The organism is Paenibacillus sp. NPDC093718, assembly GCF_050279985.1.
GTDB lineage: Bacteria > Bacillota > Bacilli > Paenibacillales > Paenibacillaceae > Paenibacillus_AQ.
This window is the reverse complement of record NZ_JBNNUS010000019.1, coordinates 1-57,671: the sequence shown is the minus strand read 5'-3', so window position 1 is coordinate 57,671 and position 57,671 is coordinate 1. Positions and strand designations below refer to the sequence as shown.

The 57,671-nt window shown below is 44.4% G+C and carries 50 protein-coding genes, 2 pseudogenes and 1 other annotated feature; of the genes and pseudogenes, 7 read left to right on the top strand and 45 right to left on the bottom strand.

What is annotated here, in order from left to right:
• Nucleotides 1–127: 127 nt before the first annotated feature.
• The 4 genes from ACQKPA_RS31895 to ACQKPA_RS31880 all read right to left on the bottom strand — a co-directional run bounded on the left by ACQKPA_RS31895 (nt 128) and on the right by ACQKPA_RS31880 (nt 3,106).
• Nucleotides 128–316, bottom strand: a complete 189-nt coding sequence (locus ACQKPA_RS31895) for a hypothetical protein (RefSeq protein ID WP_427496310.1) — start codon at nt 314–316, stop codon at nt 128–130.
• Between the two features lie 342 nt (nt 317–658).
• Nucleotides 659–1,090, bottom strand: coding sequence for a universal stress protein (locus tag ACQKPA_RS31890; protein WP_427496309.1), 432 nt, complete (start codon nt 1,088–1,090; stop codon nt 659–661).
• Between the two features lie 2 nt (nt 1,091–1,092).
• A complete protein-coding gene (locus tag ACQKPA_RS31885; protein ID WP_427496308.1) occupies nt 1,093–2,328 on the bottom strand; it encodes a CynX/NimT family MFS transporter in 1,236 nt (411 codons plus the stop codon).
• A gap of 211 nt (nt 2,329–2,539) precedes the next feature.
• On the bottom strand, nt 2,540–3,106 hold the full coding sequence (locus tag ACQKPA_RS31880) for a helix-turn-helix domain-containing protein (RefSeq protein WP_427496307.1): 567 nt from the start codon (nt 3,104–3,106) through the stop codon (nt 2,540–2,542).
• A 317-nt stretch (nt 3,107–3,423) separates the two neighbouring features.
• Here ACQKPA_RS31880 and ACQKPA_RS31875 point away from each other — a divergent pair, with 317 nt between their 5' ends.
• Nucleotides 3,424–3,627: a hypothetical protein gene (locus ACQKPA_RS31875; RefSeq protein ID WP_427496306.1), complete on the top strand. Its 204-nt coding sequence runs from the start codon at nt 3,424–3,426 to the stop codon at nt 3,625–3,627.
• 163 nt (nt 3,628–3,790) lie between these two features.
• Here the strand turns inward: ACQKPA_RS31875 and ACQKPA_RS31870 are convergent, their stop codons facing one another.
• From ACQKPA_RS31870 to ACQKPA_RS31855, 4 genes are all read right to left on the bottom strand, one after another.
• The gene (locus ACQKPA_RS31870) at nt 3,791–4,087 is read right to left on the bottom strand and encodes a hypothetical protein (RefSeq protein ID WP_427496305.1); all 297 of its coding nucleotides are present in this window, start codon (nt 4,085–4,087) and stop codon (nt 3,791–3,793) included.
• Nucleotides 4,088–4,509: 422 nt separating this feature from the next.
• Nucleotides 4,510–5,733 carry a cytochrome P450 family protein gene (locus ACQKPA_RS31865; protein ID WP_427496304.1) on the bottom strand — a complete coding sequence of 408 codons (1,224 nt, stop codon included), beginning with the start codon at nt 5,731–5,733 and terminating at the stop codon, nt 4,510–4,512.
• A 19-nt stretch (nt 5,734–5,752) separates the two neighbouring features.
• Nucleotides 5,753–6,331, bottom strand: coding sequence for a TetR/AcrR family transcriptional regulator (locus tag ACQKPA_RS31860; protein WP_427496303.1), 579 nt, complete (start codon nt 6,329–6,331; stop codon nt 5,753–5,755).
• Between the two features lie 444 nt (nt 6,332–6,775).
• Complete coding sequence (locus ACQKPA_RS31855; protein WP_427496302.1) at nt 6,776–7,768, bottom strand: LacI family DNA-binding transcriptional regulator; 993 nt, start codon at nt 7,766–7,768, stop codon at nt 6,776–6,778.
• 76 nt (nt 7,769–7,844) lie between these two features.
• On the opposite strand from ACQKPA_RS31855, the gene ACQKPA_RS31850 reads away from it, so the two are divergent.
• Entirely contained in the window at nt 7,845–8,672 is an 828-nt protein-coding gene (locus ACQKPA_RS31850; protein ID WP_427496301.1) for an HAD-IIB family hydrolase, read from the top strand.
• A gap of 116 nt (nt 8,673–8,788) precedes the next feature.
• On the opposite strand, the pseudogene ACQKPA_RS31845 reads toward ACQKPA_RS31850, so the two are convergent.
• The 8 genes and pseudogenes from ACQKPA_RS31845 to ACQKPA_RS31810 all read right to left on the bottom strand — a co-directional run.
• Nucleotides 8,789–9,279 (bottom strand): annotated as a pseudogene (locus ACQKPA_RS31845) (translocation protein TolB); the annotation flags it as partial.
• A gap of 392 nt (nt 9,280–9,671) precedes the next feature.
• On the bottom strand, nt 9,672–9,851 hold the full coding sequence (locus tag ACQKPA_RS31840) for a hypothetical protein (protein ID WP_427496300.1): 180 nt from the start codon (nt 9,849–9,851) through the stop codon (nt 9,672–9,674).
• Nucleotides 9,852–10,779: 928 nt separating this feature from the next.
• Nucleotides 10,780–13,071: an FIMAH domain-containing protein gene (locus tag ACQKPA_RS31835; protein WP_427496299.1), complete on the bottom strand. Its 2,292-nt coding sequence runs from the start codon at nt 13,069–13,071 to the stop codon at nt 10,780–10,782.
• A gap of 45 nt (nt 13,072–13,116) precedes the next feature.
• Nucleotides 13,117–15,120, bottom strand: a complete 2,004-nt coding sequence (locus tag ACQKPA_RS31830; protein WP_427496298.1) for a hypothetical protein — start codon at nt 15,118–15,120, stop codon at nt 13,117–13,119.
• A gap of 37 nt (nt 15,121–15,157) precedes the next feature.
• A complete protein-coding gene (locus ACQKPA_RS31825; RefSeq protein WP_427496297.1) occupies nt 15,158–16,063 on the bottom strand; it encodes a carbohydrate ABC transporter permease in 906 nt (301 codons plus the stop codon).
• On the bottom strand, nt 16,063–17,016 hold the full coding sequence (locus ACQKPA_RS31820; protein ID WP_427496296.1) for an ABC transporter permease: 954 nt from the start codon (nt 17,014–17,016) through the stop codon (nt 16,063–16,065). The genes ACQKPA_RS31825 and ACQKPA_RS31820 overlap by 1 nt, the downstream gene beginning before the upstream one ends.
• Before the next feature lie 23 nt (nt 17,017–17,039).
• Nucleotides 17,040–18,599 (bottom strand): extracellular solute-binding protein, encoded by a 1,560-nt coding sequence (locus ACQKPA_RS31815; RefSeq protein WP_427496295.1) that lies wholly within the window; start codon nt 18,597–18,599, stop codon nt 17,040–17,042.
• Nucleotides 18,600–18,619: 20 nt separating this feature from the next.
• On the bottom strand, nt 18,620–19,630 hold the full coding sequence (locus ACQKPA_RS31810; protein ID WP_427496294.1) for a zinc-dependent alcohol dehydrogenase: 1,011 nt from the start codon (nt 19,628–19,630) through the stop codon (nt 18,620–18,622).
• A gap of 325 nt (nt 19,631–19,955) precedes the next feature.
• Between ACQKPA_RS31810 and ACQKPA_RS31805 the strand changes: the two genes are divergently transcribed.
• Nucleotides 19,956–21,362 (top strand): extracellular solute-binding protein, encoded by a 1,407-nt coding sequence (locus ACQKPA_RS31805; RefSeq protein WP_427496293.1) that lies wholly within the window; start codon nt 19,956–19,958, stop codon nt 21,360–21,362.
• A 364-nt stretch (nt 21,363–21,726) separates the two neighbouring features.
• On the opposite strand, the gene ACQKPA_RS31800 is transcribed toward ACQKPA_RS31805, so the two are convergent.
• The 5 genes from ACQKPA_RS31800 to gap all read right to left on the bottom strand — a co-directional run bounded on the left by ACQKPA_RS31800 (nt 21,727) and on the right by gap (nt 28,477).
• Nucleotides 21,727–22,380: a class I SAM-dependent methyltransferase gene (locus ACQKPA_RS31800; protein ID WP_427496292.1), complete on the bottom strand. Its 654-nt coding sequence runs from the start codon at nt 22,378–22,380 to the stop codon at nt 21,727–21,729.
• 890 nt (nt 22,381–23,270) lie between these two features.
• Complete coding sequence (locus ACQKPA_RS31795; protein ID WP_427496291.1) at nt 23,271–23,792, bottom strand: hypothetical protein; 522 nt, start codon at nt 23,790–23,792, stop codon at nt 23,271–23,273.
• A 258-nt stretch (nt 23,793–24,050) separates the two neighbouring features.
• On the bottom strand, nt 24,051–24,491 hold the full coding sequence (locus ACQKPA_RS31790; RefSeq protein WP_427496290.1) for a helicase: 441 nt from the start codon (nt 24,489–24,491) through the stop codon (nt 24,051–24,053).
• 197 nt (nt 24,492–24,688) lie between these two features.
• Nucleotides 24,689–26,710, bottom strand: coding sequence for a 5'-nucleotidase C-terminal domain-containing protein (locus tag ACQKPA_RS31785; RefSeq protein WP_427496289.1), 2,022 nt, complete (start codon nt 26,708–26,710; stop codon nt 24,689–24,691).
• A 765-nt stretch (nt 26,711–27,475) separates the two neighbouring features.
• Nucleotides 27,476–28,477 (bottom strand): type I glyceraldehyde-3-phosphate dehydrogenase, encoded by a 1,002-nt coding sequence (gene gap / locus ACQKPA_RS31780; protein WP_427496315.1) that lies wholly within the window; start codon nt 28,475–28,477, stop codon nt 27,476–27,478.
• A gap of 105 nt (nt 28,478–28,582) precedes the next feature.
• On the opposite strand from gap, the gene ACQKPA_RS31775 reads away from it, so the two are divergent.
• Nucleotides 28,583–29,437, top strand: coding sequence for a helix-turn-helix domain-containing protein (locus ACQKPA_RS31775; protein ID WP_427496288.1), 855 nt, complete (start codon nt 28,583–28,585; stop codon nt 29,435–29,437).
• Between the two features lie 657 nt (nt 29,438–30,094).
• Here the strand turns inward: ACQKPA_RS31775 and ACQKPA_RS31770 are convergent.
• Nucleotides 30,095–30,325, bottom strand: coding sequence for a MerR family DNA-binding protein (locus ACQKPA_RS31770; protein ID WP_427496287.1), 231 nt, complete (start codon nt 30,323–30,325; stop codon nt 30,095–30,097).
• Nucleotides 30,326–30,552: 227 nt separating this feature from the next.
• On the opposite strand from ACQKPA_RS31770, the gene ACQKPA_RS31765 reads away from it, so the two are divergent.
• Nucleotides 30,553–31,350, top strand: coding sequence for an SDR family NAD(P)-dependent oxidoreductase (locus tag ACQKPA_RS31765; protein ID WP_427496286.1), 798 nt, complete (start codon nt 30,553–30,555; stop codon nt 31,348–31,350).
• A 373-nt stretch (nt 31,351–31,723) separates the two neighbouring features.
• On the opposite strand, the gene ACQKPA_RS31760 is transcribed toward ACQKPA_RS31765, so the two are convergent.
• From ACQKPA_RS31760 to ACQKPA_RS31680, 17 genes are all read right to left on the bottom strand, one after another.
• Nucleotides 31,724–33,601, bottom strand: a complete 1,878-nt coding sequence (locus ACQKPA_RS31760; RefSeq protein ID WP_427496285.1) for a M56 family metallopeptidase — start codon at nt 33,599–33,601, stop codon at nt 31,724–31,726.
• The gene (locus ACQKPA_RS31755; protein WP_427496284.1) at nt 33,601–34,011 is read right to left on the bottom strand and encodes a BlaI/MecI/CopY family transcriptional regulator; all 411 of its coding nucleotides are present in this window, start codon (nt 34,009–34,011) and stop codon (nt 33,601–33,603) included. Before ACQKPA_RS31755 ends, ACQKPA_RS31760 begins: the two co-directional genes overlap by 1 nt.
• 229 nt (nt 34,012–34,240) lie before the next feature.
• Nucleotides 34,241–34,981 carry a hypothetical protein gene (locus ACQKPA_RS31750; protein ID WP_427496283.1) on the bottom strand — a complete coding sequence of 247 codons (741 nt, stop codon included), beginning with the start codon at nt 34,979–34,981 and terminating at the stop codon, nt 34,241–34,243.
• Nucleotides 34,982–35,210: 229 nt separating this feature from the next.
• Nucleotides 35,211–35,402 (bottom strand): aminopeptidase, encoded by a 192-nt coding sequence (locus tag ACQKPA_RS31745; RefSeq protein WP_427496282.1) that lies wholly within the window; start codon nt 35,400–35,402, stop codon nt 35,211–35,213.
• Between the two features lie 225 nt (nt 35,403–35,627).
• Nucleotides 35,628–36,506 carry an aminoglycoside phosphotransferase family protein gene (locus ACQKPA_RS31740; protein ID WP_427496314.1) on the bottom strand — a complete coding sequence of 293 codons (879 nt, stop codon included), beginning with the start codon at nt 36,504–36,506 and terminating at the stop codon, nt 35,628–35,630.
• A gap of 376 nt (nt 36,507–36,882) precedes the next feature.
• Complete coding sequence (locus tag ACQKPA_RS31735; RefSeq protein WP_427496281.1) at nt 36,883–37,458, bottom strand: dihydrofolate reductase family protein; 576 nt, start codon at nt 37,456–37,458, stop codon at nt 36,883–36,885.
• A 232-nt stretch (nt 37,459–37,690) separates the two neighbouring features.
• Complete coding sequence (locus ACQKPA_RS31730) at nt 37,691–39,031, bottom strand: erythromycin esterase family protein (RefSeq protein ID WP_427496280.1); 1,341 nt, start codon at nt 39,029–39,031, stop codon at nt 37,691–37,693.
• Between the two features lie 348 nt (nt 39,032–39,379).
• A complete protein-coding gene (locus ACQKPA_RS31725) occupies nt 39,380–39,589 on the bottom strand; it encodes a DUF6366 family protein (protein ID WP_427496279.1) in 210 nt (69 codons plus the stop codon).
• 164 nt (nt 39,590–39,753) lie between these two features.
• A complete protein-coding gene (locus ACQKPA_RS31720) occupies nt 39,754–40,149 on the bottom strand; it encodes a stalk domain-containing protein (RefSeq protein WP_427496278.1) in 396 nt (131 codons plus the stop codon).
• Nucleotides 40,121–40,387 (bottom strand): stalk domain-containing protein, encoded by a 267-nt coding sequence (locus ACQKPA_RS31715; protein WP_427496277.1) that lies wholly within the window; start codon nt 40,385–40,387, stop codon nt 40,121–40,123. Before ACQKPA_RS31715 ends, ACQKPA_RS31720 begins: the two co-directional genes overlap by 29 nt.
• Nucleotides 40,388–40,565: 178 nt before the next feature.
• Entirely contained in the window at nt 40,566–41,915 is a 1,350-nt protein-coding gene (locus tag ACQKPA_RS31710; RefSeq protein ID WP_427496276.1) for a leucine-rich repeat protein, read from the bottom strand.
• Between the two features lie 655 nt (nt 41,916–42,570).
• On the bottom strand, nt 42,571–43,923 hold the full coding sequence (locus ACQKPA_RS31705) for a hypothetical protein (protein ID WP_427496275.1): 1,353 nt from the start codon (nt 43,921–43,923) through the stop codon (nt 42,571–42,573).
• A gap of 42 nt (nt 43,924–43,965) precedes the next feature.
• Entirely contained in the window at nt 43,966–45,042 is a 1,077-nt protein-coding gene (locus ACQKPA_RS31700) for an Atu2307/SP_0267 family LLM class monooxygenase (RefSeq protein WP_427496274.1), read from the bottom strand.
• 90 nt (nt 45,043–45,132) lie between these two features.
• Nucleotides 45,133–46,086, bottom strand: coding sequence for an aldo/keto reductase (locus ACQKPA_RS31695; RefSeq protein WP_427496273.1), 954 nt, complete (start codon nt 46,084–46,086; stop codon nt 45,133–45,135).
• Between the two features lie 68 nt (nt 46,087–46,154).
• Entirely contained in the window at nt 46,155–47,351 is a 1,197-nt protein-coding gene (locus ACQKPA_RS31690) for an MFS transporter (RefSeq protein ID WP_427496272.1), read from the bottom strand.
• Between the two features lie 251 nt (nt 47,352–47,602).
• Nucleotides 47,603–48,175, bottom strand: a complete 573-nt coding sequence (locus ACQKPA_RS31685; protein ID WP_427496271.1) for a TetR family transcriptional regulator — start codon at nt 48,173–48,175, stop codon at nt 47,603–47,605.
• A 704-nt stretch (nt 48,176–48,879) separates the two neighbouring features.
• Complete coding sequence (locus tag ACQKPA_RS31680) at nt 48,880–49,470, bottom strand: TetR/AcrR family transcriptional regulator (protein WP_427496270.1); 591 nt, start codon at nt 49,468–49,470, stop codon at nt 48,880–48,882.
• 190 nt (nt 49,471–49,660) lie between these two features.
• Between ACQKPA_RS31680 and ACQKPA_RS31675 the strand changes: the two genes are divergently transcribed.
• Together ACQKPA_RS31675 and ACQKPA_RS31670 are read left to right on the top strand one after the other, a co-directional pair.
• Nucleotides 49,661–50,218, top strand: coding sequence for a nitroreductase family protein (locus ACQKPA_RS31675; RefSeq protein ID WP_427496269.1), 558 nt, complete (start codon nt 49,661–49,663; stop codon nt 50,216–50,218).
• A 335-nt stretch (nt 50,219–50,553) separates the two neighbouring features.
• Nucleotides 50,554–51,726, top strand: coding sequence for an MFS transporter (locus tag ACQKPA_RS31670; RefSeq protein ID WP_427496268.1), 1,173 nt, complete (start codon nt 50,554–50,556; stop codon nt 51,724–51,726).
• 445 nt (nt 51,727–52,171) lie between these two features.
• On the opposite strand, the gene ACQKPA_RS31665 is transcribed toward ACQKPA_RS31670, so the two are convergent.
• The 6 genes and pseudogenes from ACQKPA_RS31665 to ACQKPA_RS31640 form a co-directional block, all read right to left on the bottom strand.
• On the bottom strand, nt 52,172–52,864 hold the full coding sequence (locus ACQKPA_RS31665) for an SDR family NAD(P)-dependent oxidoreductase (RefSeq protein WP_427496267.1): 693 nt from the start codon (nt 52,862–52,864) through the stop codon (nt 52,172–52,174).
• 276 nt (nt 52,865–53,140) lie between these two features.
• Nucleotides 53,141–53,653, bottom strand: coding sequence for an HIT family protein (locus ACQKPA_RS31660; protein WP_427496266.1), 513 nt, complete (start codon nt 53,651–53,653; stop codon nt 53,141–53,143).
• Between the two features lie 227 nt (nt 53,654–53,880).
• On the bottom strand, nt 53,881–54,372 hold the full coding sequence (locus ACQKPA_RS31655; protein ID WP_427496265.1) for an NUDIX hydrolase: 492 nt from the start codon (nt 54,370–54,372) through the stop codon (nt 53,881–53,883).
• Nucleotides 54,373–54,474: 102 nt separating this feature from the next.
• Nucleotides 54,475–54,672: a DNA glycosylase AlkZ-like family protein gene (locus ACQKPA_RS31650; protein ID WP_427496313.1), complete on the bottom strand. Its 198-nt coding sequence runs from the start codon at nt 54,670–54,672 to the stop codon at nt 54,475–54,477.
• 279 nt (nt 54,673–54,951) lie between these two features.
• Nucleotides 54,952–55,209 (bottom strand): annotated as a pseudogene (locus ACQKPA_RS31645) (thiamine pyrophosphate-binding protein); the annotation flags it as partial.
• Between the two features lie 61 nt (nt 55,210–55,270).
• Nucleotides 55,271–55,539: a binding site (T-box leader), on the bottom strand.
• A 465-nt stretch (nt 55,540–56,004) separates the two neighbouring features.
• Complete coding sequence (locus ACQKPA_RS31640; protein ID WP_427496264.1) at nt 56,005–57,264, bottom strand: FAD-binding protein; 1,260 nt, start codon at nt 57,262–57,264, stop codon at nt 56,005–56,007.
• Between the last annotated feature and the right edge of the window lie 407 nt (nt 57,265–57,671).

Here is a 57,671-nt window from a genome sequence, read left to right as displayed (position 1 = left end):
TATATAATTCGGATTTAAGACGCATAAAGAAACGCATTCGAGCAGCTTGTTCGATTCCAATTCTGAATCGTCAACGACGATTCAATAATTCGCCTTCAAGCTTTTAACCGCCTTTCAGCGGAGTATATTATAAAGTCAGATGCGACAACTCCTCTGAAAGGGATTCGTATGCCTCTTCAACTTTTACGATCCTCCAACCATGTCTTGCTGCGACCAAAATGGTTTGATCCGAAACATTTTCTTTATGCATCGCTACGCCTGCGAAATAGCGCGGTCTGCTTAACGCAACATAAGCCAGTTTTAATGTATCTTTCACAAGCGATTCTTCAATCAATGCTCAGTAACGCTGGTCAATCTGGTTTTCCCAAACGCCAGCGATCGTCTCTTCCAGTAGCCTTTGGATCGAATCCCGAGAGTGTACTTCGGCGCACGGAAGACAACCAACGCATTTTTCAGAGCTTCGAGCGCGCCCGGAAGCTGGTGATCGTTGTGGGGCATCGTATGGTGACAGGTCCTCCCTCCCGTCATCTTCATCGTCAGCATTTAAGCAGCTAAAGGGATATAGAAACAGCGGCATTGTAGGACACAAATATCCTAGAATGCCGCTGCACGTTTCCCGTTATTATAACAATGCATCATCTCTGCAGTTCCGAAGGAGTTAATGTACAATGAGGACTGGGCAACTTGATAGCTGTGAAACCTTGTGGCTGACACTTCCAAGCATCATTTCTTTTATGCCCCTTAGCCCACGGCTTCCGATAATAATAAGTTGCTGCTCGGTATCCCTTGCATAATTTAATATTTCATGTGCAGGATCTCCTTTAAGATGAACTGTTTCCGGGTTAATCCCCGCAGATTCTAATTTAGATTTGGCTTGTTGCAGCTGTTCCAAACTCGCTTTCTCCATTTCGTTCAATAATTCTTCCAAGAAATTCTCTGGTACATATGTCATGCCATTCGATACAAACTCCTGGCTGACATTAACCAAGGTAACTTGAGTTTGTTTGTTTCGGGCTATTTCAATGGTTGCATCAAGGAGTTTGTTCGTTATCTCAGCTTTATCAATGGCCACCATAATTTTGTTGAACATATTTATCGTCCTTTCCGTGGCAGTTCGTAACTATTTCCGCTACTTACAAAACGGTTTCTTGCTGCTCCTATACCGACTAAAAAGAGTAAGACTGATGCGCCAAGCAGAATGAAAAGTGGCAGGTTCCAACTATTTGTCGCATCATGCAGATAACCTATAAGGGCAGGACCGATTGCGGCAAGAAGATATCCGATCGATTGCGCCATGCCAGACAGTTCCGCTGCTTGGTGCGCATTTTCAGTACGCAACCCGAAAAACATCATGGACAAACTAAAGGCGAAGCCTCCACCAATTCCGAGTATTATGATCCACAACAGAATGATATTGGAGCTTCCGTAAAGAAGTCCGAGCGTCCCCGTCAAAAGCAAAATGGTTGTGATGACCACTAACAAACGTTGGCTAGACATGCGTCCAGCAATAACGGGGACAATAAAGGTAAATGGAAGCATAGCTAACTGCATGATCGAGAGGTACCATCCAGATTGGTTGGAGTCAATTCCTTGCTGCTTTAAAATTTCAGGCAACCATGCAATCAACACATAGAAAACCATGGACTGTATACCCATAAACATGGTTACTTGCCAGGCAAGCGGGGATCGCCAAACATTCACATCGTTGCTGGCCATCTGTTGACTCGTCGTGGCTGTTTGTTTCGTTTGATTACTTAATTGGGGTAACCAACAGAGGATCGATACAAAGCTTAGGATCCCCCATGTTCCCATTGCTCCCTGCCATTTAAGCCCTGCGTTCACGGCTAGTGGTACACTGATTCCCGATGCGATTGCTCCACATAAATTCATTGAAATGGAGTAAACACCTGTCATGGAGCCAATTTTATTTGGGAAGTCCCGTTTGATTATACTGGGCAATAATACATTACAAACGGCAATTGCGAATCCAAGAACTGCTGTCCCAATAAACAGATTAACTGCGCCAGATAATGATCGTATTACAATACCAACAGTCAGAAAGATTAGGGCAATCAAAATGATACGCTCAACCCCATATCTTCGTCCTAATTTTGGTACTAGAGGCGATAATAAAGCAAAGGCAAGCAAGGGTACTGTCGTGATCAGGCCTGCTAATGTATTTGAAATATGAACGTCATCCCTTATAAGGCTTATTAAAGGACCAACTGAGGTTAAGGGAGTACGTAAATTAGCAGCAATAACAATAATGCCCAGAATGATCAGCCCTATAGAGGATGGCACGGATTTTTTATTATGTTTTTTCGGCATTCTTCATTTCTCCTATCCTGAATTCATATATTATTATTTATTTCTATATGACAATAACATCCGCGTGAATAAGAAAAGTATATTATAATATATTAAAATTAACAATAAATATTTTATAATATACTAAATATCATCTAAACAACAAAAATACAACTCTGAATTCCCGCCATGGATTTCGGAGTTGTATTTAATAAGTAGAATTTATCGTCTTTTAGAAACCATACTTTAAGGATATATGGAGCACTGTTTCGCTATCCGTATGGTTGGTATAAGAGTGAGGACAATCTGCACGAAAACTGATCGTATCATATTGATTCAATGTATAAATCTCTTCATTGACTTGAATTTCAATGGAGCCAGTCATTACTGTCGTGATTTCAGTTGTATTCACATGATGTCCTTCGGGGTGATACGAGCTATTCGGCTGTAAGTAAGCCCGACACATTTCAATATCGTTGCTTGCGTTTTTAAAAACTGGTTCAATGATCCAATTTTTTTGATCATTAGAAAACCGCAGCCCCTCGCCTGCTCGATACAAATTAACAGGGTCTTCTGATTTGAACAAAGCAAATAGCGGTAAAGATATGCCTTTTGAAATTTTCCATATAATCGCCAAAGTTGGATTTGTTTCGCCACGTTCGATATTCCCCAGAGTAAGTTTGCTTACGCCCGTTAATTCCGCTAAGTCGTCTAAGCTCATATTTTTTTCTCTTCTGTACTTTTTCAAGGCACCGCCCATTTGTAATACAATTTGTTTTGATTCATTGACTTCATCCATTTAATATTCACCTCAACAATAAACTGTTATAGCTAGTATATTGTTAATCTAGACTCTTTTCCATACGATTAGTATTTGTTCCGTCACTAGCTTCTGCTAATAAATGTGTTGAGGAAATTATTCCAACAAGCAAAAGGAACACAGTTAGTTTCATTTTCTTCAATTTTCATCATAACTTCACCATTTTTTTGGAAAAGTATGTACCCATAATTCAAACGTAATGGCTTTAGCCGGAGGACTCTTGGCTATAGTAGGAGCAGTTTTTGCCAGTAATACATCTAAGAGTGAGCGATCGTAGTGCGAAGGATAGACATAGAATGACATTTGAAATAGTGAAACAATATTTTGAGCGGTATGGCTTGTCACATCACGTAATAAAATTGGAGCAGTCCAGCGCAACGGTAGAGCAAGCAGCTATAGCCCTTGGTTGTCCCCCTGCATTTATAGCCAAAACCATGTCATTTTTCCTGAATGGTAAAGCCATGCTAATTGTGACGGCAGGAGATGTAAAAATCAAATAAGAAGTTTAAGGATCAATTTCATGAATAGGCTAAAATGATACCGGGAGATCAAGTAGAACGCTGGATCGGATATGCGCCAGGTGGTGTGTGCCCTTTTCACCTTCTTTCAGCAAAATAAAAACCCGTTGGATTTAAATCATCACGGGTTTTTAGAAATTCAATTTTAGAAATTGTATTTTTTAGGATTATAAAAAAAGTCCATATAATTATATCTTCCAATAGGAACAAAGGTCTTCTTATCCTCATTGAACTCCAAAACCATTACTTCTCCCCTAAGCCCAGAATTAATATTTGTATCCACTATAGCTATTCTGTTCTCTGATAGTTGTACAACGGACTCGCCTTCGTATGATGGAAAATCAGGATCGTTGTTATTAAATGAGGGGATTGGCTTAAGAGCAATTATTATAAGACAAATTAAGATTCCAATCAAAATAGTTGATTTTCTTTTTTCCTGCATTGCTTCTCCTCCAACTAAGATTTTTTCAAGTATCTAAATATAAAACACATGGTATCAAATAAAGTTTGGTTTCTTATCGGGACATATTGTTTTCTTTTAAGGTCAAGCTAACGAATTTAAATTAGATTTCTGTCTAATCGGTAATCGACTCATGTTCTAGTCCGTTCCCCGCTTGCAGTATTGTTTTCATGAGGTACCTCCTTCAGCTTTGTTGTATTCGTAACTTATCGCTTACACCCTCATGTTAAATTCCGAACCTTTCAACACGTTAATCCCAACCTTACAGCAACCTTAATTTGATCAAAGGCGCAAAATAACCGGAGAGCGCTTGGGTGCGCCCTCCACAAGAAATGAACTCCAAAAAATAAAAAAAGTCCGCAGCATATCGCGGACTTTTCCTCTAATATGAATATGAAACAGCATTAGAAACGGACTGGAAGGCTCACCAAAGATCGCAGCGTGCTGGGATGATATGTCAAGTCTTCCGGTTTAACGTCAAGACGCAGGTTGGGAAAACGCCGCAATAGAGAGCTGAACGCGATTTGCCCCTCCATACGGGCAAGGGGCGCCCCTAAGCAAAAATGAATTCCTCTACCAAAGGCCAAATGATCGATCTCTTGTCTTGTGATGTTCAGCCACTCAGGCCCGTCAAATCGGCTTGCATCCATATTCGCTCCGGCCAGCGAAACCACGACCATCTCGCCTTTTCGAATTTGTGTGCCATGTATTTCGATATCTTCAACCGCGACCCGGCTCGTTATCATGATCGGACCCGCATACCGCAACAGTTCTTCAACCGCTGCCGGCAAAAGGGTCGGGTCCTCCTGAAGGAGCCGTATTTGTTCGGGATGTTGAAGCAGCGCCAGGGTTCCGTTACCGATCAGATTCACGGTCGTTTCATGTCCTGCCGTAATGAGTAGCCATATGGTGGAGAGCAGCTCGTTCTCGTTGAGCTTATCTCCCTCGTCGTAAGCCTGGAGTAACCCACTGATGGCATCGCTCCCGGGGTGCTCTCTCTTTTCGGAAATCAAAGATTGAATGTAGTCAATAAACTCCTGAAGGGCTCCTTGGACTAAATTTTCTTGGCCGGGGTTTAGCGCAGCCCGGGCCAGCTTATGGGTCCACTCGCGAAAACGTGCCTGATGATGGCCGGGGATCCCCAGCATCTCCGATATCACGATGATAGGCAGCGGATAAGCAAAATCCGAAATGAGTTCCATCTTGCCCCGGGTGGCTACCTTATCCAGCAGCTCGTCGGCAATTTGTTGGATTCGCGGACGAAGCTCTTCAATCGTACGGGGCGTAAATGCTTTGGAGACCAAACGCCGCAGCCGGGTATGATCGGGATGATCCACCGTGAGCATATTGGGCATATTCTTGAACCATTCAAGCAATTCATTGACGGAGCTGTTCTGGGGTGAGGCTTTTTGCTGTGAAGAATACTTTCGCCGATCCGAGAGGAACCGGTGGTCTTTTAAAATTGCCGAGACATCCTCATACCGAAAGGCTACCCAAGCTTCGCCCATGCCAAAAAAGTCATCAAGCCGATAAAGCCCTTCCTGATGTTGGGTCAGCTTTTGGTAAAACGCATTAAAATCACGCATTATGTCCGGCGATACAAACTCGTTGCTTGTTATGCCTTTCACGGCTGATCACCTCTTTACTTTAGTTTTCCATACCGAATCGGATCATGTCACAAAAAGCGTCCAGTTCCTTCATAAGGCTGCGGATATAGGTTTCATCAATATGGTTCATACCGTTCGTCTCCTCCAGAAACTTCGTTTCGAAATGTCTGGTAACGGCCATGACGAGCTCGAATGCATGCTTGCGGTTTATGCCTTCGCGAAGCGGCACCTTGTCGAAAAGCCTTAAGAGCATCGCTTGACGGGTTTCGCTGACCTGACCGTACTTATCCTCGACTTCCTCCTTCAAGCCATCGGGTGTGGCATAAAATGCTTCAAATACTAACTTCCATTCATCAGAATGCTCTCGAAAATAGTCGAGCTTCGCATGGCTTAACTGAGAAATGGCTGTGAAAAAATCGGTGTGTTCCGTCCACTCATCGTAAAGGATGCCGGTTCGGACTTTCTCAAAGCAGTGGTCAACTAAGTTAAGATACAGTTTCTTCTTACTCGTGAAATGATGAAAGATCAAAGCTTTGGAGATACCAGCAGCTTCCGCCAACATTTCCGTTGATGTGTTCTTGTAACCATTGCGGGCAAACACAGATAAGCAGGCTTGCAAAATCTTCTCTCGTTCGTAGAGCTGTATCGGCAGATTGATCACCTCTTTTTGAATTTGCTGACCAATCGGTTAGTAAAATCATACAGGATGCTGACCTGTCGGTCAATATAAATGAAAAAAATCCACCTGCGGAGAGCAGAAGGATTTTTTGAGGTTATGGTTCAATGTCCTCAATCTCAATCGGCGAGTGCAGATGTTGTTCCACATAACCGATGAATTGGCGAAGCAGCTAAGCATCTCCAGGATCTCGCATCTCTTTTCTCCTTCAGGGTAAAAGAACCACTGAATATCTTCTTGTTTAGAAATGCTCCATTTTGTCTAGAAATTCAAGTACAACATCGAGAGATCTAGTAACGCTTCAATTCCTCTCCAGACATGTATCATTCCTGACCGATAGAAGGATTTAACTATCCTTCTTTTTCTTTGTCTTTCACTTCACTTTTTTTAAGTAGAATTACGTATAATCAGCGAAGTCTTGTAGGTTTTCGCTATAGGAGCAGATCGCATCCCCTTCAATCTTCGGGCAAGACATTCTGTAACATCCCTGACCATATCGGGAATACAATTGGTTAAAGTGGTCAGTTCCGGATTAGTCATCAATCCCACAGGATGGTTATCAAATCCGATGACGGACATATCTTGAGGCACGGATATCCCCTTTTGCTTTGCTGCTTTCAATAAACCTGTAGCTACAAAGTCACTACCTGTTATCATTCCATCCGGCAATTGATCAGAAGTAAATAATTGCTCTCCCAAGGCATAACCATCTTCCATAGTCACCAGACCCGTATAACATTGTGATTTCGTACACGCAAGGCCGAATTGTTGGTGAGCCAGTTGAAACCCGTTCCATCTTTTCTCTTGCAATAGTGTCAGGTGATCCATACAGAAAAACAGATGACGGCGTCCCTTGGACAACAAATATGCTGTCGCTTGAAAGACCGCATCTTCTTCATCCAATCGAAAGACATCGAGAAACTCTCCGTCCATCGCTTCGTTGCATATGATTCCAATGTAAGAACCTATATATTCTTTAATTTCTCTCTCCGAGAAATGGGAATGAGCAATAACCACGGCATCCATTTCTCGACGTAACAATCGGGCATACACATCACATTCATACTCGCGGGATAATTCAGTCTGATAGATGACAAGTTGATACCCCATTGAGCCTAAAGATCGACTTAATGCACTAACAAGCTGACTGAAATAGGGATGCTCCACATCCGGGACAAGCACACCGATATGATTGCTTGCCTGTAGACGCAATTGAACCCCCTGCGTATTGCGGACATATCCCAGCTCCGTAATAGCTTTCTGTACTTTTTGTCTGCTTTCAACAGATACATGAGGATGGTCGTTTAACACACGTGATACCGTCGACTTGGAGAGACCGCTTATACGTGAAATATCAATTATGGTGGGCAAAATTAACACCTCATCTAAAGTATTGACCTGGGAACGTTCCCTGCAACTATGATATCGTTAACAAACTGTAGGAGGAGTCACACTTATGGAAGTCATCTATACCCCCGCTGTAACCGAATATCTGATATTGTTTGATTTTGACGAAACGTATTACCCGCATGAATGTTTGCCTGAACAACTCAACTTGGTGTACGAACTGGAACAATACCTCCAGCAGCTTGCCAGAAATCATCAAGCAAAGATAGCTTGGGTCACCGGAAGCAGTGTTCAGCAAATACAAGCAAAAATGAAAATAGCCGGTATGACGCAGCTCCCCCATTTTATAGCGAGCAATCTGGGCACAGAGATGTGGGAAGTCGAGCCGGACGGACAACTGGTCACTGTTCCTTCATGGGCAAAGATTATAAGAGCATCCGGATTCTCTCGAAGAGATGTAGAAGATTTAATTAGCGAATTAAAATCAACATTCAACATTGTCCTTCACGAACAGACTCAATTTGGTCAATCCGGATATAAAATGAACTACTATTATTATCCGGAATCAGCAGCCAGAACCCAATATGATATAAGTATCATCAGGCACCTGGCTGCAAATCACGGGATCGGAATTAATATTAATATTTGCAATCCCAAGGCGGGTGATCCGGAGAACGCATATGATGTCGATTTTATCCCCAAAGGAACTGGGAAGAAAACGGCTGTGCAATTCCTGATGGATTATAATCAGGTACTTCTGTCCAAAACATTGGCCTTCGGTGACAGTGGAAATGACATCGAGATGCTTCGGATGGTTGCCCATGGTTATCTTCTCCAGAACGCAACGGCAGAGGCAAAGTCATGCCACAACAACGTTGCCCCTTATCCTTACGCCGAGGGAATTTTGCATGTATGCAGAAATTTCTTTGGGGAGTAATTCATATTATGGCGTTTGCTCAGCTATTGTACAATACAAATACCGCCGCTTTCCTCTACGGAGAAGGGCGGTATTTACATATTGACGGCTTAACAAGCCTATCAACAAGAACTTTACTACGGTGTTAAAAATGTTGGAGCATAATCCACATTTTTAAGCCATATATGCTCTTGACCATTTAGAGTGTTTTTTACCCATACATCACCTTTAGTTTGCTCTGTCATCTTTCGAAACCAAGTAAGGTAAGGCCCGACAACTTGAGGATCTTCGTCAAGTTCATTCTTCCCTGGAAATGAGAATTGTTTTTGCTCTCCTGTTCTTATGTTTATAGCGTAAAGTGATGTGAACATAGTAGGTGGACGTCCTTCCTCCAACGCCTTGTTCTCTTTCGCACGAGCCACAATTACCAAATCTTTAGAGTACCATTCCAGATCAAGGTCTACAAATCCTTTAGGTGTGTGTTCTTCTTGTTGTTTAAATGTTGGCATTTCGGCAATCGTCGTTGTCTTGTTTTCAACGAAAAAGAAATATAAGCCAATTGATTGGCGGAAGGAGCCCACTTAAACCAGTCTTTAAACCCTAACATTTTCCCCACTGCTTGAAAGTTAAACAATATGGCCCGATTGATGAACAAAGCGAAAACATGTTTCTTCTACTATCCTGCCCGTTAGTTGAACAAAAGCTCGTTGAGCGGCTGCCTTCTTGGTTATATTGAGCTATCATTCTATTGAGTTTGTAGAAAAATATTAATATCCGTAAGGTAAGACCTGCTTCTTCTGAGACGCTACTTTGTTTTTGATTATTTGCCCCTGTGCTTCTTCTTCGCCTTTTGAACTCTAAGTTGATATTTTCTTCAAGAATACCGTTAGGGGATAATCTCACAACGGATGGATTTTTTATCACTCTGATACGCCGCAATATAAATTAACCTAACCATGTGGTGAGTTGAAAAATAAGGTTGCAAATACAAGTACAGTTTGATATTAGTGGGGATTAATTTCACCTGTTCTCGTCGTGCTCTGTTTTCTCTATGTGCTCTTTATGCTCTTTCCGTACTTTTCGTACTTTTCGTACTTTCTGCTCTTTAAGCACTTTAAGCTCTTTAGTTTCTTTAGACTCTTTTTCTAAATTGAGTAGACGGCAAACGATGAGATCGATCAGCTTCTTAGTGATCTTCAAGCTGAAGCCTCTTGGCCCCCGATCGCCTTTCGGCCCGCGCGGGCCGCGAGGTCCACTTGGTCCCTCGGGTCCTGGCAGCCCTGCAGGTCCCTGCAGACCGGCAGGGACAAGAACTTGTTCCCTTAAAACAAAATAGCCGCTAATATAGCGACTTCGAATGGGGCTATGTTCTTGTCCTTTGACACATATCGGGATGGCTTTGAAAACTAATTGCCGGACATCTACTGGTGGTTGATGATCATGAAATCATTCGAGTCGTATTGTTTTGCATCCTACAGAAACTTGGCTATGACGCTGATTTAGCGAGGAACGGCCAGGAAGCCCTCGAAGCAACTCAAGTGAATGCCACTGATGGACGGAATGAAGTCAACAGAAAGAATCCTCGAATCAGTTGCGCACCCCCATATATTATTGCTGTGAGTTTGAATACATCGGTGCTTTACAAGAACCACTGCTTAGCGTTAGGTATGATCGAATACATCGAAAAGCCTATATCCTTCCATAAAGTTAAACTACTCCTTGTTACACTGGACAAAAACATCCAGGCTTTGCTTCTCGAATAAGCTCCTCGTTGCCAACCCCAAATGGGTGTCAGCTACTCTGGTATTACAAGAACATGTGTACGTTCCGAAGCTAACTACAATGGAGCCACGTTTATGTCATAATCCTACAATGGGTCACTTTTGTACATTTTATAATGACACAATTATTACTACAGAAAAATAAAAAGCCTGATAAATCAAGCTTTCCCCGAACTAATAATTATAGACACTTTTGTGTCATCAGACAAATCCTATGGATTATCGTGTCATACATAATATATGCGCATTTTTAGAAATCAAAATTAGATGTTCGCCGTTCCCCCCTGGCGCTGCCCGTTAACCGAACAAAAAACAGCCGGTCATTCTGACCGGCTGCATATATCGCTCTATACCTGCAACAGACCTACCAAAGTTAGGATTTTGGAATGAAGTTCGCTTCGGATTTCCTCGCTCAAATCCTCCGCATCGTCGTCCAAAATGTCTAAGGACTTGTTCATGAAATGAACAGTTTGTTCTAAATTATTATTCTCCTCGTGATGGACCGCCTGACGCAAAGCGTTCTGCAGTATAGCCATTTTCCCTTCAGCCGCACCGCTGTTCAAGCCGTGTTGCTCCATGCTTTCCAGCAGATCGCCCATCGCCAAATCAGGGTTTGTGTAACGCCACAGTTCATGCTTCTTGCCTTCGATCCCAGAACGCATATAGAGGGCGCCATTGTTATCTTGCGTCAGATTGCCGAACTGACGGGTGTCGTCAAGAACGGTCACTTGTTTCGTCTTGCCATCCACCCGGAAGAAGACACCCCGTGCCGTCCCGTAAACATTACCGTCCTTCCCTGTCAGCATGTAAGCGTCCGCCCATAGTGTCCCGGCGTAGCGGATGTCCATCAACGGATGCTGTTCCGTCACCGTCTGCGACACTGAATCGAAGATGAACAAGACACCCTCGTCAAACCCCCAGATGTTGCCATCGGGTCCCACGATGAGCGAAGTAACGGCCTGTTTTCCGGCTACGGGAGTTATTTCAAGCTCCTTCTGCCCGCTTGCCGCGTCCCATACGAACAACTTTCCTTCTGACGCTGTCGGCGCAGGAGCCCCGTAAGCCCCCCATATCGAAGTGCCTCCATAGACTTTTCCGTCTTTGTAGGCAAGCGTAATGATACTCTGATCCTGTACCAGGTTCCGAATACTCTGCAGTGTTTTCGTAGCGGGATCGTAGATGCCGAACGCACCGCCCAGCTCCCCGTACTGCGGTACAGTGCCGATAAACAGCTTGTTTATATCCTCCGCAGCTATCATGCCGAAAGGACGGTCCTGCAGGCTGTCCGCTTGGAACTTCGCCACTTCTACAGGATTGCCCGCCGCCCAGGGAAGACGCGTATCGAACATGGACACTCTCGCTTGCGGATACACACCAAAATATAGAACATCCCCTAGCGCAGCAATGCCTTCTGCTTGGCTGATGCCCGACGTTCGGGACTCCATCGTTCCGGTAGAAGGATCATAAATACCCGTGCCGCCCTGAGACCCGGAAACATAGACGCGCCCATTCGGTCCCCCTGCAATCGAACGAATTTCAATCGGCTGTCCCGGGACATCGACCGTCTTGCTCCGGAGTGTCCCGGTGTTCATCTCGTACGTTAAAGCCGCATTATAGCCCGCCCACGCCGATAATGTGTAGACCGGCGACTGTGGCGTTCCCGTATTCACGAACCTCGCAGATTTCCAACTGTTGAATCCGCCCAATCGTACGACTGAACTGATCTGACCTGTTGCAAAATCGTAAGCGTGCAGAAAAGCATCGCCCGGTGAGAACATGTACGCTTTGTCGCCCTGTGGCGAAGGAATGACATGGGCCGAGGTTACTTTTCGCTCATGTTCGATTGTTTTCGTCGTCTTGTCCATCACGATCATCGTGCCAGTCTTGTTCAATTGGATAAACAGCTTGCCGCCGATCAGATCAATGCTGTTGGGATATTCTTCGATGGCAAGAGATTCGGGCATGAAGTTGGCGGATACGGAACCCGTCTCCGGATCGAATTCGACCAGCTTGTTGCTCGTCCCGGTTCCGACATAGAACAAACTGCGCTCACTATCATAGGCAACCTGCCGGACATATTTCTCTCCGGGTACAAGCGTGCCGAAGCTCCGGAACGCACCAGTTCCCGGATCGTACTCAAATAGTTTGCCGCCTGGATATGTGCCTCCGTAAATCTTTCCGTCCGGGCCATTCGTAACATCAAAAATATGCGTTTCGCCTGCAACCGGTTTTCCAAGGGGCTCCAACGCATCCGCACCGGGCGAATATCGAAATAGCTCGCCAGAACCAGTCGAGCCGATATACACCTTGCCGTCACTCCCCGTTACAAGTGCGGAAGTAGTGGTAGTACCGGGAATATCCATGATTTTTACAACTTCCAGCGTCAACGCATGGAGGACAACGAATTGAGCGGGACTCCCGTTTACGGCAACGCTTATATAAGGGGTTCCGTCAGGGCCGTCAAACGGAGTTCCACCTATGCCGACCACCCGTTTCAAAGCAGTGCCTAGATTTTCGTAAACTCCGGAGGCGGGATCCTGTCCCTCCGCATGTGTCTGTGGGGGTACCGCAGCGGACATTCCAATCCCTATAATGGCAGCTAACATCCAAATGATCAGCTTATTTGCACATCGAATCATAAAACAACCTCCTCATCATTTTAATCGCGCGGCACGCCCGTACGTTTAAACTGTCATCGTATAACGCCGCATCCGCGTCTTCCCGTCCGAAAAGTACAGTCGGCCGTCTTCATCCTCAGCCAAAAATCTAGCTCCGTCCTCAACCAGCACATCCAGTTCAAACCTCGCAGTATCGTATCGGAACAAATACTTCCCTTGAATGGTGCCGTAGAGAGCCCCGTCTTTACCGAAACGGAGCGTGGCATCCCGCCAAATGTACTGATCGCCGTATCTGATTTCAGGGAACAAATGCGCTAAATGAACACACGTTTCGTCAGCCATATCGAATGCGAACACGTACCCTTCCGCCATCCCCCAAAGCAGTCCCTCCGGACTGAACGTCAAGGACGTTATCGCTTTCAGTCCGGCTATCGGTAGAGAAACGCCTCTTACCGACTCGGCGGCAGTATCAAACACAAGCAGCTCCGCTTCGGTGCGCGATCGGTCGATTCCCAATCCACCCCAGACGTTGGTTGCGCCATACAGCACGCCATTTCGGTACACCAGGCTTACAACACTTAGATCGGGCAGCGGATTCCGGTATACCTTGCGCTCTCCCGTAGCCGGACGAAATGCAACGATGGCCCCCCCTAGCTTTCCGTATCCGCATATCGTACCGATATAAAGCAACTCTCCTCCAACCGCAAGTGCGTAAGGCCGATCCTGTTCCGCATCGGACAGGTCGAACAGCATCCGGGGATTGCTTCCTCCTTCCGACAAAGTCCAAGGTATCTTCGGGTCGTATTCGTATAGCTTGGCATGCGGGTACACGCTGAAGTACATCTTGCCTCCGATTTCGGCGATATTTTCTGTCTGTCCAACTCCTTTATACTCTGTAAAACGAGCCGTTTCAGGGTTCAATACAGAGATTCCGCCGACAAGAAACGCTCCTACGTAAATGTTGCCGTCGGAACCGGCCACCACACACTGTATGTTCGTGGGCACTCCGTCAATGTCCAGATCGATGAGACGAATGGCCCCCGTTACCGGATTGAATTTGAACATCCGCGTCCGCCCCATCCGGCTTCCGATTCCAATGAGGGTTTGGCCGGGATAGGTTTCCTGATCAGCCAGTTCGGTAAAATCAAGCTCAAACGGCATGATCGTTGTGTCGATGCCGAGCGATTCCGATAGGCCCGTTTCGATGACATATCGGTGCAGAATACCGGCAGACGTGTAATACACGGACCCTTCGTGCTCCGGCGAAACGCCAAGGCAGCCGACTCCAGGCACTTCGCGTTCCAGTCGTTCCGTTACACCTCCCCCAGAATCCATCGTCAAGTCGTAAACGAGCATACGATTGGACGGATTTAAGCGAACGAACAATTTGCCGCCTTCGATGTCCAAATTGTATACAAATTCGTCATTCCAGTATTTATCCGGGAGCAGTTCGCGAATCTCCCCTGTGGTGTGATTATACCGCTTCAATCTCGCATGGGAGCCTATTCCTACATAACTGATACCCGCTTCAGTCAGATGCTCCAAACTGCGAACATAATGTTCTCCCTGCGCGAACGGCTGCGGTCCATGCACAAGGAAACCATTGTGGGTCGTGTATTCGAAAAATACCGCTCCCGGATAAGTACCCCCGAACACGCCATCCTTGCCGCAAGGGATCAGTGCATATCCGAATGTCGTCTCCGGAGTTGGTTTCCCTAGCACTTCCAGTTCCCCATCCCACGGCGTGAAACGGTATACATTTCCCTGACTGTGAGAAGTGACGTAGATGCTGCCGTCGCCGGCGGCAGTCATACTGAACCCGCCCATAGCACCAGGCATCGGCAGGGTTCGCTTCAGCCTTTCCTCATTTAAATCAACGATTCCGAACCGCGCATCTTGGCCCTGCGACCCATCCAAAGCCAAATACATCAAATTGTCGCCGTCTTCTGTCTTTACCAGAGAAGCAGAGTGTGAGGTTGAATTATGTACTGCTGCCCCCAGATCCTCCACTGCTCCTGCATGCCGGCCGGCCGTCCTTATCACTTCCACTACATCGAACGTTCGCTCCATCTGTTCTTCACCTATCCTCTCTTGTTGGATGTGAAAACTAACCCTTGACCGATCCGATCATGACACCTTTGGCAAAATGCTTCTGCAGAAACGGATAGACGATCAAAATCGGAAGGGTCGCCACCAAAGTCGCAGCCATCTGAATCGTTTCCGGCGGAGGAGGATTTTCCATCATCATCGTCACCGAGCCAAGCGAATTTATCGGATCGTTTAGCAGAACGATTTGCCGCAGAATGACCTGAATCGGCCATAATGTCGGATCGTTCAAATATAAAATGCCGGCAAAATAATTGTTCCAATGGCCTACTGCATAGAACAGGCAAAAAGTAGCTAAAGCAGGTTTGGACAGAGGAAGAATGACCTTAAAGAACGTGGTAAGCTCATTGGCTCCATCGATATATGCGGCTTCATTCAGCTCCTCCGGGATTCCGAGGAAAAATTGACGCATCACGATGAGATTGAACGGCGCGATCGCTGATGGAATGATGAGGGCCCACAGGCTGTTCAACAGACCCGTCTCCTTGACGATCATGTATGTCGGTATCATTCCTGCGGAGAACAGAACCGTAAAAAGCACTAAAAACAGCATGAAGGATTGACCCGGCAGCTTGCGCGTCAAACCGTAAGCCATGGCTGAGGTGAACACTAAGTTAACAAGCGTGCCGATGACCGTGATAAAAATGGTTATACCCAGCGATCGAATAAACGATTTGGATGCGAATATATAACGGTAGGAGTCCAGCACCCACTCTTTGGGCCATAACAGCAGATCGCTCGACATGTATTCGTGCAAGCTCGAAAAGGACACTGCGAAAATATACAGGAAAGGAATGACCATGACAGTTCCGATCAGCACAAGCATCAGCGAATTAATAATGTCGAACGCTGCGCTCAAAAACGGTCTTCGAATGATGAGTCTGCGTTCTCCTCGTAATATTTTCATTAGTAGACGCCCTCCTCTCCGTACCGTTTCGCAAGCCTGTTGGCGATCATAACGAGCAGCAAACCAATCAGTCCTTTAAATAAACCGACCGCAGTCGCAAAGCTGTAATCCGCCTGATCTATTCCTTTGAAAAACACAAATGTGTCCAGCACGTTGCCGACATCCATATTAAACGAGTTCAGCATAAGGAAAATTTGCTCGAATCCACTGTCCAGCACATGACCGAGCCTTAGAATCAGCATGATGATAATTGTGCTCCGGATGCCCGGAAGCGTAATATGCCACAATTGCCGCCAACGGTTCGCCCCGTCCATCACAGCAGCCTCGTACAAACTCGGATTAATCCCTGACAGCGCGGCTAGGAAGATAATTGTTCCCCAGCCGGCTTCTTTCCAAATAACCTGCAGAACGACAAGCGGACGGAACAAATCCGGTGTTGTTAAAAAATTAATGCCCCCCTGCTCGAATTCCACCTGCAGCAAAGTGTTAATCAGTCCGTCGCCGCGCAGGAATATCGTGAAAATACCTACGACAATGACCCAGGATAGAAAGTGCGGTAAATAGATGACCGATTGAATGAAACTTTTGAATATTTTGCTTCTTACTTCGTTCAGCATTAGCGCGAGCAGAATGGGTGCCGGAAATGCAAAGACGATTTGCAAAAATGACAGCACAAGTGTGTTCCAAAGCACTCGCACCACTTCTTGGTCCTCGAAAATCGTAATAAAATGCTTTAATCCGACCCAATCGCTCTTGGAAATGCCAAGAAACGGGCTATAGTCCTGAAAGGCAATTATTGACCCAAGCATGGGAACATATCGGTACACTAGAAAATAAAGCAGCCCGGGCAAAACCAGCAGATAAGCATATCGTTTTCGCCAAAATAGATGCCTAATCCTGAGCCTCCTTGTGACGGAGGCCCGCGGGCTGGAGAGAGGTGTACGTGGATTCATCTAAAATCCTCCCAGCATATGTGTTAATCCCAAGCATCCTTAGGATCTTTTAGCGTCGTGCCTTCGTTTACCTCTTCAATCCATTGTGCGCCGCCCTTAGCCATCCATTCTTGTACCATTGCGTCCCAATCAGACACCGGACGTTGGCCCGTGATCATTTTGGATTGCTCGTCGAGGATAAATTTATTAAGTTCGTTTCCTTTGGACACTTGGGTCGGAGAATAGACAGCGTAATGCGGAGATCCGTAAAATTTGCTCGACCCGTGCAATTTGACCATTTCCTGTACGACGGCATCCAATATCGGGTTTGCATATTTGTAAACCTTGTCGGATTCCTTCTTAGGCCAGGGTACGTCATCCAGCAAAAAGGAAGTCGGACGAAATCCGTCCTGTAACGCATTAGGTTTCGGAACTGCCGTCCCGTCCACCATATCGTAACCCTGACCGAGTCCGCCCATTAACCAATCGAAATCTTTGTTCTCCGGATTAGATTGATCCAAAGGAATAATCGTCCGAGGCACCTCCGTCATCTCCAAGATGCGGCGAATTTTCTCCGGGTCTTTGCCGGCTTCTGCGGAAATGGTCATGAAACCGATAAATCCACTGGTAGAAGCCAGTCCCTGGGAACCGTCGGGGGCTTCAGCTGGCGCCATGAAAGTGAATTTCGCCTTCGGGTGGAGCTGCAGCAAGCTGTCCGCGTTGGCTTGAATCATTCCACGAGGAGTTCCGATAAAAATCCCCGCCTTGCCGGAATAAAACTCCTTGTTTAAAGCGTTTCCATCCATGATGGCAAAGTCTCTCGTGATGGCGTTTTCAATGTACAAATCAGCGAACCATTGGATCTGTTCTTTCCTCGCGTTTGAAATAATTCCCGGAATAAACTGCCCTTTATCGTTCTTGTGGTACCAAGCCGCTGGATCCCAATAAGCTCCTAGGTTGTAATTCGGGACGATTTCTTTCCCTAAGACGATCCCGTAAGTATCGTTTTTACCATTTTGATCGGGATCGTTCTTCGTGAAAGCAATCGCGACTTGCTTGAGCTCTTCGTAGTTAGTGGGCGTTTTCAGGCCCAGATTATCTAACCAATCCTGTCTGATCATCGGTAGGACGTTAAATCGCGGATAATATTTCGGAATGGCGTAAATTTTTCCGTCGACCTTAAATTGACTCCAAACGAATTCCGGAACTGCGGCAAGAGACGGATACTCCTTTATGTAGTCATCCAAAGGCAAAAACGCCTTCTGCTTAGCGAATTTGACATAACGGTTCGATATGTCGGGAGCTTCAAACGCCAGCATATCAGGAATGGAGCCCGATGCCAAAACTGCGCTCAACTTCTCGCCGTAGCTCGGCTGTGGTACTTGATTGATCTGGTAATCGACATTGAACCGTTCGTTGATCATCTTAACGCCGGGCGCATCATTCGGCGGCAGCTCACCGTACCCGAATTTCATTGCCGTAATTGTAATCTTACGGTCTGGGTCCGATTGAGCGGTCCCTTCCGTTTCCGAACCTCCATTGGAACAAGCGGCTGTTAACATCATTCCGGCGGTGAGCAAAATTGCAAGCTTACGAAATGCCATAGCTAAACCTCCCAATCGATTTAATAATGATCATAACGAATCAACATACCCATCGTTTGCTGTGGCATCATCTTGTATCTCTCATATGCTCTTAACACTTGTGAAAATGGAACCTCTTCGGAAATCAAAGAACTCATACGAATGGACCGGCGCTCCAACATCTGTAAATATTCCCTCATATTGCGTCCTTCCGTCCAGCGGACGTATCCGATCGGATAGTCGTGTCCGTTCCGCTCATAGGCGAGGTCGCCGCGGCCAGGTCCACCAGCCTTGGAGACCGTCACATTAGCTTCTTTTGCAAACAGAAGCTCACGATTAAAATCAAGCTTCATATCTCCCACAATTACGACATGCCCCTGCTGACGAACGCAGCGTAGTCCGTAATCGATTAAACTTCCGTCCGGAACGTTCGCACAGAGAAGTACCGCATCTACACCGGCTCCTCCCGATTGCCGTGATGCCTCCGAGTTGAGCGCTTCCAAGCTATCAGCTACGAAAGCGCCGGGAACAAGCGACTTCAACTGGCCGTTTCTCTCCGACAGCAAGTCGTAAGCTAGAACCCGGTAAGATGCGGCGCTAGCAATTTGGCAGACTAGCTGTCCGATGATTCCTAGTCCGACAACCACCACCGTTTCTCCGAATTGTAGAGATGCCTTACGTAGTGCATGAATGGCGATCGCTCCGAGTCCAACGAAGGATGCCTCCTCGAATCCGACTGAATCCGGAATCGGAACAACGAGGTTCCTGGGCACACACAACCATTCGGCATGTCGCACGTACGGGCCGCCGTAACAGGCGACCCGCTGGCCTATCGTCAAGCCGGGGCATTCACCGTCAATATCCTCTACATACCCCGCTGCGCTATAGCCGAGGGGCACGGCCTCTTTATTGGGCCGTCGCGCGATCATCAGTTCCGTCCCGGGGCTGATAGCAGAACATACAGTGCGGATCATCACATGATTGGGCATAAGTTTTGGTTTAGATTCTAAGTCGGTTTGAATGGAACCTCCTTTAGCAACAACAATATTCAATGGCTTTCCCTCCATGAATTCAATTCAACCACAAACGGAATAAGTAAACTTATATCATTTTTTTAACCATCTGATACGTATCTGGTTAAATTATAAAGAGAAATAGTAAGCGCTGTCAAACCTTTTTCGAAAAATAAAACTGGTGTTTTCTCGCCGTCTTCTCTCATGTTAATCACTGTTAGCGAGTGACAGAGACATTCATATGTTTTATACTACTAAATATGTATGAACCGTATATATCGGTTAGCACTATGTGCATCTAGATACGTAACAGAACGATGAAGGAGAGTTAATTGTGACCAGATTGAGATCAGGAGGAACTAGAATGAGCCGAAAAACAAGACATTCCGTACTGCGAAATAAACTGGATGATATGATCACCGACATACGGAACGATATTGAAACCGGGAAGCTCGGCAGCGGCGACTTTTTGCCGTCGGAGTTAGAGTTGGCTGAAAAATACGACATCAGTAAACATTCTATACGCAAAGGCTTGGATGTGCTGGTGGAGCAGGGTTATGTACTCAAAATACCGCGGGTCGGCTCAAAAGCGACCCTCCCGGGTCCAAAACCGACTACGATACTGCGATTCGGTTATTATCCCTCCATGCACAAACAAGCCGGATTAACTGGTTTAATCAAACTTTTTCATGAACGTCACCCGGATATTCAAGTAGAACTGATCCCCGTTCCTTTCAAATTCGACGAACTTCATCTGATGAAACACTATTTGGATGCTGGCTTGATCGATGTGGCTATGTTTAACCATCAGAGCTTTGCGGAGCTTGAGGAATCCATCGGGGTTGCAGACATCTTAGAACCTCTTGAACCGGAGTCGGGAATCTACCCGTTCCTGTTTAAGGCTTTTCAATCGAACAATCAATTGTTTGCGATGCCTTTCGTCTTTTCTCCGGTCATTCTTGCCTACAATAAGGATCACTTCTCGGAATACGACCTGCCGGAACCGGACAGCAGCTGGAGTTGGGACGAACTGCTTCGTGTGGCCGGGGAAATTGGACGAAGCAATAATCGGGTCGGTTTCTACTATCATGCTTTATCAGACAATCGATGGCCCGTCTTTCTGCTTCAAAGCGGCGAAAAGTTGAGGGATGTAGCCACAAAGGGGCTGGTGTTCAACCGTCCAGCCGTGCGGGAAGCGATTCGGATGAGCCGAGATATCTTGGTCACCCAAGGATTGACCTCCCTCTTGTCACAAAATAATGCCGAAGCCGAAGAGCTGTTTCGCAGCGGGAAAATCAGCATAATTATGACCTCATATTTTGGGCTGAATCAATTTCATGACGCGCCGTTTCGATTCGACATCGCCCCTTTGCCCGCCCTTCAATCGGCCGATACATTGAACTTGGTCATTGGACTCGCGGTATCCTCAAAATCTATTCACAAGGAAGCGGCAAAGGCATTGATTACGGAGCTGTCTTCTCTGGATTTCCAACGTTTAGTCCGCAGCAGCACGTTAAGCATACCGGCTTACAAAAGGGCCGCGGAAAGCGGCAGAGAGCCCGAGCAGGCCTCCCCCGTAACCGAGCCTCCCAGGTTCCCTCTCTACAGGGAAATTATTCGCAGCTTTCGGCTTCACTCTGAAATCGGGCTGTCCGGGGAAGTTCTAAAGCGTATGCGCGGTGAACTTAAGCTTTATTGGGCGGGTATCACTGACTTGGATACCTGCTGCAAAAACCTGGAAGAGGCTTTAGTTACGAAACCGGTGGGTTAAGAGGTTGAGAGTAGAACGTGCTCGTTCCAAATTGAAATTCAATTCCAGAACACAAAAAGAGATCGGCTGCGTGCCGGTCTCTTCGCACAGGTGAATATTTAACGACTTATTACTAAATCTTATACACAGCTACTCATGTTCTTCGCCATATGGGCTAAGTTTAGTGCTTTGGGCTACCGTATTAATGGCGACCGACATTAGTCTAAACCTTGTAACATCTTGAAGAGTGAAACTCTCCCAATCAACCTCATCAGAGTCAGAACAGTTACAAATGAACTGCCATTTTCTCCATTGTCAATTCTTTCGAAGAGCAACATGGAGAACAGCGCCCCAGTGGCGGCGGACCGACTTTTCTGGACGGCTATTAAGTGTACTCATTAACATGATAAACGCACTCCCAATCGAAGTGTCTAATGTGAACAATTTCAAACAGCCCGCTTTTCTCAATCTCATATGTTTGCTCGTGTAGTCCCCCTGGTCGCGGCCATTCATTGTTGTCTACTGATTTACCCTCGCCGATTTCATAGTAAACGGTTTGAATTTCACGGAAGAATGGGTCCCCCCCGTCTGGAAAAACGTGATCTGCGTTCCAAAATGCCAGATGTCCGCCTGGACGAAGGGCTTGCCATGCCTTGATGTATCGAACTTCGGGATCAACCCATTTCCAAGCGGTTGCAGCGAATACTAAATCAAACCCTTTCTCCGTCTCTGGTTGCCAATCTTCGAAACTTCCCGTGATTATGTCGACGTCCATTCCGACAAGGTTTTGACGGGCAACTGTAGCGAGCTCAGCACCAAGTTCTACGGACGTGATTTTAAATCCACGCTTGGCTAACGGAAGAGTAGCCTTTCCTGTAGCACAGCCCACTTCCAACAAACGAGCACCTGGATGCAAATTTGCCGCTTGAATTAAATCATCGAACAATTCTTCCGGGTAATCCGGACGCGCCTTTTGATAATGACTCGCGGATTGCTCAAATGACTTGCGCAATATCTTGTTGTCATTCTTCAAGTTCATTATATTCCTCCTTATTCGTTACTCATCATATTATGGATTATATCTTTATACAGTAGGTTTTTCGCAGTTTTCTACTAAATATAACGTGTTCGATTATTGGAAGGTTGTAAGATTTCTGAGAAATATATTCACAAGGAGGGGACACAACTACTGATGGATAAATTTCAAGTTGTTGTTTCAGTACTACTGGTATTAATCACCGTCTTACTATGCCTTATCTATTATGAAATGAGGTATAGCAACGAATTACAAAATATCATTATTAACTACTTGTATAATCATGATTAGAGCATACTCCGGAATAAGTTGCTATCCGATAACAGAAGTATATGATGGCATCAAGATAAATAAAACAGGCCATATCCCGAAGGACACATGGCCTGTTTAAAGCAGTTTTTATTGACGGATTTGCTAATAGTATACGCTAATCCTACCATTATAATACCTCTACTTATAGTGTCCACCGATCCGAACAGATCTCTCCATAGTCTGACCTGCATCTAAAAACGAGCTTATCTGCAAAATATCCGTTTCACCAAATCGATCCTTGGCCTCCTGGCGCGCGTCTGTTATTTCTCGCAGCGCAAACATAAGTTGCTGGTCCGACGATTTAGCGATTCCTCGATGTAGTCACGCTGATTAGCAGGCTGCAGACGCATATCTGCTTCTTGCTTTTGCGCTGAGCCTGCTCCTGTCATATAATCGTTTCTTTATCGTCTCTGTTCAGCTATTTTACAGTAATTCTATAAGATCGCTAAACACAAAGAGCTGAGAATATGTGACATCTACACGGATAAATAAAGCCACATTTAATATATCAACCGGCCATCACGGTATAGAATGTAACCTGCTGCATATCTGTTTTATATTTTAGTGTATGGATAGTTGTATCACTCAACAAGCTGATCCTCAATAAAATGCATTCTCTTAATTACCTTCCCTTCCTTACTTTTGTCATAACTATAGTATTCTTTTTGTGAGTCTGCATCTGACCAAATTATTGATGTAATCAGATCATGCTTATGATGTTCTATCCGATCTGTATTCATGTAGCTTTCATCGGGCTGCCAGTCTCTTGGAAAATCCTTGCTTTCCCTATAGAAGTTCATATAAAAAATCCGGTTTTTTCCTTCTATTATTTTAATTTCGCCTTCAACTGGATGATCCTTACTGTATTTTTCAACTAATTCTTTCAATTGTATTAAATCCTTCGGTGGATTTAGAATCATATAGTGCTTTCTAACAGTCACCATTTCTTCATCCTTTTTACCAAAGACCTCTTCTGTATTGGCAATTTCGAAAATCTTTGTTTCCCCACTTGATTCCTTAATCATTGTACATCTAATTAAGTATGATGAAATTAAGAATATACCAATAATCAAAACTAGAATTTTTAAATCAACTTTAATCACAATTCCCCCCTCGGTATAACGTCTTATCTATAATGTAGTCTTATTTGTGTCAAATTCCAACAATGTGGTCACTTTTGTGCATTTTTTTATGACACAACTTTGACTACATAAAAATAAAAAAGCCTGATAATTCAGGCTTTTCAGCTTTAATAAATGTAGACCTTTTGTATCATTATACAAAACCGACTGCCTCCTTGCTTTATTCAACTATCGTTTCCCGTTAGCTTAGTAAAATATCTGTGTAAATTCTGATAATTTTCACTCCTTCAAGGTCTTTTCTGTTTGACAAAAGATAAAATGATCATCAGGATTCCAAACGTGCAGATGATCAGCACGGTATCCCCGTAGCCACAACACGGCGTTAATTCGTCTAAGATAAAAGCCTTTCGGAAAATCATCGTCTTCAATTAGTATCTCCGATGCTATTGTGATGGAGCCAGCTGGAGCTTGATGTCGCTGTATAGGATTCCCCGAATAACCTTCAGGCTGATCCAGATACACCAGTCTTAGGTGAGGCCCCAGCTCAAGCGGACACAATTCCAAACCAAGTTCGCTCGCTCTTTTAAAGATCTGAGCCGTAATAGCTCCATCATGAAAGCCAAGTTCGCCAACGGTTAGTTCAACGGTCTGCAGGCTGTACTTTGTATCAGAAGTTGTAAACTTATCATCAGCTAATAGCCTCTCTCCAGACTCATTCATCAAGATAGAGTATTGTTGCAATTTCTGGATAAGCTGCGTTTTCGTAAGTCCACCAACCTCTACTGTCCTCGTATGCTTTCAACCCTAAAAACTCGAACCCCCTTATCTCAAGGCTTTCACACACTCACTTCTCCACCCTTGACATCCATACTACAGTCTCCACTTGTGTGGGTTTGCCTTTGGGAACATGCATTTAGCTACGGCAGCACAATAACTTGTTCCGGATAAATCATGTTGGGGGTTGTAATTTTGTCTTTATTCAATTCATAAATTTCTCTCCAGCGCCCCCCGTCGTTCAATGTTTTCTTAGCAATTCTGAAGAGATTGTCCCCTTCAACTACAGTGTAAGATTTTACTGCTCTATTTTCTTTGATGGATTCATTAACAGGTGCTTCGTCTGCCTTTGACGATTCTGCCCGCCACTCTTTTACCGACTTTAAGGAATAACTATCGACGCCCGGTTTCACGACCTCCCCACTATTCAGCTGCTCTGTAAATAACTCGACAAGCGGTACCGCATATTGAATGTAAGTTTCCACCTTTACCTCAGGATCCCTCTGAATGGCCTTTTCAAAAGTCGTATACCCGTCTTTACCAAGGGCTGTGAACGAATTTGTCACTACAACATAGGTTTTGTCCATGTCGAGGGGGGACCATTTGCCTGTCTTCCGATCTTTCACTTCAATATTGTACGCGCTCTTAACACCCTCGCCTGCGTTCAAATAAACGTCGTATCTCAAATGCGACGAATAAGGAAACGCGCCTGTCGACTGCGTAATTCCTTGCGAATACCGAATGGCATCATCTAGTACATCGCGTATTTCTCCGCCGGTTATTTTTAGCGTAGTAATCGTATTGGAAAACGGCAGCATCGTATACGCATCTGCCATTGTAAAATCGCCTTGCATAAAGTTTGCTCTTACGCCGCCTGCATTTTGGATGGCCACATCGGCATGGGGCAGTCCGTATAAGAAAGAGTCGGCAACTACTTGCGCCGCAAAGCTGCCGTTCGCGTCTTTAGAATCCGCGAAAGGCTTCGGAATCCGCTCGTTAGACAGCGTTTCCTTAATCGAGCCGATTACGGTCTCCATCTCGGCTTTGACTTCATCACGGTAAGGCGTGATGATTTCTTCAATAGCTTGATCAATCTGACCTTCTACCAAAACGCTGTTATTATTAATTGCCTCTTTAATTTTGGCTAAAGTAGTCTTATTCGCATCGACCCATTGGCCATTTTCATTTATTTGGTATGGTTCGCCGACAGGGATGAATGGCTTTCCTGTTGCACTGATGATTTCGCCTTGCGCATCAAATTTCAAATCGATTTTGCCCAAAGCTTTTGCATATTCCCACGCTTGGACAATGTAGGTGTCTTTGCCGTCAGCGTTCTGAACAACCGTCGGATACTCGCCGGTTACCGGCAAACCTAAAGCTGTCGCTTCTCCTGAAGAATCGAGCAGGTTATGCGTATCTCCGCCAACGATCAGATCGACGTCGCTCGTTTCCGCTGCCAGCAATTGGTCGAAATCGTATCCTAAGTGGCTCAGCACGATGATTTTATTAATGCCCTGCCTTTTAACTTCTTCCACCGTTGACTTAACGAATTCGATCTCATCAATAAATTCTACATCATCGCTAATCAGTGAGGATTCCTTCGTTTTTTCGATTTTGATAACCCCGATAATGGCAATGTGTTCCCCGTTTACTTCTTTGATCAGATACGGCTTGTCCAGATGTCCGTAGAGAGGCGACTGTTCGGTCGGCGTTATATTTCCTGCCAGGATCGGGAACGTCGCGGTCTTATATAAATCAGCAAAGTGTTGGTCGCCCTCGTCAAACTCGTGATTGCCGACCATGTAAGCATCCGGCTGTAAAGCGTTGACTACCTTCATGTCGGTTTCGCCCTTGAACAGACTGTAATAGAGCGTTCCGTTCAATTCCCCACTCTGCAGTAGCAAGGAGTGATCGTTTCTATGTTCATGAATTAAAGAGGATATGTATGGCATTCCACCCAATTGGAGGCGTACCTTCTCTCCTTCTTGCGTGTCGTCATAGTTTAAGCTCAGATCGAATGTTTGGGGATCTAGATGCGAATGATGGTCATTTATGTGCAAAATCGTCAAATCCATAGATTCTGATGCACGAGCAGCTATCGGGCTGCCTAATGAAGCGACCAACACTGCAGCCAAACCAATCCCAAGCCAGTTTTTTTTCAACATGTCTCTCTCCTTTTAGCTGTCTTATACAAGGAGAGTTTACCCGTACAGGATTATGCCAATATTAAATATACGTTCAGATTATGTAAACAAAGAAGTTCGGGCAACATGTTGGGGCATAATTAATGGGAGACTCTCATCTCTTCGGTGGGTTCTCGGTGATGAGTTGGATCGGTTAGATACATAGATATACGATATTTGCATTGCTTTCATCCATTTCATTGTTCTTTTATTCCAAACAGCATTTGTAAACTAATAGACAGATTGAAATGGATTAACAATATGCTCTAGTTCGAGCAAATCGTCAATGATAAAATCTGCTTCCACAGGAGAATCCCAATAAATTACCAGCCAAAAACCAGGTCTTGTCAATTTCGTCTTGTCATTGAGTTACGACAAGAACTTATTACCCCAATCAAAAATGCCGCATTTTATGCGACTCTGAAAATAATCATGTTCATATCGTCTGATATGTTGAAAAAATCCTAACAAACAATACAAAAACACCTCCAAAGTAGTCTCCATATCTTACGACATGATTGCATGCTCTTGAAGGTGTTCTTAATTTGTCTCACGTTATGGGGTCAGTCCCCACTATACAGTGAATTTGAGATCCTTTTTTATATTTTAGATGTTATGTTATGTTCCCGTGTCATGCGAACAATTTGGGTACAGCCCCATTTCCCGTGTGATATGCCCTGTTTCACTGCTTATGGCAGCTCTTGTGATTATTCGCTCAATTTTTAGTATCCTCTAGCCCGCTAAGCATTATAATTTTGCTAGGTATTTTGCGGTGCGTATTAACTGGCTGGTAAAGGAGTTCTCGTTATCATACCAGGCAGCAATTTTCACCAATGTATCTGTTCCTAGATCTGTTACCTTTGTCTGTGTTGCGTCAAACAAACTGCCGTAAGTCATGCCAATAATATCAGACGAAACAAGCTGTTCATCTGTATACCCATATTCATTCGATTGGGACTGTTCCATCTTCTTATTGACCTGCTCTACTGTCACGGAGCCGCCTACCACTGCGGTTAATTCTGTCAGTGAGCCCGCCATGACCGGTACCCTTTGCGATGTTCCATCCAGCTTGCCATCCAAGGACGGGATCACTAGCCCGATTGCCTTTGCTGCTCCGGTTGAGGTCGGAATGATGTTGCCCGCTGCAGAACGCGCCCGCCGCAGGTCGACTTTGGCATGGGGGCCATCCAAGGTATTCTGGTCGTTTGTGTAAGCGTGTATGGTGGTCATAAAGCCCTTTTTGAGTGGTGCAAGCTCGTTCAAGAAATACGCCATTGGCGCAAGGCAGTTCGTCGTACAGGAAGCAGCCGAAACAATGGTATCGTTCTTAGCCAACGTATGTTCATTGATTCCGAAAACAATAGTGGGAACATCCTTCCCGGCGGTGGTGGAGATCAGCACCTTTTTGGCGCCTGCTTCAATATGTGCTGCTGACGCTTTTTTTGATGCGAAGAAGCCAGTGCATTCCAGAACAACGTCAATTTGTAGTTCTTTCCACGGGAGCTTTCCGGGGTCTTTTTCGGCATAGATTGGAATATCCACACCGTTCACGTTCAAGCTGTTTTCGCTATAATGAATCTTGGCATCATAACGCCCTTGCGTGGTGTCATGCTTCAGCAAGTGCGCAAGCATCTGCGGACTTGTAAGATCATTGATGGCTGCAACTCTATATCCTTCAGTATCAAAAAGCTGCCGAAATGCAAGTCTGCCAATTCTGCCAAAACCGTTAATTGCGATGTTAATTCCCATCATCATAACCACCTTTCTGTCAATATCCAAATTATATCCCTTGAATTTTTGTGATACACTGTTATAAGTGAAGCATTTAACTATACTTTCTGTCAGGTGAGAACCATGCCACAAATTGACCGCCATAAAAACAGAACGGTAAATATCGAATTTGTAGCTGCCGAGGATTTTGCACATTTCCCCTACCCTGAGCGGTTTACTCTCATTTTTGTTACGAATGGAAGTATAAAAGGGATATTGAACGAACGCCCGGTCACCATTTCAGCACCCGCTATACTTTGTTTGTCTGCAGAGGATACGATACAAGTTTTAGATAAACACAACGCTTCTGCATCATCATTTTGTTTTCATCCGGATTTTCTTAACTCGACCCCTCATTCTGAAACCCAAAATTACTTTCCGACCGATTTGAAAATACAAACAGGTCTTTCACTGTTTCGTAAGTCTCCTGAACGAACTGGGATACATCGCATAACCGAGAAGGCATACCCACAATTATTTGAATGGTTTTTTGTGCTTGGCACAGAAGTGTATGCGCAAAGCGATGCTCTCTGGGCATGTAGGATAAAAAAATATTTTATACAAATAATGGGGGTGCTTGAAGATTTAAACCGTCACAGCGAACAATCACCTGTGGATTTAGTTCTGGAATATATACACACAAATTATTCGAACAAAATCATCCTGGAAGATTTAACAAAATGCGCGTACCTGAACCGCGTTTCTCTCAATAAGATGTTTCAGGAAAGATGCGGGTGCACAGCGATGGGTTACTTACTTTCGCACCGCTTGAAGGTTGCGGGGAATCTTCTGACACATACAGACATGAGCTTAAATGAAATTGCACGTGCTACCGGATTTGAGTATGACACTTATTTCATAAAACAATTTACGGCTAAAAAAGGCATGTCACCAACAGCATATCGGGAAATCTCCCGCAAGTTCTCTGCTGCCCAATAATGGAGGAAACTTTGACTAGCTTGGGCAGTGGCCGGCCATCTTTTTCAATCTGCGAAGCAAAACAGCTTGATCCACAGGGGCATTACTGCTGAACAAGCAGCAGATTAGTTCAGCAGCTTGCTCTATTCGTATTGAACTATCCTGTCCGTTAGCACATAAAAATTTGAGCAGAGATAAGTAGTTAGATACTTATCTAATCGGTAATCGGTCCATGTTTTGTCCTTTTCGGCAATCGGTACAAGTTCTTGTCCCCCGACAGTTATTAAAGGCGGGCTACCCTGCCCATACTCCACAATTTCCCCATTTTCTTTGGAGCCGTAGTCCATGGGTAATCCCCCCATAACATGCCTATACGGGTTTGCCGGCTGAATATCAAAAAACGCCTCCAAACAATAGTTCACCAATATATATTTACATATTAATATTCAAGGGATACTTTTATTTACCTGTTCAAATCATTGTCTCGTTGTCTAGTATGTTAATCTGCTGTTAGTTGAATAAAAAAGCCGCTAAAATAGCGACTTTCAATGGGACCATGTTCTTCTCCCTTGATACCTTTTCCTGCATCTTTTTTTCCTTGCGATATGTTCAAGCGATCATGACGTCAAATGCTTCTTTCTTTAATTTTATTGAGCTATCGTTACCTGTTAGTTCGATTCATGTATCTTTTAAATTTATATTTTCCGAACCCATCCTCACATGTAATATCCACTCAAGAATATCGTAAAGGTTTTCTTTGGAATCCTCTAATTTTTTTTGAACCTCTTCGATTTCAGATATTTTCTCTTTAATGATACGCGTTTGATCATCTTTTGACATTCCATTTTTCGAGATCATAGCTTTTATATCGTTAATTGAAAAACCAACAGCTAGTTGTTCACGATTCATTGCGCCGCAGCCATCGACAACGATCCCGGGCTGCACTGGTGCTTCTTCGTTCCGACACCAGGTACGGACACGGAGGAGAGACTCGCGCTCCTGCTCGCACAAGACACCGGATTGTCACCGCAATCATAGCCTATTAGTCCTGTTACTAGTATGAAGGCACTGTGGTTAGCCCCCTCCCCTCCTGTCGTTGATATGATCAAGACAACAAACGACAAGGGGGCAATTACATGAACTCATATCCTTATCAAGGTAAGCTTGCTGTGGTCACTGGAGCTTCCTCCGGAATCGGCGAGGCGTATGCCATAGAACTGTCCACACGAGACTGCCATGTCGTACTGGCCGCGCGTTCGATAAATAAGCTGGAAGCATTGGCCGGCGAGATCAAACGCAAGCACGGCGTGCAGGCGTATGCCTTACCCATCGATTTATCCAAAGCAGGTGCCCCGCGCCAACTGGCCGAGTCCATCGCCGAACTCGGCCTGACTGTCGATATTCTCATCAATAATGCAGGCTGCGGCACGTACGGCCGATTTGAGGATATAGATCCGGAGCGCGAGCAAGAAGAGATTATGCTGAACACCGCTGCGCTTGTTGACCTAACGCATCATTTTCTGCCCGGCATGCTGAAGCGCAAGGACGGAATCGTCTTAAACGTGGCTTCGATGGCCGCATTTGTGCCTTGCGCCTATTCGGCTGTTTACGGGGCAACCAAAGCATTCGTGTTATCTTTCTCCGAAGCGCTATGGGCAGAAACCCGCGAAAGCGGTGTCCGCATACTTGCCCTGTGCCCAGGTGCGACCGATACGGGCTTCTTTGATGCGGTTGGCAGCCAGGACATGGCGGCAGGTAGTGCCCTGTCCACCTCGGAAAACGTAGTTCAAGCCGGATTTCGCGGAATCGACAGAGGAAGTAGTTATATTGTCGACGGACGCAGCAATTACATGTCGGCTCAGCTGGGTCGTTTTCTTCCCCGCGGCAGAATAGCTCTGCTCATGGAACGCATCTCGCGCCCTAAAGCAAAATAACGAGATGCAAGACGGTCAAATTGATACTTTTCATATCCATAATTTTCCCTACTTGTGGTACGGTTCAGCGTGTTTGGTCTTCAACTATCCTGCCTGTTAGCTTAATGAAATTGCATGGAAACATAGTTAGATGCTTATCTAATCGGTAATCGACTCATCTTCTCGTCAAATTACGGCAATCGGAACAAGTTCTTGTCTTCGAATAGGGACAAGAACTTGTTCCGATAAAACAAAAAAAACGCTAAAGTAGCGACTTTCTATGGACCATGTTCTTGTCCCCCGACAGAAATCATGATCAATAAAATAACCCATGCAATCCTATTTCCAGGACTGCATGGGCTTACCCGCGCAAGAACAAAGCTTGTTAAAAATGTTATTTCTGCACCGCTTCTTTCAGGATTTCGACCTTCTGTTCCTTGGACATATCCCATGTGGTTGAAATGCTGTATTCGAAGCCACCTTCATGCCAAAAAACGTATTTCGGATAGATATGTGCCGGCAAGTCATCCTCAAAGAACCCTTTTTTCTTGCTTCCTTCTGAGTCTAACATATATTTAGAAATGGCCAGCGTATCTTTCCCGTTCGTATATTCAAGACGGATGGTTGCCGCCTCTTTCCAGTCTATCTTTTTCGCATAGATGGGTTTTCCGCTCTTCTTGCCTTCGGCCCTTACTTCATCAAGGAACCTTCCTTCGGTTGGACCTTCAATTCTCGCTTTGGAAAACTCATATCCCTCCGGCAAGTTGTCGGGCTCCTTCAGTATTGAACCCTCCAGCGCGGAAGCTCTTTTCAAGTAGTCCTCGTAAGCAGAGAATTTTTCTACCGCTCCCCAATAACTTAGGTCGAGACCGCTGTTAAGATCCTTATATTTATGATACAGAACGTACATATCACCTGTCTCTTTGCTTAGCTTCTTCACTCTATTGGTCTCATCTTCGATATACTTCTTTTCCTCTGGAGTTAGAGCCTTGGCTGCTGCTTCTGCTTTATTCCGGGCCTTTTCCAGTTCTTTCTTGTAGAGCTCGCGGTCTACATCCCCCTTGGGATAGATAATATCCTGATCATTATTCACAGCAGCTTTTGAATCCTGTTCCGATTGCACGGAAGCCTTTGGTGTTACGCTCCCCGCATCGCTTTCCTTAGCATTAACCAATGTCACGCTGCCTAGCGCGAGAATCATCCCCATCCCTAGAATGGACAGGCGATAGGATTTTTTGTGAAAATGTTTAATCATCTTAAGTCTCCTTTTCATTTGTTTATGCGTGGCGGACAGGCCGGCAAGCCCCGGCTGGCGTTGGTTTCCTGAAAAATGCTCCAACACATGGATGATCGTTTGTCCGTATGCATTGTTTTGCTGCGGGCTCATCCGATTCAAGGCGCATGCATCGCAGGCCATCTCCTGGTCTTGTCTCGCTTTATGTACGGCTAGCCATAATAAAGGATTAAACCAATGGATGATCAGGATGATATGCATCAACCAGTTCACTGCGACGTCCCGCCGCTGAATATGTGCGAACTCATGCGCCAGTATATATTGAAGGTGATCCTTTTGCAGCGTGATGAGCAGACTGGGCGAAATGACGATCGCCGGTTTGTTAAAACCGACCCCGGCAGGTCCGGGAATGCGCTCGCTGGCTACAAACTGCACTGTTTGCTTCACGCCTGATTGCTGTTTCGTCTCGTTAAACACTGCCGATAGAAAAGGCGTATCTATTTTTCGGCCCGTGCGCAGGGCTTGTTTCAATCGAAGCTGGTCGTATACCGTTTTCGTGGCAAGAAGCAGCACACCCGCAATCCAACCCCACATCAGGATATTGGTGAAGCCTATCTGCTTGAACCCATTCCACCAAAAGCCGCTGTCCTGCACAGGTCCCGATTCAAGGGGTGGAGAAGGTACTTCCGAAGTTCCGCTTGCTTCCGGGTTTATAGAGCGCTCAACATGAACCGTCGCCGCGCTTATTCTCCCCGCTTCCTTCGCACTCGATAAAACTTGTGTTTGTTGATGAATACCAGGCGCTATGGCGTCCAGGGACAAAACATTGTATAAGCTAAGCGAGGATTCCGGGGCCCAAGGGAGCAGCAAACGAATGGCCACAGGAAGCCAAAGCCAATATTTCCATCTGGCTTCAATCTTGTTTCTTAATAGAAATTGCAGGATCAGGACAAGTACGATCAGGATGGAGGCCATGAACGATCCGCGAATTACCCAGCCGAAAAAGATCAATAAATTTTCATGCAATGTAGGGCTCATCAGGGCTCTCTCTTTTCTGTTTCCCCGTCGCTGCGGTTTTCGTCAAACAAAGCCTTTAGATCCTCGATTTCTTGCGCATTCAGTTTTTTATCCTGCAAAAAGTTGGCCAGCATTGGCTTTAAAGCTCCCCCATAAAGTTTTTTCATGAAGGATTTGGTTTCGGACTGCAGATACTCCTGCTCGCTGATGAGCGGATAAAACAGTTGGGTGCGCTTAGAACCCTTTTCCAATTTCGCACCCGCTGCTTCCTTCTGCACCAGACGACTGAGGAGCGTCCGGGTCGTATTGGGGCTCCACCCCATTCGATCCGTCATTTGTTTTACGACCTCGCTGGAAGGGCAGTCCGGATTTGCCCACAATACGCGCATAATTTCCAGCTCTGCATCCGTAATCGGTGGTATTTGATTCATGCATGAAACCTCCAAAGTCAATTTACTCAAACTACATATGTAGTTATAATACACATGCTACATTTGTAGTTTAGTAATGTCAACTTGTTTGTCAGAGAGTAATCTTCTCGTTTTTGTTACACGCAAAAATGATTCGCACCGCCTGTCCGGCATGGTGATCTACAAGAAAAACCCATGTAATCGTATTATGGAGCACCTGTCCGAGAATACCTATAACTGACTCAAAATGTTATTTTTTCACGGCTGCTTTTAGAATTTCGATTTTCTGTTTCCGTGAAATATCCAAAGAAGAGGTTGAAATGCTGTATTCGAATTTGCCGCCATCATTCCAAAAAACGTATTTTGGAAAGACATGAGCCGGTAGCTTATCGTCAAAGAAACCTTTCTTCTTGCTTCCCTTCGAATCTACCGTATACTTGGAAAAGCCCAGCGTGTCTTTTCCGTTCGTATATTTAAGACGGATGGTTGCCGCCTCTTTCCAATCTATCTTTTTCACATAGATGGGCTTTCCGCTCTTCTTACCTTCGGCCCTTACTTCATCAACGAACTTTCCTTCGATCGGACCTTCAATGACCGCTGTTAAAAACTTATATTCCTTTGGCAGGTTGGCAGGCTGCTTCAGAATCGATCCCTTCAGGTTTGTTGCTTTTTTCAAGTAGTCCTCGTATGTAGTGAATTCATGTACCCCTCCCCAATAGCTAATATCAAATCCGCTATTTAATTTTGGGTACTTATGATACAGGACATACATATCACCCGACTCTTGGGTCAACTTCTTCACTCTTTGGATCTCTTGTTCGATAAACTTTTTTTCCTCAGCAGATATAGGCTTGGCTGCTTCGGCTGTTTTTTTAACAGTGGCTTCTTGGGTTTTTTCGTAGGATTGCGCCTTCGCCACAAGGCTTACGGAAGAACCCATTAATAAAATGCTGCTTAGTGTCGCGATTGCTACTTTCGTTGCTGCTTTCATTTGGTAATGCTCCTCTCCTATAATTTAATTTTTATTTTTACAAACTACAGTTGTAGTTTCAAATCAATACTACAACTGTAGTTCAATGATGTCAATACGGTTTGTGCAGAAATTTTTTAGTTTTCGTTGAATACAAAAAAAAGCCGCTAAAATAGCGACTTATTATGGGACCATGTTCTTGTCCCTCAACCAGTTAGTTATGCGAAATTAAATTGATTAAATCCCTATCTCATTTTGCCACCGGACTACCGGCATTTATCAAGAGTACCCCCAGTATCATAAGCTTCTTTAACGACAAGACGAAGAAATCTTTGGATTCGACCAGAGCGTGGACGATCAAGGTTTGACCAGGTTGGATGTTAAGGCCTATTTTCACCGTTAACTCGGCATACGCTTTTAATTTTTTTGCATAATCAGTCATTTTGTAACCCTCCAATACACGTTTGTTCACCGCAGCATATAAATAAAATAAATAAACAAATGTAAAACAAAGGCGGTTGATTAACCCCTGCCCGTTGGCTTAATTAAGGCAGCTGATCAATCTGACCGGCTGCCTTCTTGTCTTTGTTTAACTAACGTGTCCCCGTCGTTAGCTTAACGAAGGTCGGCCGATAAGCCCTCCTTTAGGCCCTCACTTTGTATAGTTCTAATGCAGGCACTTGGCAAAGCGTTCCGTAATTTGTATGCCTCTGTACCAATCCGTTCCTCCGTTTTCAATCGTCCAGCACGCCTCAAGGACGCCTCGCGCCACACCCCACATTGCGATTCGGTGAGGGTCCAGGCCGAGACGATCGGCTATTATAGCAATCCGGCCCCGCAGAACCTGCTCGCAGTCACCGCCTCGATCCTCATAATTTAGCAGATATTGGATAGTATCAAAATGGATGTCACCAATGATGCCTTTGGGATCAATGACAGCCCATTGTTCTTCGCCGTGGCGCAGGATGTTTTCATGATGCAGATCGCCATGCAGTAGGAGATTCTCACTCGTGGTCGATATAAGATACGCCAGACATTCTTCGGCATTTTCCACCCAGTTCTTAGGCAGTGGCGCGGCAATGGTCACACCGTCGAATCGCTCGCGGTATCGCTCTATTGCCACAAAATGCTGCCTCATGGACGGGTACCGACTACCGGTTGCTGCAGGAAGGTGAAGGCGGCGAAATACTTCGCAAAAGAGACCAGTCGCATGCGCATCATCCTCAATTGATGACAACGGTGTGCCAGGGTCGGCACATTCCAGCAGGGCCACACCCCACTCCTCGACTGCATCAAGGACATGAATCGCTCCCCGGCCCTCATAAGCACGAAGCACACTAACTTCCCTAGAAAGCTCGTCTTTCATGAAAGATGATTTAAGGACGGCGGGCTTCCCATTGCTGCGCTTTGCTCGGATTACAAAGTTATAGGATAAATCGGAAAATGGAGCTTCTGGGATAAAGTCGAAACGGCTTGCACAGTCGGCAATCAACCCAGGCAACGCTTCCGACCATGTTACGCCTTGCTTACCGTGGAGTTCGTACATTCTTTCAATAAAAGTATCAGGGATTACAATCATACCAAATGACTCCTTTCAGATCGTAGTCTACTTCCTCTCTTCTTCGACATAAGGTGTTGTAAAATCCTGTTTCGTCCAATTCCAACATTCGTCCGATATGTAATAGAATAATTTATGGTGAAATCGAATCACAAAATAATAAGCACTTCTAAACAGTAATGCATTGCTAATCTGCCCGTTAGATTAACAAAGGCAGCCGATCACAATGATCAGCTGCCTTCTTGTCTTTTATTGAGCTATCGTTTCCCGTTAGCTCAATGCAACACCTTCAATGTTAGTGTTACAAATAATCTAGTAATTAGCTATCGTATCCCATCTGCGCATTCTTATCTACGAAACAAGGTCATCTAACCGCCTGGTAAACGAGACCAATGGCCCCAGAATCAAACGTTTTATTTTCGATAAGTTTAAGATTGATCTTCTCGTTGAGGCCTTGGAACAACGGCAACCCACTGCCGATCAGGACAGGAGAAACCGTGATCTTATACTCATCAATTAAATCAAGCTCCATAAGGTAGTGCGCGAACCTAGGACTGCCGAGGATGACCATATCTCTGCCTGGCTGCTGTTTGAGGTTCATGATTTCTTCTTTTACGTTATTTTTCACCAGCCTGGAATTGTTCCACTCGACATTCTCTAACGTTGTGGAAAAAACGATTTTGGTTGTTTTGTCGATCCACTCGGCATGATCCAGTTCATACTGTGTACTTGATGGGTTCGAAGGCACAGATGGCCAGTAACTGTGCATCATCTGATAAGTCCCACGTCCCCAAATGACAGTGTCGGCAGCGCTCAGAATTTCTTTCGCGTGTTTCTCCAAATCAGCATCGTAGGAAACCCAGCCAATGTCCATTTCGCCGTTTGGCCCTTCTACAAATCCGTCCAGCGATGAATGCAAAAATAAAACAAGTTTTCTCATTTTCAGTTCTCCTTTGTTCATGTGGTATACTTACCATTAACTTCACTTTACAACATTTCAGTTCAGGTTGTTTATTATGGATTGCTAATTTAACCTGCCCGTTAGTTTAATCAAAGGACTATGTTTTTCTCACCCGACAAGACATAAATCGTTAAAACAAAAAAAAGCCGCAACTAAGCGACTTTTTCTTTTGCTTCTTCAAAACTCATCCATTTGTACTTTAATTAAGATTTTATTGATTCAGTTGAGATGGATTCACTTTCTGAATTTGAACGATGATGTCAAATGTTTTACCTAATGGTAAATCAACAGTTGTTGGGATATCTGGACCTACCATAGTTATTCCAGCGAAAATGGGATGGTGCTCGTTTAGCCAAGTTTTTGTCGCTCCGCTTGCCTTACGTAAATCAACAAAAAACTGGTCGTAATTGACTTGTCCAAGCGTATAGTTATAACTATTCGGGTCATCTAATTTTAATGTTCCATAGGGCCCATATTCTTGGTTACTGTTATAAACATTGTAACGTCCCTCATAGACAGATGTTCCGATGGATACATACCGTTTTCCATAATGTTCTGCTAAATGCTGCCCAGCTACTTTAGGGTATACGAAAGGGATCATGTTAGTTTTCGAAACGTGTCCATTATGGCCCCACACGATTGTTTTTCCTACATGTTCTTCTGTCCACTTCGCATTTTCATACATGGCAATATCATGTTTCAAATAAAAGTCTTCCTGGTTATCAGGATATGAAGCTGCCATTGTCGTAAATTGCTCGATAATACGGGCATTTTGTTTGATCCATGCGAACTCTTGAGATTTTCCATTCAGCTTACTTTTATTTTGTTCTAATAAAGGACTGATTTGTTTCGCATCTGAAACATATTGCTCTTTTCTTTCTTTCTTGAGGCCGCCAAAGGTATCTATATCCTTCGTTACAGGAATAAGGCCTTTCATCTTTTTTTCGAAACGAGTTACAAGTTTTGGATTATGTTTCTTTACATACTCTATGATATTGTTATAAACATTCTCGTTTACTGTTTGCATATCCATCCCGATGATCCGTATTTTAGATTTATGCTTTGGATTAGCATTATATTGGCGTATCCATTGAAGTAGATCTATGATTTCTTTCGTGTTAAATACAGGCGAGAGATATTGGCTTGGGTCTCCTTTACCCGTAAGAACGTAGCGATCGAGTCCCAATGCTCTGTCCCATCCCTCTTCTAACACTAAGGCCTTAAAGCCCATTCCAACTACCAAATAATTAACAATGCGATGTTTCATGGTAAAAACTTCATGAGCTCCATGCGTCGCTTCACCTAAACCAACAATTGTCGCCGATCCTACCATATTCTTAAGTGGAGTTAAATCATAAAGCGATGCTGTTGGATCCGTTGTCTTTAATGGCTTCGCATGCTTTTCTAACCATTTTATCTGTTCGGCTATTTGATTGGTGTTGTAGGGAGCTGCTACAGAAACTTCTGCTTTCGAAGTTGCATAAGTACCTCCTGTAAAACTAGTCAGTGTGATCATCGAAGCAGCAATTGCGATAACCATTTTCTTTTTCATAAAATCCTCTCCTTAAATACTTTTTGATTTGGTTTGATAAGAGATATTCTAGTTCCCAAAACTCTCACCTGTATCCTACTGCACTCGTTGTCATGTGTAACAGTGTTAAAATGTCATATGACACGCCTTCCCAAAGAAGTGACCGAATGTTACTGACCGATATGACATATCATCTGCATACTGTGGGAGATCAAGCTGTTCGCTCATTGCTAGGACTGCCGGAATGAAGCATGAGGACGGGCCTTATCCAATCACATCAAAAAGTCGTATTTAGTACATATGTCTGTAAAAAAAAAGACCGCCCCACTCAAGGACGGTTGAGTTGTGTCGGAGGACACATTCTCTTACTTAAAAATATTGGGCAACTACAAGACCAACAATAATAACAATGATTAATACTAAAGTGCCTTTCCAACCTAAACTACCTACTAAATCGACTAAACTACCATACTGAGCCCTATCAATTCCGTCTTTCATATGACCAAATGGATTATTTTTCAATTCTTCTTGTCTTAGTCTTTCTCTTGTTTTTTCAGGAGTTTCATAATCTTTGCTCATTATTTCCCCCGTATTATGGCTCAATAATTTGTCTTCCCACGTTCACATCGTCTACCTTCCATTGGTTATCAACAAATTTATAGAATACAAAACGATCAACGAGCTCAAGATTGATAGGACCGCTTTCAAAGTAAGCCGATTGGTGCATTCTCGCCGCTGTTGTACTACTGTAGGTAATATCGGCCTTTTTGTAGTATAGCGTTATTTTTAATGCCATTACTGTAAATAATCTTGTTTATAAATGAGTCCGTGAAATAAGGTCTGAAATGTGTTCGGATTTGCGAATAGCTCGAGAGATCGGTGGCTTCATTTATCTTTTTATTAAGTACGTTTATTCTCTCTTGACTCATTCTCCAAGGCTTCTGCGGCTCTGTATGGATAAAGACCTGTTGCAGACCGATCGTTATGGTTGCTTTTCGTTCTTGTTCGGACCACAGCGCGGTTCCGCCAAAGGCTTCAGCAAAAACACGTGCGGGTACATAAGTTGTTCCATTATCCACTTTTGCTGGCACATCAAGGCTGAAAGCGGCGTTATTTAATAAAGCTGTGCGAGAATTCACACGCAGCAATAGCTCTCGTTTGCCACGAATAATCGTAATGTTTTTTTTGTCCCTGGTTCCAAGTTACTTCTGAATTGAATCTCTCTGAAACAGCACGTAATGGAATCAGCATTCGTCCATTTTCGATTTTCCCATTGTCAACCGTATTTGAAAAATGATTGGCGAAACTTATCGCTGGATTACCGATTAGTAAGGTACACACTAAAGAAAGAGTTAGTGCAATTATTGTTTTTTTCATAGATGATTCCTCCCACGGTTCCATTATATCCTTGACCCTAACTCAATCCTTGTCGTCGAAAATGCCTTGCCAAACGCTCCCTTCAGTTAGATAAAACGCAATCTTAATGGATAATGTTGCAGAATATAATTAATCCCTCCAGCAAATGATGCCGGAGGGATCAGGCAGTACGAAGCTATTATTGCTCAAATATGATTACCGTTTTGGGATTCGCCATGTATTCTACGGGGGATCCTAACAGCTCGGACACGAAGCGTACGGGTATAAACGAACCATTCTTCTTCAACAGTAACGGCGCATCAAATGAAACGGTTCTTCCATTCACGTTTGCTTTCTTCTCATTCTCTTTCCAGCGGATCGTCGTGTTGTCTTTGCTGATCGTTACCTCTTGTTTGCCTTGGTTCCACCCTACCTTCGAACCCAATCGCTCGGATACAAATCGAATCGGGACATAAGTGCGGCTCGATGCAATAAACGGGGCTTCGTTTAACTTAAAGGAACTCTCTCCTACGTAAGCAGTTCTACTCCCGATCAATAATCGCTGGGCTTTCAGTTGGGAATAGACGGATCCATCTCCACCGAGCTTATTGAGAAGTTGATACGTTTTGGTCGTACTTCTTAAATCCAAATAGTTACCGCTTAATTGCAACGCGTATCTTAGCGCTCCCGTGTCATAATGAGTATCGAACGTATGATTTCGAATGGGATCCAAATTCCATACAGGGTTATCCGCTAGATATAAATAATGAAGTTCCCTTAGGGACTTCAAAGGCTCAAGATTGTAAACTAAATTAGAGGTTAGATTCAAGGATGACAGGTTAGACATTTTTTTCAGTGGATCTAGCTTCTTAATCTGATTGTTTTCCGCGGAAAGAGATGTCATTAGCGTCATCCCTTCAAGCTCACTGAGATCCGAGATTTGATTGCTTCCGATATCAAGGCTCATTAAACTTTTGGATAGCGGCTTTAGTGGACTCAGGTCCGAAATTAGATTGCTGGCTAGTTCCAAATTCTTTAGCTTGGTTAAACTGCTCAAGGGCTGAATTTTCACTATCTGGTTCCCGTTCAGTTGTAACCATGTTAATTCCGTGGCCGACGATAATGCCGTAATGTTCGAGATTTGATTATCGTTCGCTTCGAATGTGTGCAGACGCCCAAGCTGCTTGATCACATCAATCGACGAAATTTGGTTCCGGTTTACTATCAACATTCCCATATCCGTCATGGCGGACAAATACTGAATTGAAGCGATCTGATTGCCCGAAATATCAAGTTCGCGAATCTTAGTCAGTGGCTTGAGTGGCATATTATCGTCAATTTCATTATTGGACAAGTCAAGATATGTCAAATTGGAAGCATATTGCAAGCCTTGAATGCTTTTAATTCCTCGATTTGAAAGATCAACCAAGGTTAATGATTGCATATCTTTCTGTGTAACTGCCGCATTTTCATCCTTTTTTAAAATTTCTTTTATTGCTTGCTCCAACTGCTCGTCCTGAAAACTAACTTCCAGGGAAGCCTGCTCCATATATGCCTCTCCTGGTAAGCTGACCAATATCACCAAAAAGTTGTAGGTCAACCACATGAATGTTATAGAAATCATCGCCAATGTGACTACATGGAAAAGAAGTTATATTCCAAACTAACAATTGGAAGAATAGTTTCACTCCCAAGGTGGTAACTATGACAATAAAATTTAAAACATCAGGACATACCTAATAAATATTATTCATCTATCCAGCCCGTTAGCTTAATAAGTTGCAATCGCATCAGACGTTAGATAATCATCTAATCGGTCAAATGAAAGCGAAATCATCGATTTGGTATTTACACATCCACTTCCTGTGAGCTAGACTATAGTTCTTGTTTGCCATCTAAGACCATTCCTTTCCATTGAGCCCGAACAACTCAATTTTATCGGGATGGTCTTGTTGGTCAAACCCTCGATCCCACCACCCGCAATGCGGGTGGTGGTTATATGTTTAGCGCGTTTCACGCACTCAACTGGCTAAAGCAAAAAATCAAAAGGCACCCAATTGGGTGCCATTCAAATGGACACTTTAAAGTACTTTGTTGGATATCTCATACAAAGCCGGCAGTTTCATGAAATCATAACCTACAATACCGAAGTTTGATCAGTGGGTGAACTCCCCCTACTGTCAATCTCTCTTTGACATAGGCAATTAACTCCTCAATGTATCATTTATTGTAATAACCCCACCTTGGCCCTCCTCCACTAAATAAACATCAAAATTATTTGATCCCCTCATAACAAATCTAAATTCCTTGCCCCGAGGAGCTCTCAAATGCACTGTTTTAAAATGACTGGCTGTATCGCTTATTTTGCCAAGTAAAGAAACTGCACGGTCTACACCTGCTAATAGTAAACCTTTATCCAAACTTTCGATATCATTATAGAAATGAAGGATATGATGCGTATTAGCAGTATTGTCCGAAACGGCTCTGACGGATACACCACCATCCGCCGTGTTAGCAATGGTGAATCTTTTTCCATTCATCAGTTCCAAGTAATGTTCATGCTCGGAAACATATTTTTCTACACGACCGCTTTCGAGGTTATAAAATAAATCGGCTGATAATGTATTGGGCCACATCCCATTAACCTCGGAACCATCCACTAAAGTCGCCTTCATGAAATATAAAATCGTAGTTTCGCTGGGCATTCTCCTTGTAGGTAGCAGCTTTGCGGTAACATCGCTAATCCACTTTTTTATTACGCTGTCGTTTAGTTTCAAGTCCTCTGAACCCCATCCTAAACGAAGCAAAGCGATCTGAGCTTGAGATAAAGCATAGTACATCCCAAGCTGAGGAATGATACGTTCAAATGCCGTTATCGTTTTGGCAATGGCTGTAACTGTCTCGGATGTACCTACCTCTGAAATCCCGTGTGTAGGAATGACTGCTTTAAAATGAGAATCAAGGAACATAAGTGAGCCTTCATTCTTATTCAATGTGGCTTTCAGCGTCGAGTGTGCAGTTCCTTCATTAACAATCTCTAAAGCCCTGTTAAAGCCATAAGACTCTCTATACTTGCCTGTATCAGAAATTAAACCAAATCGTCTCACCAATAAATGATTTAAATTTTCAAGCAGAAGATCTTTATTAGCTTCATTGCTTAATGAAGCGGCATCATGACCCAATAATCTGAGGATCCCTTCAGGCTGGAAAGGGTTAACAGGATGGTTGATCGTTTCAGCAAAGTGTTCTTTAAGTCGTTCAGATAATAATATCAGTTCTGACTTCAGCAACAAATTGCAAAGAGATAACACATCCTCGTTCAAATACATATATACGAAACTTCCATTTGCAATAATCGTTTCCAGAATATCCGCAAGAAACGTATCGCCTACCAGAAAATCAGACCCTACTCGTACAGTAAGACGACCATCAACTGAAAATCCGGCTCTAACAGGAGGAAGAGAAAGTTCAACACTATAATCCAACTTCAAAGCGATACCAGGCTCCTTGGATGTATCATCATTTTCATCAATCGCTGACTTTAGTGTCATACTCATCTAAACTCCTTTATATATGACTCCTTCGTAGGGAAGGCTATTTCAAATGGTTGTTTGCTTGCTCTCTCGAGCAATCTCTTTTCGAACGATCGGTGCGACGCGGGTGCCAAACAACTCGATGGCGCGCAAGACTTCGCGATGCGGCAATGTGCCGATATTTAGATGTAAGAAGAAACGGTTCGTCCCTAGATTTTTGCGGACGAGAAGAATCTTCTCCGCGACATATTCAGGATCGCCAACATAAAGGGCTCCATCAATACTACGCGCAGCATCGTAAGATGCACGACTATATGGCGGCCATCCTAATACTTTGCCGAGTTCATTCATTTGAACCGACGTGTAAGGGTAATGTAACTCAGCAGCCTTTACTGTTGTTTCTCCAACGAAGCCGTGTGAGTGTGTCGCAATTCTAAGTTTACTCACATCGTGACCGGCCCCGGCGGCAGCTTGTTTATACAATTCGACTAACGGGGCAAATCTTTCCGGCATTCCGCCAATGATGGCGAAGACGACGGGCAGCCCCAGCGCTCCTGCTCGAATGGCGGATTCTGGGCGCCCTCCGGTTCCGACCCATACCGGAAGCGGGTCTTGGACGGATCGCGGATAGACGCCTAGATTATGGATCGCGGGGCGATGACCACCTCGCCATGTGACTTTTTCCGAAGCTCTAATCTTTAGAAGCAACTCAAGGTGTTCTTCAAACAATTCGCTGTAATCGTTCAAGCTATATCCAAACAACGGGAACGAATCAATAAAGGATCCTCGGCCTACCATAATTTCTGCCCGGCCATTACTGATGCTGTCCAGTGTAGAAAAAGATTGGTATACGCGAACTGGATCATCCGAGGAAAGAACGGTAACGGCACTCGTGAGCCGAATTCGCTTGGTTAAAGCTGCAGCCGCTGCTAGCACCACGGCTGGCGATTCAGAGGCATAATCAAACCGTTGATGCTCTCCTATTCCAAACACATCAAGGCCGACTTGATCGGCAATAACGATCTCTTCGACCCCGTTCCGAATCCGCCTGGGATGGCTAATCCTCTTGCCCGTTACGGGATCCGGTGAGTTCTCTAGAAAAGTGTTGATGCCTATTTCAAAGTTGTCTGTGGATTCGGCCATAGTTGATCCCCCTTAAATTCCTGCTGAGAATATCTTTAAATGGGTTGAAAAGCTGATAATAGAAACTAGTGTTGATTGCAGGCAAAAATATTATCGATGTCCTGCGGCAACGTTTTTTGGCGCTACTTCGTTGATACGTTTAAGATCGGAATCCGTAAGCTCAACCTGCAAGGATCCAATATTATCCTCCAAATACTTTCTTCTTTTTGTTCCTGGAATAGGTACGATATCGCTGCCTTGCATCAATATCCATTTCAGCGCCAATTGAGGTGCGGTGCACCCCTTTTCAGCAGCTATCTCTTGAATTCGGGCGACAAATTTAAGGTTTTTCTGTAAGTTTTGTCCTTGAAATCTTGGGAAGTGCCGTCTTATGTCATCGTTCCCCAAATCCTCGTACCGTTGAATAGTACCTGTCAAGAAACCACGTCCAAGCGGACTATAGGCTACAAATCCGATGCCAAGCTCTCTGCAGGTAGGTAGAACCTCGTCTTCAATGTCTCGGGACCACAAGGAATACTCCGTTTGCACTGCCGATATGGGATGAACCTCATGTGCTCTGCGTATCATATCTGGCGAGGCTTCTGAAAGGCCGATATAACGAACCTTGCCTTCCTTCACCAGATCAGCCATCGCCCCTACAGACTCCTCGATTGGAGTATAGGGATCAATACGATGCTGATAATACAGGTCGATGTGCTCAACACCTAATCTGCGCAAGCTTGCTTCACAGGCAGCCTTAACATATTCCGCTCTTCCGTTATATCCCCACATCGGTCCTTTGTCGCGTACTACCCCAAACTTGGTAGCCAAAGTGACCTCATGCCGTCGATCTTTGATCGCTTTTCCTACCAGTTTTTCATTTTCGCCAACACCGTACATATCCGAGGTATCCAAGAAGCCCACACCAAGTTCTAAAGAACGATGAATCGTCCGTATGGATTCTTGTTCATCCCGGTCACTGCCGTAAAAATCGGACATGGTCATACAGCCTAATCCAAGAGCTGATACTTCCAACCCGCTTGATCCAAGCGCTCTTTTCTCCATAAAAATCACTCCTCATTTTCAATGTTGAAATCACAATACGCTATCTTTTGCATATTCGATATCTTTTCTTATACGCTTTTGAGTTGTTCGGCTACATTCTGTTTATTTTTCAAAGCAATCGAAATCACTGCAAATACGGTTGCAAGCAATACGATTAGCCCTCCGACCCATCCAATCGATGATAGGGAGAGTTGTTCGACAACCACACCACCTAAAACTGCTCCCAAGGCGACACCAATATGGAATGCAGAGGAATTCAAACTCAGCATAATATCAGTTGACTGAGGGGCCATAGTAACCAGATTAAACTGCTGTGCTGGGGCCGTTGTCCAGGCTCCAAGCATCCAAAGAGCTAGTATGAACAAGGCGCCTGCAAAAGTAACGGCAGCAATCGGGAGAAAGAACAGGGCAATCACATGAAGGAGCAGACTTGCAATAAGAGTACGAGCAATTCCCCATTTATCGGCTCCATATCCTCCTATTCGTGCTCCTATTACAGCCATTAGTCCCATGCCTAGCAAGACAAGGCTGATTGTATTGGAGTTAAGACCGGCATTTTCGCGCAACAATGGAGCTAGATATGTAGAAACAACAGAGTAACCTGTAATAAAGAACAAAGAGGTTAACAAGCCACTTATTACTTTGAATTCTTTGAGTACGGCCAGTTGTTTAGAAAGCGGAATCACTTCTTGACCGGATAACTTAGGAACGGCTTTTGCGATGGGAACAGTCGTTATTATGGTAATTACGCCAAGTATAGCGAAAATCCAGCGCCATCCCATATACTCCCCGATCAAAGTGCCTAAAGGAAGTCCGATGACGAGTGAAAGGCTTGTTCCCATTAAGACAGTACCGATCGCACTTCCTCTTTTCTCCGGCGGAGCCATTTGTGCAGCTACACCCAAGGCAACTACGGCGAAAACGCCTGCGCTTACTCCCAAGACAGCCCGGGAAATCATAAGCAAAACATAATTAGGGCTTAGAACAGCAATGAAATTGCCGATAACGAAAATACATAGTGCTGCCAGTAACAGCTTTTTTCGATCTACTTTTGATGTGATTGCTATCAGAATCGGCGTACCCACTGCATAGGCAATGGAATACACAGTAACTAATTGTCCGGCAAGACCTATTGATACATTTGTATCTGAGGCAATCATGTCAAGAATTCCAGTAATAATCGATTCGGCCGTACCGACCACGGTCGCGCCCAGTGCAAGAAAATAAATAATAAATTTGTAGCTCTTCATGTTGTAGTCCTTCATAAGTGCTTCTGATCCCCCGTTTTTCTAATAAAATTGATATTGAATCTAAATGAATAAAAACAATTCTTCAACAGGCTTTCCTACGCATCAGGATGCCCTTGGCCATTGTTAGAAAGCATACGACGTCCACCCCCTTTCAATCGAACGATCGATCAATTTTATACCCAAAAAAATATCGAGCGTTCGATCAATCTATCCCAAAAAAAATTATCGAACGTTCGATCAAAATATTTCGAAAAAAAATGGGCTGTTTATGCTTTAATAGCATTCCAGCTCATTTGAATCATTTTATCGATATTAGCAGAACTGAATTCATATTCACCATTTATATACTCTTTCCCCATTTGGACAAATGGCAGACAGGAGTAGGTAACCAAAAGACTGGTCTCCGAATCCTTGAATAGTCCTTCTCTGATCCCCCTCTCGAATAGAGCATACATCGGCTTGAACACACCACCGTTTTGATCTTTACAGCTTTTGCGTATAAACGGAGAGTCAAGAAACTGTTCCATTAACAGAAAGTTAGCCTTATTATTCACAATATAATTGGAATAATTACGCAAAATCTTCTGAAAACCATCCTTGACTGACATATCGGCCGTTACACCTTTAAACATCATCTGATGCATTTGATCCTTGAGGTTAAAATATAGTTTAATCAGCAAGTCTTCTTTACTTTCAAAATAAAAGTAAATGGATGATGAAGAGATGCTTGCCCTCTTCGCAATTTTGGACATGGATATTTCGGATAGCCCTATTTCATTGAGAAGTGCAATGGTTGTCTGATAGATAAGTTCCATTTTGTTTTCGGATTTGTTTTTCATGAGCTGATTATAATCGATCGTTCGATCAAAATCAAGTTATCTTTCGAACAACCTACACATGTCCGAAATAACCAAGTACCCGTTAGCTTAATGAATTGCAGGCAAAATTGATTAATACATGGTCAATTGATAATCGGCTGCACTTGTTCTTGTCCTCGACAGTGAACAAAAAGATTGACTCAGATTTTTCCCGAGTCATTTTTTATTTGAATGAATTAATAATGAATTGTCCGCGTTCTGGATGGTTCCTTTCACGTTGATATGTCACCTCGGCCGCCTGTAACATTCTTACCGATCTGCTTTACTGCTCCATCCAGTTCCCGTTCATTTAGCTGGTTGTTTGCTCCCAAAAAGGGGGGATTGTCCTATATAATCTCAATGACTTCTTCAAAAATCGTTTCCACTGAGTAATCTTTCAGCGTTCCGGCACCACTGCATAGCCGGTCCGAATATGACCAACTGATAACGAGTGCCGTAGCTTTCAATTTTTCTTACGAAAGTCCTGTGTGTCCATTACATTTAACCGTTTAAGCAGAAGTCGATGAAGTTCCTGTCATCTTCAAACATCGCTTCAAACTTCTTGTCTCCCGGCGAACTACATTGTTGAACCCGCAAAAGAAAATCGAATATGTTTTGAATAAGGATTTGCAATTGTCCGCATTGCATCTTGTTTCTTCCGCAGGATAAAGTAATAGCTACAGGACCTATCCCAGCAGTTCTTTGGCTCCGTTCATCACTAAGGGCATAGTCTGTTTAACGAATGATTCCGCACTTATTAGACGCCCCTCATTGTTCCAAACGTAAGCCGCCCCATACATCCCCCAACCTAACATGATAGAAGCTGTATTAATTAAGAATTTTGCGTTTGGACTCGATAGCATCTTGTCTTTGTCTATAAAGGAAAGAATTATCGTTTGAATTTTTTCCTTTATTTGAATTTCGAATACAGCTCCAAGCGATGTATACCTTCTTTTGCACATAGTGCTTAGACTCTTGTGAAAATCGCATACACCCAGAAAAATACTCTGAATGGTTTCTTCATTTAATACATCGTGACCGCTTATCCTACGATTTATGATTGTCATAAATGATTCCATTAGTCTGGCCTCAAGAATTTCGAATTTATCTACAAAGTGCGCATAAAAAGTCGCTCTGTTAACAGTAGCCCGCTCTGCAATATCCCTAACGGTTATCGATTCAAAGTCTTTTTCTTGAATTAATGAAGCAAAAGCGTCTTGAAGGAGTCGCCGTGTACGTATCACACGAGGATCAGCTTTATTCTTTTTAATTGTCATGGTTAAAATCTCCCCTATTAAAACGACATTATTGAAATGGTGTTGTCTATACAACGGTTTATGGTTATTGATGATTGTGTGCCATTCGGTTGGTATTATAACATGTAAATACAACAAGTGTTGTTCAAACAACTAATGTTGTATTGGAACAAAATGCAGAATGCCGCTTTTCCAAAAGGAGGAGAGAACCATGTCGGTTTCACAACCGTCGCAAATGATAGAACGCCAACTTTTTTTTAATGTTATTCGAGAACGCCGGCCGGTTCGTAGCTATGATCCCAAGATCAAGATTTCGGGGGAGGAATTGACCAAAACATTGCGGCAAGCCACGCTGCCTCCTTCAACCGCTAACTTGCTGCCGTGGCGGTTACTCTTTATCGACTCACCGGAGCTGAATCAGAAGCTGCTTCCGATTGCATTCAATCAACAGCAAGTGGTCGAGGCTTCGGCTGTCATTGCGGTACTCGGAGATTTGGAGTGTTATAAATTGGCCGAGGAAATTTACGGAATGGCGGTCGATGCTGGTTGCATGCCTGCAGAGACGGCTAAATCGTTCGTGGAAAGCTATACCTGCATGTATTCGAGCATGCAGCCCGAGGCAATCCGCCAAAAAGTATATACCGACGGTGGGCTAGTATCGATGCAAGTCATACTTGTCGCCCGCGCTAAAGACTACGACACGGTACCGATAGGCGGTTACGACAAACAAAAGTTCATGGAAGCTTTCCGCATATCAGAACCCGCATAAATAACGGCGGGACAAGGCCTTTTACAGGTCCTACGCATCGGTTTCTAACAAGTCGTCGTACAGTCATATTATCTGGATGGTGCTAGATTTGATTTGGCGAAGGTGCAGATTAAGTTTGGTGGAGACCCTGCCTACAGTAAATAGAGTCGCTGAACAATGCTATAAATTGGCTGAATCGGCTAGGAGCCAGTGAACAAGCTGAGGGCTCTTTGATTTGGTGATTACAATTAACCAGTATATGAGTATGTGCTGATATATGCACATAGTTCGATTTATATTTATATTTCGATATTTTTAAAAACATTGTTATTTAAAACACATCTGGAGAGTGAATTATGAAGAGCACATGGAAAATTTACGTTCTAGCCTTGGTCAGCTTTTTAGTTGGAACATCCAATTACATCATTTCCGGGATATTGGACCGGATCGCAGAGACATTGGGAACAAGCGTTGCGGCAGCAGGACAGCTCATTACAGTCTATTCCCTGGCCTATGCGGTCGGCACGCCTATTTTGATGGCGCTGACGGCCAAAATGGACCGCCGTAGGCTCCTCCTTTATTCGCTGGGCCTCTTTATTGCCGCAAATCTGCTGACATTTATATTGCCCGGCTTCGGTCTCTTCATTGTCGCGAGAATCATTACGGCGTTAGGCGCCGGGGTGGTCACCGTTAACGCGCTCAGCATCGCTGCCAAAATAGCTCCGCCAGGCAAGCAGGCCAGCGCCATCGCCAACGTCACCATGGGCATTACCGCATCGCTCATCATCGGCGTCCCGCTCGGCAGAATGGTGGCCTCTGCTTTTGGCTGGAAAGCGGTATTTCTGGCCATCGCGATTGTCGGGGTCATCGCCATGCTTGTCATTGCCGCGGCTATTCCACGTATGCATTGCGACAAGCCTGTCCCTTTGATCAAACAATTTGCTTTGTTAAAAAAACCTCAGGTTTTGGTTGCTTTAGCGATTACTTTTTTCTGGTTGGGAGGATATTCCCTCGCCTATACCTACATATCCCCTTTTCTGCTAGAGGTGACTCAACTAAATGAATCATTGATTAGCGCAGCTCTGTTCGTGTTCGGCATTGCCAGTTTGATTGGCTCAAAAGTCGGCGGCTACAGCGCGGATAAACGGGGCATTATATTCACGCTCATTTCAGGTATGGCGCTCCACGTCATTTCGTTGATTTTGCTATCCTTAGTCGGACAGTCGGTCATTGCCGTATTCGCCATTTTGATCCTCTGGTCTTTTGCAGCCTGGTCATCCGCTCCGGCGCAGCAATTTAACCTGGTCAAGCTTGTTCCTGAATCCTCGGGTGTCATGCTGAGCTTGAACAGTTCCATGATGCAGCTTGCCATGGCTGTCGGCGCAGGAATCGGCGGGCTGATCGTTAACCGTGTTTCTTTGGCATCCATTACCTGGTTCGGGGTACTCGGGGTACTCATCGCCATCATTGCCGTGTTTGTATTGTCCAGCGTGGCATCACGGCATTCGGCGGTGCAGTCACAGAATTAGGGGTATGCTAAACATGAAATATTTGATAAACTCTGCTCACTAAGTTGATTTTTCGGATCTTATCCACCCTTAACAAAAAAGCAGAACGCAAATGAACTGCACCCCAATTGTTGGACGCAACAACTGGGGTGTGGTTTTTGTTGTTTAGGAAAATGGGCCACGGAAAAAAATGTAATTCCGTTCGGAATACCCCAAGATAACCCGGATCCCTGAACCAAATGATCACCGGGCAACACTTATACAGTTAACCGAGGAAGTGCTGCATCAGATAAATCGTGTTCGGACTGTGCAAATGCAAATTTTGGATGAAATTCCGCAAAAGTTTTCAATAGAACAGCACATCCAAATATAACTATACACATGCAACTTTCCGATATGCCCCCCCCTGGTCGTTTGGGCAACTTTTATTCAATAACTTCCTTTACCCTAAACTAGACCTGTATTTTTAAGTTAAGCATTTCAGAACTCCACTTCCAAAGCTCAAGTGAATGCTCCTTATTGTACGATTCCTCGGAGGATGCTGCCTCTTTAGGTCCATCCCAATATGTTTCACTCTGTACAGAGGATTGTGCAGTCGATCGGATTCAACAGGGTCAGCCAATATACTGCGACTTGCGTAACGAGGAGCTGGCATTCCGGTTTTCTTGCTCAAATCATGAGTATCGATGCTTACGACGACGATACGTCCGTTTTCTTGAAGGTGATTTAGCAATAACCGCACCAGCATGAAGTGACCCAGATGATTCACGCCAAAAGTGGCTTCAATACCATCGGCAGTCATTTGTGTACCTTGCACAAATTGAGTTCCGGCATTGCAGACAATGACATGAAGTGGAGGAAGTTCCGCCTTTGAAAACTGCTCGACAAAGTGGTGAATAGATAAGCTTGACGATAAGTCCAAAACCATCGCTGAGATATTAGCATTTCCAGTAATCCGGATCAACTCATTAGCTGCTTCGTTGCCTCTATGTTGACTGCGTGCAGCAATTATGACATGCCATTCATATGAAGCACTAGCAATAACTTGGGCTGCTTCAAACCTACGCAGTACACCATCTCCTTGAGATTGCAAACCCGTTGTCCTTGTAACTAAATGTCTAATTGTTGTGTTATTTAGAATGCTACTATCATAATTCATCAAATAATTTACTTATTGGCTCATCGAGACTTTTTATTGCGCCATCATGTATAGCGATAGAGCTGCTAGACCTCCATACGTAACCCTGCCCTTAGCTTTAAAAGGGAGCGTATTTACCTGCTACCTGTTTATTCTACTAACCTGCCCGTTAGTTGAACAAAAACAGACGATCACTTTGATCAGCTGCTTTCTTAATTTTATTGAGCTATCGTGTGTCCCGTTAGCTTAATGAGAGAACCATGTTTTTTTACTAGTAAGGCCCACTTAATCTCAGGTTTATCTCCTACTAGGGTTATCATTCGCTCCTCCCAGAACTTCAATGTTTTCCTTTATCCAAGAACGCAACTTATCAGCATAGAAAGAGCGTTCATCTGGATCGGACTGAGAACCCTTTGTCAGATAAAGTTGATCATTCACATATCTAGGGTAAACATGGAGATGATAATGCCACACGTCTTGATTGCCAGCAGGCTCATTATGTTGCCGCGTAGATATCCCATCACATCCATATGTACTTTTCATTGCAAATGCTGTTAGCTGAGCCGCGCGGTGAATTTCAACAGCGTAATCCGCAGGGAGTTCAAAGATGTTCTCGAAATGTTGATTAGGAACAACAAGAACATGTCCTTTATTGTTTGGCCACCATTTGCTCGCTATAAATGCCGTTACCTTTTCATTCTGATAGATGATTTCCCTTTGTTTTGTTCCCTGATTAGGTCGCTCGATACCCCAAACACGACAAAATGGACATTCGTATCCTTCGGGCTTATGTGAAAATGATGCTGTCATCTTTCACTTTCAACTCCTTTAATATTTCTCCAACCAGCTATTAGACGCAGAGCAACTTCTGTTCGTTGCGTTATTCTCCCCGTTAGCATAGCACCAGGCAGGACATATGTACCAAGCAACTTATTTGGTGAGCATGTAAAAAGGAGCTGCTTTACGGCAGCTCGTGTTTCTGGTGTAGACTTCCTTATTGAACTATCGTACCCGTTTGTTCAGCAATGAGAAACAATCTACTTCGAAATATATGTTTGATGTTTGATTGTAAACTCGGGCTTATTTACGAAGTCCGCATAGTTTACGGCTCCGTTAAACTCCAAATAAGCCTGATAGCGAAAGCGAACACTTGGCTGTGTAATCAAATCGAGAACTCTATCCTTCGCTACCCAACGGCTGTCGGTTGTTTCTTCAGAGAAAGATAATAATTCCCCACCAATAGGCTGACATACGAAATCAAATCCAAGTTGAGTAGGAACATCAGTCACGCCGTCATACCATTTCTGTATCCCTGTATTCGAATAGACACCAACTAAACTGCCAACAGAAACATCAATTCCGCTTTCCTCTTTGATTTCACGAATCAAACCATGTATCAGATTTTCTCCAACTTCAACTTGTCCACCAGGGTAAACCCAACCACCGTCACGAGTTTTTACTAAAAGTATATTTCCTTGCCCATCTTCTACAAATCCACCTGTGGCTATTATATGTGTTGGAAATGGCATATTACGACCTCCAATAAGATAATACAAGAACCTTGCAACAGGAAAACCCATCCATGTCCTTATTCTACATATGAACACCTGAACCTTTTTTGACTTAACGAGTTAGATAAAAACAATAGTAGAGGCAGCTGCATCCGAAACAGCGAATTTCAGCATTCTTGATCCTTCCTTAGACAGAGCATCTAGCTCTTGTTGAGTAAGCTTACGAAATGGTTTTATATGTATTTCAGCTCCATTACTCCGGCTCGTCAACTTCCAGGTCCAGGCGACAAAGCCGTCGATTAGAAAGGTAGCACGGATGATGCCATTCGAGGCGCACCGTATTCCTTATATCCCAAACGCTTCATTAAGACATCCCATGCTTTTGAAATACGAGCGATATCCCATCCCGATTCAAGAATTGGCCCTGAAAAACCAAATCCAGGAACGGAAGGAATGACTAGGTGAAACGCTTGGGTCGGGTCACCGCCGTGATTGCGCGGATCGCTGAGCGGACCGATGAGTTCCAAGAACTCGACAATTGAGCTAGGCCATTAATCCAACGATACCCCATATTTCCAGCCAGCTTCACCTAACTTTTCCGGCCAACGAGTCCGAGATAAACGATACGACTTTCCCTGTGGAGCGTGCGTATCCGTCAGCTGCATGAATCGCCCCTTGCTCATGACGAGTTAATATATGCTTAAAGTCAGGAAAGTCAACCATCGCATCATAAATGTAGAGCACATTGCCTCCCGGATATCCAAATACGCATTCGGTACCTTCAGCTAGCAAACTACGCAACAGCGCTTCCGATCCTGTTATCATTGTTTCATTAACTTCACCCTGTTCTCCCATTTCATGTTCCTCCTTTGTAAAATAAATAAACCCCTTTCGCCCCCCGACAGTTTACAACGGCCGAAGGGACGAAAGAGGTTCTTTCGCGGTACCACCCTGGTTTACCGGCAACCTTACGATTCCGGTCTCATGAAGTAAGGTTTCACCTTACCTTCAGCACGATAACGTGTGCCACTCCGTTTGAGTCTACTCATCGAATCAAGCGGGATCCGACTTTCTCTCAAAAGCTCCGAGACGACATCATACAAAGGATTATGGCAAAGGTTTCAGCAGTTCCTTTGCTCTCTGGGCATAAGTGTCTTCGTACTTTTTTCTCTTCATCGCTTATTTATTTACAAATAAAAAAACCTCTCGCCCTCCCACAGCAAAAGCCGTGAAGGGACGAAAGGGATCTTCCGTGGTACCACCCAGGTTTACCGGCAACCTTACGATTCCGGCCTCATGAAGTAAGGTTTCACCTTACCTTCAGCACGATAACGTGTGCTATTCCGTTTGAGTCTACTCATCGAAATCAAGCGGGATCCGACTTTCTCTCAAAAGCTCCGAGACGACATCATACAAAGGATTATGGCAAAGGTTTCAGCAGTTCCTTTGCTCTCTGAACACAAGAGCCCTTGTATTTTCTTCTCATCATTGCTATTTGTGAGGAACAGTATATCACAGATAGTTTGAATTTAGAAGTGCAATACGGCTGGCTCGGCCACTTAGCCTTATAGACGTGTTCGCGGAGTTCACTTCTCAGCTACTGACTTTCTATGTAGCTTATTGCAAGTGGCGGAGGTCTTAACGTTTACATCAATGCATAATGTATTGATCCAGAAACGTATTCCGAAACTTCCCTATTGGATCGTATCGAAGTAGCAATTGACGGAAATCCGCTAACCGCGCATACCGAGCTTGTATTATTTCCGACTCCATCGTAAACAGTTTCGCCCAATGTGGACGTGCTCCAAACGGTTCGAGTTCACGTTCTACAAGCGGAAGTAACTGGCGCACGCTCTCCCAATCCGGCTTCCATGTAAAATGAAAACCAACACTGTCTTGTCGGTAGCATGGGCTCATCCAGTGGGTATCCGAGGCAATGGTTCGTATCTCGGAGATGAAAAGCAGAGGCGCAATTCTATCACGCAGTTTACCTAGCGCACGCAACGCTTCGACCGCATGCCGCCTTGGAACGAAATATTCACTTTGCAGTTCGTTGCCCGCGCTAGGAGTAAATTCCATGCGAAAATGAGGCAACCGTTCATACCATGGTCCAGGTGCGCCTAACTGCTCGCTACAGTTCACCACAGATTGGCCAGGTACCATATGCCGTTTTTCCAGAGCTGGTAAAGCCCCGAAGAAATCGGAAGATGCCTCTTCCTCCCCGTTTATTCCCAACTTTCGTTTTACCCACACTTGATTGAATATGGGCTCTGCCCAATTCGTAAACAAGCTGACACTGTATGCGGAAGATAAAATTTCGTCTATGCCATGATCCAGTGCAGAAAAAGGAAGACGATCATATACGGTCTGACTTACCTGAAACGAGGGTACTAAATCCAGTTTAAGCTTTGTGACGACTCCAAGTCCGCCCAGTCCGACAACCGCCCCATCGAACTCGGGATCTATCCCGCGTGTGAGTACCTTTACTTCTCCATCCGATTTCATTAGCTCGATAGCACGTACAGAAGACGCCAGGCTTGCATTAAGATCGCCCGAGCCGTGCGTGGCTGTCGCCACGGCACCAGCCACGCTGATGTGCGGCAGCGATGCTAAATTATGCAACGCGTAACCATGATCATTTAAATAGCGGCACAGATCGCCATACCGAATGCCACCCTCGACGGTTACGGATCTCTGTACACGGTCGAGATCGATTACCCGACTCATCTTTCGAAGCGAAAGATGGCTGCCCCCGGTGTCGGCAATTCCGTTAAAAGAGTGCCGCGAGCCAAGCACGCGTATGCTTGTGCGGCTAACTACTAGGTCCTTAACCTCTTCTAGACTTTTAGGCTCAAGCAGCTCCATCGAACAGTAGCGATAATTCCCGGCCCAGTTCAGCTTATCTCCCATTTGAACTCTCCTATTTAATATGCTAATTTTTGTCTTGAATCTATTGAAATTGGTTTACCTGAATGTCCAAATACTCCTTTATTCTGTCAAACTGAATCGGTACTCATAAACTTTGACAAACGCAGGCTTTCGCACATTTACATTTTTTTTCAGTACTTTACAGGGAATCAACTTAAAACTAGGTATTCGGCATAACGTCCCGCTTTCCTGCCCGTTAGCTTAATGAAATATGGAAAAATAGTTAGATACTAAACTAATTGGAAACCTGAACATGTTCTTGTCTTTGGCTCGGGAGAAGAACTTGTACCGATAAAACAAAAACCAGCTAATGTTTGTCAAGCACCCGGGCTTGGATAATTTAGAGTTTGCTGGTATAGTTATTTACAGTACAGCAAAGAAACCCTCCG

Bases quoted from the DNA above. Each gene is read 5' to 3' on its own strand.
- ACQKPA_RS31770 (WP_427496287.1), bottom strand. From the start codon at position 30,325: ATGAATCGTGAACAACTAGCTGTTGGTTTTTCAATTAACGATATAAAA.
- ACQKPA_RS31680 (WP_427496270.1), bottom strand. From the start codon at position 49,470: ATGACAATTAAAAAGAATAAAGCTGATCCTCGTGTGATACGTACACGG.
- ACQKPA_RS31790 (WP_427496290.1), bottom strand. From the start codon at position 24,491: ATGAATGAGTCTGGAGAGAGGCTATTAGCTGATGATAAGTTTACAACT.
- ACQKPA_RS31725 (WP_427496279.1), bottom strand. From the start codon at position 39,589: ATGAGCAAAGATTATGAAACTCCTGAAAAAACAAGAGAAAGACTAAGA.
- ACQKPA_RS31710 (WP_427496276.1), bottom strand. From the start codon at position 41,915: ATGGAGCAGGCTTCCCTGGAAGTTAGTTTTCAGGACGAGCAGTTGGAG.
- ACQKPA_RS31705 (WP_427496275.1), bottom strand. From the start codon at position 43,923: ATGAGTATGACACTAAAGTCAGCGATTGATGAAAATGATGATACATCC.
- ACQKPA_RS31675 (WP_427496269.1), top strand. From the start codon at position 49,661: ATGTCGGTTTCACAACCGTCGCAAATGATAGAACGCCAACTTTTTTTT.
- ACQKPA_RS31700 (WP_427496274.1), bottom strand. From the start codon at position 45,042: ATGGCCGAATCCACAGACAACTTTGAAATAGGCATCAACACTTTTCTA.
- ACQKPA_RS31870 (WP_427496305.1), bottom strand. From the start codon at position 4,087: ATGCAGGAAAAAAGAAAATCAACTATTTTGATTGGAATCTTAATTTGT.
- ACQKPA_RS31885 (WP_427496308.1), bottom strand. From the start codon at position 2,328: ATGCCGAAAAAACATAATAAAAAATCCGTGCCATCCTCTATAGGGCTG.
- ACQKPA_RS31850 (WP_427496301.1), top strand. From the start codon at position 7,845: ATGGAAGTCATCTATACCCCCGCTGTAACCGAATATCTGATATTGTTT.
- ACQKPA_RS31730 (WP_427496280.1), bottom strand. From the start codon at position 39,031: ATGAAAAAGAAAATGGTTATCGCAATTGCTGCTTCGATGATCACACTG.
- ACQKPA_RS31880 (WP_427496307.1), bottom strand. From the start codon at position 3,106: ATGGATGAAGTCAATGAATCAAAACAAATTGTATTACAAATGGGCGGT.
- ACQKPA_RS31800 (WP_427496292.1), bottom strand. From the start codon at position 22,380: ATGAACTTGAAGAATGACAACAAGATATTGCGCAAGTCATTTGAGCAA.
- ACQKPA_RS31690 (WP_427496272.1), bottom strand. From the start codon at position 47,351: ATGAAGGACTACAACATGAAGAGCTACAAATTTATTATTTATTTTCTT.
- ACQKPA_RS31745 (WP_427496282.1), bottom strand. From the start codon at position 35,402: ATGACTGATTATGCAAAAAAATTAAAAGCGTATGCCGAGTTAACGGTG.
- ACQKPA_RS31735 (WP_427496281.1), bottom strand. From the start codon at position 37,458: ATGAGAAAACTTGTTTTATTTTTGCATTCATCGCTGGACGGATTTGTA.
- ACQKPA_RS31785 (WP_427496289.1), bottom strand. From the start codon at position 26,710: ATGTTGAAAAAAAACTGGCTTGGGATTGGTTTGGCTGCAGTGTTGGTC.
- ACQKPA_RS31670 (WP_427496268.1), top strand. From the start codon at position 50,554: ATGAAGAGCACATGGAAAATTTACGTTCTAGCCTTGGTCAGCTTTTTA.
- ACQKPA_RS31655 (WP_427496265.1), bottom strand. From the start codon at position 54,372: ATGCCATTTCCAACACATATAATAGCCACAGGTGGATTTGTAGAAGAT.
- ACQKPA_RS31835 (WP_427496299.1), bottom strand. From the start codon at position 13,071: ATGATTCGATGTGCAAATAAGCTGATCATTTGGATGTTAGCTGCCATT.
- ACQKPA_RS31875 (WP_427496306.1), top strand. From the start codon at position 3,424: ATGACATTTGAAATAGTGAAACAATATTTTGAGCGGTATGGCTTGTCA.
- gap (WP_427496315.1), bottom strand. From the start codon at position 28,477: ATGGGAATTAACATCGCAATTAACGGTTTTGGCAGAATTGGCAGACTT.
- ACQKPA_RS31740 (WP_427496314.1), bottom strand. From the start codon at position 36,506: ATGTACGAACTCCACGGTAAGCAAGGCGTAACATGGTCGGAAGCGTTG.
- ACQKPA_RS31760 (WP_427496285.1), bottom strand. From the start codon at position 33,601: ATGAGCCCTACATTGCATGAAAATTTATTGATCTTTTTCGGCTGGGTA.
- ACQKPA_RS31665 (WP_427496267.1), bottom strand. From the start codon at position 52,864: ATGAATTATGATAGTAGCATTCTAAATAACACAACAATTAGACATTTA.
- ACQKPA_RS31685 (WP_427496271.1), bottom strand. From the start codon at position 48,175: ATGAAAAACAAATCCGAAAACAAAATGGAACTTATCTATCAGACAACC.
- ACQKPA_RS31715 (WP_427496277.1), bottom strand. From the start codon at position 40,387: ATGAAAAAAACAATAATTGCACTAACTCTTTCTTTAGTGTGTACCTTA.
- ACQKPA_RS31775 (WP_427496288.1), top strand. From the start codon at position 28,583: ATGCCACAAATTGACCGCCATAAAAACAGAACGGTAAATATCGAATTT.
- ACQKPA_RS31820 (WP_427496296.1), bottom strand. From the start codon at position 17,016: ATGAATCCACGTACACCTCTCTCCAGCCCGCGGGCCTCCGTCACAAGG.
- ACQKPA_RS31890 (WP_427496309.1), bottom strand. From the start codon at position 1,090: ATGTTCAACAAAATTATGGTGGCCATTGATAAAGCTGAGATAACGAAC.
- ACQKPA_RS31695 (WP_427496273.1), bottom strand. From the start codon at position 46,086: ATGGAGAAAAGAGCGCTTGGATCAAGCGGGTTGGAAGTATCAGCTCTT.
- ACQKPA_RS31805 (WP_427496293.1), top strand. From the start codon at position 19,956: ATGAGCCGAAAAACAAGACATTCCGTACTGCGAAATAAACTGGATGAT.
- ACQKPA_RS31825 (WP_427496297.1), bottom strand. From the start codon at position 16,063: ATGAAAATATTACGAGGAGAACGCAGACTCATCATTCGAAGACCGTTT.
- ACQKPA_RS31660 (WP_427496266.1), bottom strand. From the start codon at position 53,653: ATGACAGCATCATTTTCACATAAGCCCGAAGGATACGAATGTCCATTT.
- ACQKPA_RS31815 (WP_427496295.1), bottom strand. From the start codon at position 18,599: ATGGCATTTCGTAAGCTTGCAATTTTGCTCACCGCCGGAATGATGTTA.
- ACQKPA_RS31640 (WP_427496264.1), bottom strand. From the start codon at position 57,264: ATGGGAGATAAGCTGAACTGGGCCGGGAATTATCGCTACTGTTCGATG.
- ACQKPA_RS31755 (WP_427496284.1), bottom strand. From the start codon at position 34,011: ATGAATCAAATACCACCGATTACGGATGCAGAGCTGGAAATTATGCGC.
- ACQKPA_RS31765 (WP_427496286.1), top strand. From the start codon at position 30,553: ATGAACTCATATCCTTATCAAGGTAAGCTTGCTGTGGTCACTGGAGCT.
- ACQKPA_RS31830 (WP_427496298.1), bottom strand. From the start codon at position 15,120: ATGGAGCGAACGTTCGATGTAGTGGAAGTGATAAGGACGGCCGGCCGG.
- ACQKPA_RS31750 (WP_427496283.1), bottom strand. From the start codon at position 34,981: ATGAAAGCAGCAACGAAAGTAGCAATCGCGACACTAAGCAGCATTTTA.